The sequence below is a fragment of the Corynebacterium sp. UMB0012 genome (assembly GCF_030216265.1).
Classification (GTDB): Bacteria; Actinomycetota; Actinomycetes; order Mycobacteriales; family Mycobacteriaceae; genus Corynebacterium.
In genome coordinates, this window is sequence record NZ_JASOKQ010000019.1 from 1 (window position 1) to 43,560 (window position 43,560).

The 43,560-nt window shown below is 60.9% G+C and carries 50 protein-coding genes and 3 tRNA genes; 31 read left to right on the forward strand and 22 right to left on the reverse strand.

Annotated features, from left to right (window positions below; genetic code table 11):
* Positions 1-94 precede the first annotated feature (94 nt).
* Together QP324_RS12315 and QP324_RS09205 are read left to right on the forward strand one after the other, a co-directional pair.
* Positions 95-385 (forward strand): Pycsar system effector family protein, encoded by a 291-nt coding sequence (locus QP324_RS12315; RefSeq protein WP_369184229.1) that lies wholly within the window; start codon positions 95-97, stop codon positions 383-385.
* A gap of 151 nt (positions 386-536) precedes the next feature.
* Positions 537-1,124 carry an adenylate/guanylate cyclase domain-containing protein gene (locus tag QP324_RS09205; RefSeq protein WP_237792314.1) on the forward strand — a complete coding sequence of 196 codons (588 nt, stop codon included), beginning with the start codon at positions 537-539 and terminating at the stop codon, positions 1,122-1,124.
* A 9-nt stretch (positions 1,125-1,133) separates the two neighbouring features.
* On the opposite strand, the gene QP324_RS09210 is transcribed toward QP324_RS09205, so the two are convergent.
* Both QP324_RS09210 and QP324_RS09215 read right to left on the reverse strand, forming a co-directional pair.
* Positions 1,134-1,829 (reverse strand): adenylate/guanylate cyclase domain-containing protein, encoded by a 696-nt coding sequence (locus QP324_RS09210; protein WP_035108229.1) that lies wholly within the window; start codon positions 1,827-1,829, stop codon positions 1,134-1,136.
* Between the two features lie 293 nt (positions 1,830-2,122).
* Entirely contained in the window at positions 2,123-3,097 is a 975-nt protein-coding gene (locus tag QP324_RS09215; RefSeq protein WP_250409641.1) for an NAD-dependent epimerase/dehydratase family protein, read from the reverse strand.
* Positions 3,098-3,344: 247 nt separating this feature from the next.
* Here QP324_RS09215 and QP324_RS09220 point away from each other — a divergent pair, with 247 nt between their 5' ends.
* The 9 genes from QP324_RS09220 to QP324_RS09260 all read left to right on the forward strand — a co-directional run bounded on the left by QP324_RS09220 (position 3,345) and on the right by QP324_RS09260 (position 8,061).
* The gene (locus tag QP324_RS09220; RefSeq protein ID WP_250409640.1) at positions 3,345-3,848 is read left to right on the forward strand and encodes a LysE family translocator; all 504 of its coding nucleotides are present in this window, start codon (positions 3,345-3,347) and stop codon (positions 3,846-3,848) included.
* A gap of 136 nt (positions 3,849-3,984) precedes the next feature.
* On the forward strand, positions 3,985-4,659 hold the full coding sequence (locus tag QP324_RS09225) for a LysE family translocator (RefSeq protein ID WP_284815786.1): 675 nt from the start codon (positions 3,985-3,987) through the stop codon (positions 4,657-4,659).
* Between the two features lie 9 nt (positions 4,660-4,668).
* Positions 4,669-4,998 (forward strand): YbjQ family protein, encoded by a 330-nt coding sequence (locus tag QP324_RS09230; RefSeq protein ID WP_284815788.1) that lies wholly within the window; start codon positions 4,669-4,671, stop codon positions 4,996-4,998.
* Positions 4,991-5,926 (forward strand): PHB depolymerase family esterase, encoded by a 936-nt coding sequence (locus QP324_RS09235; RefSeq protein WP_284815790.1) that lies wholly within the window; start codon positions 4,991-4,993, stop codon positions 5,924-5,926. The genes QP324_RS09230 and QP324_RS09235 overlap by 8 nt, the downstream gene beginning before the upstream one ends.
* 35 nt (positions 5,927-5,961) lie before the next feature.
* On the forward strand, positions 5,962-6,246 hold the full coding sequence (locus QP324_RS09240; RefSeq protein ID WP_005323225.1) for an RNA-binding S4 domain-containing protein: 285 nt from the start codon (positions 5,962-5,964) through the stop codon (positions 6,244-6,246).
* On the forward strand, positions 6,247-7,074 hold the full coding sequence (locus tag QP324_RS09245; RefSeq protein WP_049377081.1) for a VOC family protein: 828 nt from the start codon (positions 6,247-6,249) through the stop codon (positions 7,072-7,074).
* A 5-nt stretch (positions 7,075-7,079) separates the two neighbouring features.
* On the forward strand, positions 7,080-7,391 hold the full coding sequence (locus QP324_RS09250) for an MGMT family protein (RefSeq protein WP_049377080.1): 312 nt from the start codon (positions 7,080-7,082) through the stop codon (positions 7,389-7,391).
* On the forward strand, positions 7,388-7,747 hold the full coding sequence (locus QP324_RS09255; RefSeq protein ID WP_049377079.1) for a multidrug efflux SMR transporter: 360 nt from the start codon (positions 7,388-7,390) through the stop codon (positions 7,745-7,747). The genes QP324_RS09250 and QP324_RS09255 overlap by 4 nt, the downstream gene beginning before the upstream one ends.
* Positions 7,744-8,061, forward strand: a complete 318-nt coding sequence (locus tag QP324_RS09260) for a multidrug efflux SMR transporter (RefSeq protein WP_005323220.1) — start codon at positions 7,744-7,746, stop codon at positions 8,059-8,061. Before QP324_RS09255 ends, QP324_RS09260 begins: the two co-directional genes overlap by 4 nt.
* An 82-nt stretch (positions 8,062-8,143) precedes the next feature.
* On the opposite strand, the gene QP324_RS09265 is transcribed toward QP324_RS09260, so the two are convergent.
* Together QP324_RS09265 and QP324_RS09270 are read right to left on the reverse strand one after the other, a co-directional pair.
* The gene (locus QP324_RS09265) at positions 8,144-8,995 is read right to left on the reverse strand and encodes a PrsW family intramembrane metalloprotease (protein WP_049377078.1); all 852 of its coding nucleotides are present in this window, start codon (positions 8,993-8,995) and stop codon (positions 8,144-8,146) included.
* Positions 8,996-9,577: a hypothetical protein gene (locus QP324_RS09270; protein WP_198492341.1), complete on the reverse strand. Its 582-nt coding sequence runs from the start codon at positions 9,575-9,577 to the stop codon at positions 8,996-8,998.
* A gap of 42 nt (positions 9,578-9,619) precedes the next feature.
* On the opposite strand from QP324_RS09270, the gene QP324_RS09275 reads away from it, so the two are divergent.
* From QP324_RS09275 to QP324_RS09285, 3 genes are all read left to right on the forward strand, one after another.
* On the forward strand, positions 9,620-11,554 hold the full coding sequence (locus QP324_RS09275) for a M13 family metallopeptidase (RefSeq protein ID WP_284815792.1): 1,935 nt from the start codon (positions 9,620-9,622) through the stop codon (positions 11,552-11,554).
* A gap of 39 nt (positions 11,555-11,593) precedes the next feature.
* On the forward strand, positions 11,594-12,487 hold the full coding sequence (locus QP324_RS09280) for an alpha/beta hydrolase (RefSeq protein ID WP_284815794.1): 894 nt from the start codon (positions 11,594-11,596) through the stop codon (positions 12,485-12,487).
* Between the two features lie 63 nt (positions 12,488-12,550).
* The gene (locus tag QP324_RS09285; protein WP_284815795.1) at positions 12,551-13,936 is read left to right on the forward strand and encodes a PepSY domain-containing protein; all 1,386 of its coding nucleotides are present in this window, start codon (positions 12,551-12,553) and stop codon (positions 13,934-13,936) included.
* Here the strand turns inward: QP324_RS09285 and QP324_RS09290 are convergent.
* The 5 genes from QP324_RS09290 to QP324_RS09310 all read right to left on the reverse strand — a co-directional run bounded on the left by QP324_RS09290 (position 13,875) and on the right by QP324_RS09310 (position 22,193).
* On the reverse strand, positions 13,875-17,333 hold the full coding sequence (locus tag QP324_RS09290; RefSeq protein WP_284815796.1) for an arabinosyltransferase domain-containing protein: 3,459 nt from the start codon (positions 17,331-17,333) through the stop codon (positions 13,875-13,877). The genes QP324_RS09285 and QP324_RS09290 overlap by 62 nt on opposite strands.
* 74 nt (positions 17,334-17,407) lie before the next feature.
* The gene (locus QP324_RS09295; RefSeq protein WP_284815798.1) at positions 17,408-19,384 is read right to left on the reverse strand and encodes a galactan 5-O-arabinofuranosyltransferase; all 1,977 of its coding nucleotides are present in this window, start codon (positions 19,382-19,384) and stop codon (positions 17,408-17,410) included.
* 195 nt (positions 19,385-19,579) lie between these two features.
* Complete coding sequence (locus tag QP324_RS09300; RefSeq protein ID WP_005329756.1) at positions 19,580-20,338, reverse strand: decaprenylphospho-beta-D-erythro-pentofuranosid-2-ulose 2-reductase; 759 nt, start codon at positions 20,336-20,338, stop codon at positions 19,580-19,582.
* A 37-nt stretch (positions 20,339-20,375) separates the two neighbouring features.
* On the reverse strand, positions 20,376-21,791 hold the full coding sequence (locus QP324_RS09305; RefSeq protein ID WP_239279094.1) for an FAD-binding oxidoreductase: 1,416 nt from the start codon (positions 21,789-21,791) through the stop codon (positions 20,376-20,378).
* Between the two features lie 126 nt (positions 21,792-21,917).
* Entirely contained in the window at positions 21,918-22,193 is a 276-nt protein-coding gene (locus QP324_RS09310; protein ID WP_284815800.1) for a hypothetical protein, read from the reverse strand.
* 34 nt (positions 22,194-22,227) lie between these two features.
* Between QP324_RS09310 and QP324_RS09315 the strand changes: the two genes are divergently transcribed.
* Genes QP324_RS09315 through QP324_RS09330 form a run of 4 tightly spaced genes read left to right on the forward strand, consistent with a single transcriptional unit; the run spans position 22,228 to position 24,488 of the window.
* The gene (locus QP324_RS09315) at positions 22,228-22,692 is read left to right on the forward strand and encodes a hypothetical protein (protein ID WP_239279093.1); all 465 of its coding nucleotides are present in this window, start codon (positions 22,228-22,230) and stop codon (positions 22,690-22,692) included.
* 9 nt (positions 22,693-22,701) lie between these two features.
* Positions 22,702-23,610, forward strand: a complete 909-nt coding sequence (locus QP324_RS09320) for a hypothetical protein (RefSeq protein ID WP_336620585.1) — start codon at positions 22,702-22,704, stop codon at positions 23,608-23,610.
* Positions 23,611-23,621: 11 nt separating this feature from the next.
* Entirely contained in the window at positions 23,622-24,062 is a 441-nt protein-coding gene (locus tag QP324_RS09325; protein WP_284769274.1) for a GtrA family protein, read from the forward strand.
* A complete protein-coding gene (locus tag QP324_RS09330) occupies positions 24,063-24,488 on the forward strand; it encodes a GtrA family protein (protein WP_284815803.1) in 426 nt (141 codons plus the stop codon).
* On the opposite strand, the gene QP324_RS09335 is transcribed toward QP324_RS09330, so the two are convergent.
* Positions 24,485-25,408, reverse strand: a complete 924-nt coding sequence (locus QP324_RS09335; protein ID WP_284766415.1) for a glycosyltransferase — start codon at positions 25,406-25,408, stop codon at positions 24,485-24,487. The genes QP324_RS09330 and QP324_RS09335 overlap by 4 nt on opposite strands.
* Before the next feature lie 94 nt (positions 25,409-25,502).
* Between QP324_RS09335 and QP324_RS09340 the strand changes: the two genes are divergently transcribed.
* Positions 25,503-26,171, forward strand: coding sequence for a GNAT family N-acetyltransferase (locus QP324_RS09340; RefSeq protein WP_284815804.1), 669 nt, complete (start codon positions 25,503-25,505; stop codon positions 26,169-26,171).
* Here the strand turns inward: QP324_RS09340 and QP324_RS09345 are convergent.
* Together QP324_RS09345 and QP324_RS09350 are read right to left on the reverse strand one after the other, a co-directional pair.
* Entirely contained in the window at positions 26,168-26,971 is an 804-nt protein-coding gene (locus QP324_RS09345; protein WP_005323203.1) for an ABC transporter ATP-binding protein, read from the reverse strand. The genes QP324_RS09340 and QP324_RS09345 overlap by 4 nt on opposite strands.
* A 46-nt stretch (positions 26,972-27,017) precedes the next feature.
* The gene (locus QP324_RS09350) at positions 27,018-27,869 is read right to left on the reverse strand and encodes an ABC transporter permease (RefSeq protein ID WP_250409664.1); all 852 of its coding nucleotides are present in this window, start codon (positions 27,867-27,869) and stop codon (positions 27,018-27,020) included.
* A gap of 213 nt (positions 27,870-28,082) precedes the next feature.
* Between QP324_RS09350 and QP324_RS09355 the strand changes: the two genes are divergently transcribed.
* Positions 28,083-29,339 (forward strand): aminotransferase class V-fold PLP-dependent enzyme, encoded by a 1,257-nt coding sequence (locus QP324_RS09355; protein ID WP_284815805.1) that lies wholly within the window; start codon positions 28,083-28,085, stop codon positions 29,337-29,339.
* On the opposite strand, the gene QP324_RS09360 is transcribed toward QP324_RS09355, so the two are convergent.
* Positions 29,336-30,292, reverse strand: a complete 957-nt coding sequence (locus QP324_RS09360) for an NAD(P)H-quinone oxidoreductase (protein WP_284815834.1) — start codon at positions 30,290-30,292, stop codon at positions 29,336-29,338. The two genes, QP324_RS09355 and QP324_RS09360, sit on opposite strands and share 4 nt — an antisense overlap.
* Positions 30,293-30,469: 177 nt before the next feature.
* Between QP324_RS09360 and QP324_RS09365 the strand changes: the two genes are divergently transcribed.
* Positions 30,470-30,553, forward strand: a tRNA-Ser gene (locus tag QP324_RS09365).
* Between the two features lie 226 nt (positions 30,554-30,779).
* A complete protein-coding gene (locus QP324_RS09370; RefSeq protein ID WP_284815806.1) occupies positions 30,780-31,040 on the forward strand; it encodes a hypothetical protein in 261 nt (86 codons plus the stop codon).
* A gap of 27 nt (positions 31,041-31,067) precedes the next feature.
* Here QP324_RS09370 and QP324_RS09375 read toward each other — a convergent pair whose 3' ends face one another.
* The 4 genes from QP324_RS09375 to QP324_RS09390 are packed head-to-tail and all read right to left on the reverse strand — an operon-like array spanning position 31,068 to position 34,126.
* Positions 31,068-32,066, reverse strand: a complete 999-nt coding sequence (locus QP324_RS09375) for a ThiF family adenylyltransferase (RefSeq protein ID WP_049377331.1) — start codon at positions 32,064-32,066, stop codon at positions 31,068-31,070.
* On the reverse strand, positions 32,063-32,524 hold the full coding sequence (locus QP324_RS09380) for a molybdenum cofactor biosynthesis protein MoaE (RefSeq protein WP_049377332.1): 462 nt from the start codon (positions 32,522-32,524) through the stop codon (positions 32,063-32,065). The genes QP324_RS09375 and QP324_RS09380 overlap by 4 nt, the downstream gene beginning before the upstream one ends.
* The gene (locus QP324_RS09385) at positions 32,514-32,993 is read right to left on the reverse strand and encodes a MogA/MoaB family molybdenum cofactor biosynthesis protein (RefSeq protein ID WP_284815809.1); all 480 of its coding nucleotides are present in this window, start codon (positions 32,991-32,993) and stop codon (positions 32,514-32,516) included. Before QP324_RS09385 ends, QP324_RS09380 begins: the two co-directional genes overlap by 11 nt.
* Positions 32,990-34,126: a molybdopterin molybdotransferase MoeA gene (locus QP324_RS09390; RefSeq protein WP_284815812.1), complete on the reverse strand. Its 1,137-nt coding sequence runs from the start codon at positions 34,124-34,126 to the stop codon at positions 32,990-32,992. Before QP324_RS09390 ends, QP324_RS09385 begins: the two co-directional genes overlap by 4 nt.
* A 59-nt stretch (positions 34,127-34,185) precedes the next feature.
* Here QP324_RS09390 and QP324_RS09395 point away from each other — a divergent pair, with 59 nt between their 5' ends.
* Complete coding sequence (locus QP324_RS09395) at positions 34,186-34,446, forward strand: MoaD/ThiS family protein (RefSeq protein WP_284815814.1); 261 nt, start codon at positions 34,186-34,188, stop codon at positions 34,444-34,446.
* On the opposite strand, the gene QP324_RS09400 is transcribed toward QP324_RS09395, so the two are convergent.
* Together QP324_RS09400 and hisC are read right to left on the reverse strand one after the other, a co-directional pair.
* The gene (locus tag QP324_RS09400; protein WP_284815816.1) at positions 34,443-34,835 is read right to left on the reverse strand and encodes a phage holin family protein; all 393 of its coding nucleotides are present in this window, start codon (positions 34,833-34,835) and stop codon (positions 34,443-34,445) included. The genes QP324_RS09395 and QP324_RS09400 overlap by 4 nt on opposite strands.
* Positions 34,836-35,888, reverse strand: coding sequence for a histidinol-phosphate transaminase (gene hisC, locus QP324_RS09405; protein WP_284815818.1), 1,053 nt, complete (start codon positions 35,886-35,888; stop codon positions 34,836-34,838).
* A gap of 108 nt (positions 35,889-35,996) precedes the next feature.
* Between hisC and QP324_RS09410 the strand changes: the two genes are divergently transcribed.
* Positions 35,997-36,085, forward strand: a tRNA-Ser gene (locus QP324_RS09410).
* A gap of 84 nt (positions 36,086-36,169) precedes the next feature.
* Here QP324_RS09410 and QP324_RS09415 read toward each other — a convergent pair.
* The 3 genes from QP324_RS09415 to QP324_RS09425 all read right to left on the reverse strand — a co-directional run bounded on the left by QP324_RS09415 (position 36,170) and on the right by QP324_RS09425 (position 37,254).
* Entirely contained in the window at positions 36,170-36,304 is a 135-nt protein-coding gene (locus tag QP324_RS09415; RefSeq protein ID WP_284769419.1) for a hypothetical protein, read from the reverse strand.
* A 172-nt stretch (positions 36,305-36,476) separates the two neighbouring features.
* Positions 36,477-36,860, reverse strand: coding sequence for an NUDIX domain-containing protein (locus QP324_RS09420; protein WP_284815820.1), 384 nt, complete (start codon positions 36,858-36,860; stop codon positions 36,477-36,479).
* A gap of 28 nt (positions 36,861-36,888) precedes the next feature.
* Positions 36,889-37,254: a hypothetical protein gene (locus QP324_RS09425; protein WP_284815822.1), complete on the reverse strand. Its 366-nt coding sequence runs from the start codon at positions 37,252-37,254 to the stop codon at positions 36,889-36,891.
* Positions 37,255-37,384: 130 nt separating this feature from the next.
* Between QP324_RS09425 and QP324_RS09430 the strand changes: the two genes are divergently transcribed.
* The 7 genes from QP324_RS09430 to QP324_RS09460 all read left to right on the forward strand — a co-directional run bounded on the left by QP324_RS09430 (position 37,385) and on the right by QP324_RS09460 (position 43,479).
* Positions 37,385-37,747: a YidH family protein gene (locus QP324_RS09430; RefSeq protein ID WP_284815823.1), complete on the forward strand. Its 363-nt coding sequence runs from the start codon at positions 37,385-37,387 to the stop codon at positions 37,745-37,747.
* Complete coding sequence (locus QP324_RS09435) at positions 37,740-38,048, forward strand: DUF202 domain-containing protein (protein WP_284815824.1); 309 nt, start codon at positions 37,740-37,742, stop codon at positions 38,046-38,048. The genes QP324_RS09430 and QP324_RS09435 overlap by 8 nt, the downstream gene beginning before the upstream one ends.
* Positions 38,049-38,092: 44 nt before the next feature.
* A complete protein-coding gene (locus QP324_RS09440; protein ID WP_284815826.1) occupies positions 38,093-38,872 on the forward strand; it encodes a hypothetical protein in 780 nt (259 codons plus the stop codon).
* 91 nt (positions 38,873-38,963) lie between these two features.
* Positions 38,964-40,328 carry a magnesium transporter gene (gene mgtE, locus QP324_RS09445; protein ID WP_284815828.1) on the forward strand — a complete coding sequence of 455 codons (1,365 nt, stop codon included), beginning with the start codon at positions 38,964-38,966 and terminating at the stop codon, positions 40,326-40,328.
* A gap of 260 nt (positions 40,329-40,588) precedes the next feature.
* A complete protein-coding gene (locus QP324_RS09450) occupies positions 40,589-42,163 on the forward strand; it encodes a DASS family sodium-coupled anion symporter (protein WP_284815829.1) in 1,575 nt (524 codons plus the stop codon).
* Between the two features lie 50 nt (positions 42,164-42,213).
* Entirely contained in the window at positions 42,214-43,287 is a 1,074-nt protein-coding gene (locus QP324_RS09455) for a GTP-binding protein (protein ID WP_284815831.1), read from the forward strand.
* 119 nt (positions 43,288-43,406) lie between these two features.
* Positions 43,407-43,479 (forward strand) — tRNA-Arg (locus QP324_RS09460).
* The last annotated feature ends 81 nt before the right edge of the window (positions 43,480-43,560 follow it).

Sequence of the window (43,560 nt, forward strand, 5' to 3'; positions counted from 1 at the left end):
TGAACTCGACGGAATACTTTCTAGGCATAGTTCAATCCTTCCTTAGCTGAGGTAGGAACTAAACCCAGGACGCTTCACTTGGTGCGGATGGACACTGACACCGAGAGTCAAGGACAAGGATGCAGATCGAGACGCGATCAACAGACTGTTTTTTGGAAGCATCGATCGAAATTTCAGGGGCAAGAGGCATGAGTACAGCGAGGTGCTCCATGTACTGACCTCTAACCCTGTTGAGCTGACGAAAGATCTCGCTGACCAGATACATGTCAATGCTCGGATTGCCACGGTAAAAGCATCCGCCGCAAAGTGGGCCATCCGGTACGCTCTCGCTGCAGGAGCCGCTATCGCAGTCCTGTCCCTCGTTGTCGGTATCACGAACAGTTAGGACGCAAATGGACGGCAACTATAGACCGTATGACTGGAAGGCCAGCTCGGCACGGATCCAAGCGATCCTGGACCAGCCGGCAGGAGCGTATGAGGAGGTAGACGGACTCCCTGACCGAGACAAGCTCACGTTCTCTAACGGCTTCTACGGCATGTGCTCGGCGATCTTCATTGACATCCGAGATTCGTCCGGCCTGACATCGAAGCACAAGAGACCCGTTCTTGCGAAGATCTACCGGTCGTTTATCTCGGAAATGGTCGCAGTCCTAAACTCCAACTCTAATGTGCGCGAGGTCAATATCGTCGGCGACTGCGTGTGGGCCTCCTACAAGACGACGCAGGTCAACCACATCGACGATGTGTTCGCTACAGCAGCGCAGGCCAATACCCTCCTAGACCTCCTCAACCACCACTACGAGAAAGCAGGGATCACCCAGCTCAGCATCGGCATAGGCGTTGAGTACGGGCGGGTCCTCATGATCAAGGCGGGTTATAGCGGCAGCACGATCAACGACGTCGTATACATGGGCGACGTCGTCAACAGGGCAGCCCATCTAGCGCACCTAGCGGGGCGCGGTTGGGGATCGAGCCCGGTTGTCGTCGGAGGCGTCTTCTACTCGAACCTGAACGATCACAACCAAGGCCTACTCCGGCCGCAGGGGATGCCCGGCATCGGAACCGTGTACCAGGGAAATCCCATCATCCCGCAGATGGACGAGTGGATCAGCTCCCTCAGTTGACATCTCCCGTCAGACAGACCACCAGAACGTCGACCCATAGATCCGATAGCCCATGTCGGAGGTCCCCAGGTCAGTCCACATGTTCTGCTTCGGGTTACCCCCTAGCTTCGAGGTCTCATTCAGCCTGTTGTAGACGTCGGCGGTGATGTAGGTCGGGTAGCGAGGATCGAGCGCAGCCAGCTTCGCCGCATTGTTTGCTGCGTTCCCAACCCACACCAAGTCATTGCTGCCTCGGATGCCTGTTCGGGCGACGAAAAGCTTCGAGGTATCGATGCCGACCCGCTGCTTGAGCACGAAGGTGCTCTTCGGGTACTTCTCAGCGATTTTCGCTGCCACGATATTCTTCGACGCCCAGTTGATCTGGAGCCCACACTTCGCGGCAGCGGTGTTCTTCGAGTCCCCGATGAACACACCCATGACACGGTCCCCATCGTAGGCCGTGATGATACCACCCCGCGCTCGAATGATCTTAGCTGCACAATAGAGATAGCTCTTGTAGACCTCCGCAGCGAACCAGTCCTTGTACCCCTTGACCATCTTCGTCGACGACGCAAGATCCGCGTAGAGGACAGTTGCGTCGAGCTCGACAGCAAGGTTCTTCAGCGGAAGGTCATCGGCGTCGGGCACCTTCTGGCCTGCGCGACGTTCCCACTGTTCGTCGACGGTCTTCTGGACGTACTCCTCCAGGTCATCTTTCAGACTCATGCCGAGGCTCCTCCCCACGATCGCTCTAACCGTTTGCTCATTCAGCTTACCCATTGCGCGGTGTCAAGGGGTTGCTGCAATAGGTCTGCTCGCGACCTTTCACATACACCAGAGGTTATATGACGAAACAGAACTCCACGGAGGGGCGAAAGAAGACAAGATCGCTCCCCGTCACGAAGAGCTAGCACCGCCGAAGTTGCCCTCAGGCAGATTCGGACTCATTCTCACAGTCAGTCGCGGAACAAGAACAACTCAGCACGGTCCCGACTGCAACTAAAACTGTTCCTCCGAAGCTAAATACCATCTTCTAACCGCTGGCGAAGCACGACTTCCTCTTCATCGCTGAGTCCAGCGAGTCTTTCACCCTGCTGTTCTTCTTCGAATCGCAGCGCATCCGCCAATGTTTCTTTCAACGGGCGAATCCGCAGGCCAGCTTCGTAGGCTGCGGCGCAATCGAGTAGCGCGATGTTGCGAAACTGTACACCTGGCACCCACAACGGCAACGAATTTGAGCCCATCCACGGGGTTACATCACAAGCGAGAAGCAGTTCATCGGAAAAAGGTCGCGCTGCAGCCTTCGATGCGGTTAACTCACGTGAAATCTTGAACACATCGGACAAGGAAGTAGCAAAACCCGTGGCGTTAAAGGTTCCGAAAGTCCCAACTTCTGCAGACTCAACTATCCAATTTGCAAGGTCTTTCACATCAATCATAGCGACGGGAAACGCTGGGTCTGGAACGATAACGTTCTCACCCGTGGGATGCGCGAAGCGCCACGGATAGTAACCACTGCGCCCTGTTTCGTCACCGTAACCGGCGATCAGACCGGGGCGAACTACCATTACCGACCGATTTGTGCTGCGATATATCGTTTCGCAAGCAGACTTTGCGCCTGGGTACTGCCCCATGTTTTCCATGAGGTCAATTTCAAGCGGAGTGACTACGGAATCAGACTCGGAAGAAATACTTCCCTGGTCTTCATATACGCTGCTCGAAGACACATATATACGATGCTTGGCCTGAAGTTTCGCCGCCGCATCTCGCGCATGCTTGGGCTGACTCGTCAGATCCACAACGGTGTCCCAAGTTTTCCCCGCAATCTCGTCGTACGCACCGTCACGGTCACGGTCCGAACTCACAAACTCAGCTCCATCGGGAACCTTCCCGTTACCCCGTGCAAGGCAAGTAACTTGATGCCCCCGCTCGACTGCCGCAGATGCAATGTGTCCTCCAAGGAAACCGGTACCACCGAGCAATAAAAAGTTCATATCACTAGTTGTACACGAAACCTTCTCACACGTGACCGGTCTTAATCCCAGCGCATCCAAGCTAGATTCAGAAGTCAGAGCAGGGTTACCCCACCATCTGCCAGGGATTCTTATTCGGCTAACCTACACATTGAACTTAAATTCCACTTGGTTCAAGTCATCCGCGTGGCCCCGCGGTCGACCCGCGCCGGGTTGATGTGTGCGTTGGGGGGTGTGCAGCGGCACGGTCTTTTGGGGGACTGCGTCCTTGGCTGGTCTCTCCGCGGTGATCGCCGCGCGGCCGAGCGTGCTGGATGCGCTGCAACTTATTGGTGGGCTCTTTCTTATCTATATGGGTGTGGCCTCGATTCGTTCCGGTTTTGCATCCCGCCGCGGATCCACCGTGGTGGTGGGCACTGAGAATTACACGGAACAGGCTATTGCGGCCGGCAGTATTAATGACATGACCGGGTGGCGCGCTTATAAGCTCGGCGTGGTTACGAACCTGTCCAATCCGAAAGCGCTCGTTTTCTTTGGTGCGGTTTTCGCGCAGTTTATTCGCCCCGATATGTCGCCCACTTGGACCGTTGCGGTGACGGTAATCCCCGTGGCGATGTCCGTGACATGGTTTTCTACCTTTGCGCTCATTGTGCGCGCAGCATCGCGCTGGATTGCGCATCATTTCGCGACCATCGATATCGTTTCTGGTCTTATCTTTGCGGTGCTGGGATTCATTATGGTCGTGGAGGGCGCTATCGAGCTCTTCGGTTAGTACAGGTAGTGGATTTCTATAAAAGAGTTGATATAGGAGCTACCTACATCACAGAACTTACCTGTTTCGCTGCAGGTGAGAGGGTTCTTATAGTGGCATGTGTTAATCCAATCGCATGCGAGTATGGAGGTGTTAGGTGGCTATTAGCGCCCTGGTGACCTTAATGGGCGTGTGGTTCGCGGCGATGGCCTCGCCGGGCCCAGACGTAGTGCAAATCATTCGCTTAGGTGCGCGCTCTACGCGCGCAGCCGTATGGGCGGCGCTTGGTAGTACCACCGGCCTTACCATTTGGACCGTGGCCTCCTTGGCGGGGCTATCCGCGCTGATTTCTGCGCACCCTGGCATCCTCGTGGCGCTGCAGGTTCTCGGTGGTTGTTACCTGCTGTGGATGGCCTATACCGCCATTACCGGCGGCATCAAGGAGCGCCGCGCACCCGCAACCGTAGTGGGCACCGAAACCCGCGTCCCGCAGCCGCGCGGGTTTACGCCGGACGGCATCATCAAGGCGGGCACTGCCTATCGCATGGGATTTATCTGCGATCTTTCGAACCCCAAGGTGGTCATCTTCTTCGGCGCCATCTTTGCCAATTTCATTGATCCCAGCATGGGCATTGGGGCCAATCTCATGGTGGGTGCCGTATTGATTCTGGAAAGCCTCGTGCTTTTTGTCGGCGTGGCTTTGAGTACCCGCGCGGTTTCGAAGTGGATGGCTAAGAATTCCGCCTGGGTGGATATTGTCAGCGGCGTGGTCTTCCTGCTGCTGGGTGTCATCATCCTTTTTGAGGGCGTGCGTGGACTTATAGCCATGTAACCTGGATCCATGATTTTTACCACTACTAATACCGTTGATGGTTATGAGATTACGGACTATATCCGCATTATCGCCGGAGTGACCGTCATCGGTATTAATATGCTGAAGGATTTCGGGGCATCCATCCGCAATATCACCGGTGGGCGCTCCGCCGGGTACGAGAGCGAGGCCATCAAGGCGCGTGAGGCGGCACTCGATGAATTGTGGGGTCGCGGTCAGGAGCTCGGGGCCGATGGTGTGGTGGGCATTGCCTTCGATTATTCGCCCATGGGAACGTCGAATGACATGCTGATGGTCACGGCCACCGGCACGGCGGTGAAGCTGCGCGCCCGTGATTAAAATCGGCAAGAAAACACTGGCCCTGTGCGCTGGGTTATGCGCGGCCGCCGGACTCATGGCGGGGTGCGAGGAAGAACCGCCGCAGCCGGGCAGCGTGCCGAATGAATCGCAAGGCGTGGCCGATGGCTATATCACCACGCTGCCGGACCAGGGCACAACGGCCAATGGCCAGTACCAGATCATTAACCTACAAAATCATCGCAGTTTTGTAGTCCACGTGCCGTTTAATGCGGATAAGCACCACCGCTTGCCCGTGGTCGTGGCGATGCACGGCTATGAGATGGACGCCGGCAACATGTTCAAAGGCACCGACTTATCCCAGGGCGATGCCATTACCGTCTTTGTCCAAGGTGCGGGCAAGGCGTGGGCGCCGGCACCCTATGCGGTAACCAGCTTGGACGATGACCTCAAGTACGTGGATGACACGATTGATTTCGTCCGGCGCCATTATCCCGCCACGGACACCACCTATGGCGTGGGCTTTTCCAATGGCGGCGGATTCGCCCGCGCGGTGACCTGCAAGCGGCCGGGCCTATTCGATGCGGTGGCCACGGTTTCGGCGGCAAAATATGACCGCGTGGAAAAAGACTGCGCCAGCGAGCCCACCGATTACCTAGATATCCACGGCACCGAAGACGTGCTGATGAAATATGGCGGTGGGCGCCAGCACGGTGCGCACTACCACTCGGTCAAAAAATCGCTGCGCGGGATTGCCAGGGAGAATGGGTGTAACCCGTTTCCAAAGAGGCGTCGGAAAGAAGCGGTGGAGCACTTTACCTGGCGGGTATGTGATGCGCGCACCGAGCAATACACCATCCACGGTGGCGCGCACACGTGGAATGGCGGGGCCACGGACCATTCCGGTTTGGTGAAAGCGGAGTGGACCACCGATACGGTCCTGGATTTCTTCCATATCGCCCACCCGTAGCGATAGCCGCGCGCGGGCTGGGTAAGCTGGGCGGCATGCTAGACATTCCTATCAACGGCGACTCCATCAAATTGGGCCAGTTCATCAAGCTGGCCAGCTTGGTGGCTACCGGTGGCGAAGCTAAAGAGCTCATCGCAGAAGGCGTAGTTACGGTCAATGGCGAGCCCGAGACGCGCCGGGGCGCCATGCTCCACCCAGGCGATGAAGTGTGCATCGAGGACGCCTGCGCGCGCGTGGGCGAGCCGGACGATGACGATGATTACTTCGATGAGGCCACGGCCGACGATGACTTTGATCCAGAAAAGTGGAGGAATATGTAGATGCCAGCATTCGAAGCTGAAGTGGGCATGCCCTACTGGATCGACCTGACCACCTCGGACCCGCGCAAGTCCGCACACTTTTACGAGCAGGTGCTGGGCTGGGAAATTTCCGCCGAGTCCGGCGAAGATAATCCGTACCAGATGGCGCGCCTGCAGGGCCTGCCCATCGCTGGGCTGATCCCGCAGCCGGAGGAGGCCCCCATGCCGGATACGTGGGTGACCTACTTCCTGTCCAAGGACATCGCGGGCGATTGCCAGCGCGCGCAGAACCTCGGCGGGCGCATCCTTGTGGAGCCGCAGCAGGTGCAGCTGGGGCACATGGCCCTGCTTGTCGACGCCGCCGGAGGCATGTTTGGCCTCATCCAACCGGCCGGCCCGGAGCACTTCGTGGCCGCCGGCGAGCCCGGCACCCCGGTCTGGCACGAGCTCACCACAACCTCGGGCTTCCAGCGCGCAATGGATTTTTATGGCGAGCTATTCAACTGGGAAATCCGCGCCATGCAGTCCGAGGATGAGAACTTTATCTACGCTACCGCGGAAGAAGACGGTGCGCCGTTTGCCGGCCTGTGGAACGCCGAGGGGCAGTTCCCGGCGCAGGTCCCGAGCTTCTGGCAGACCTACCTGGGCGTGCGCGATATCGACGCCGCTGCGAAGAAGGCCGTGGAACTAGGCGGCGAGGTCATCCGCGAACCGTGGGATTCGCCCTTCGGCCGCATGTGCCTTTTGGCCGATTCCACCGGTGCAACCATCACCCTCACCGAGGTCGAAGACGCCCCCGAAGAAGAGCCCACCGAGTCGGATGATGTGCTGGGCCTCGACCCGCAATAATTGCGATGAGTGAATCGCCACTGGTCAAACGTGTATTGGCGGTCGTTGCCGTGATTCCGCCCGGCAACGTCACCTCCTATGGTGAGGTGGCCAAGGTGGCCGACTGCGGTGCGCGCAACGTCGGTACCGTGTTAAAACGCCACGGCGGCGGTGCCAATACCGCTTGGTGGCGCGTTGTCCGCGCCGATGGCGCCTCCCACGATCCCGCCCGCGCCGCGGAGTTCTGGGATCGCGAGGCCATCGCGCACGCCAACGGCCGCGTTAAAATGCACGAGCACGGAATCGACGCCCGCGAATTACAGGAGTTGATGGAGTGAGGGCCTGGGTCATTCTCTTTCTCGCGATTGCCAGCGAAGTCGTGGGCACCGTCGCGCTGAAGTACGCCGTAGAGCATGTCTGGATCTACGGTGTGGCCGCCTTCTGCTTCATCCTTGCTTTTGTGCTGCTCCACCGCGTCATGCAAGAAGGCGTCAACGTGGGCGTGGCCTATGGACTCTGGGCATCCGGCGGGGTCATTTCCACCGCGTTGCTGTCCGCCGCGCTATTTGGCGAGCCGCTTGGCGCAGTAAAACTCACCGGCATTGCGCTCATCATGGGCGGCGTTTTCTGCGTAGAAATGGGCGCTAAGTCGGACAAGGACCACGACCGCACCGTGGAGGTGGCGCCGCAATGATCTGGTTCCTCCTTTTCCTCGCCACCGCCATTGAGGTCACAGGCACGCTGTGCCTGCGCATGTCCGCGGTAACCGGCCGCCGCTTCTGGGTGGCGCTCGTTGCCCTGTGCTATGTCTCTGCCTATGGATTCTTGGCGCTCGTGCTCAAGGCCGGCATGGATCTGGGTGTGGCCTACGGCATTTGGGCGGCCACCGGTGTTGCTTTGACCGCTATCGCCTCCTACCTCCTATTCAAGGAGCCATTTACCTGGCTGAAATCCCTCGGCGTGGTGCTCATTGTCGGGGGAGTCCTGCTCGTAGAAGCCGGGGCATAGCACTGACAAAACAAGCACGTTTCGTCTCTCACGGAGCATGAAAAGGGCGAAACGTGCTTGTTTTGTATGAAGGCGGCGAGCTTTAGCGGATGTAGGCGAGGGCGTCGTCGGCAGTGCTGTGGCTATAGCTCTCATCGGACCTGGCGAGCTTATTGCCGCGCAGCACCAGCCATATGCTCAGCGGGTAGAGGATAAGCGCTACCGTGACGGCCTGGATGATGGCGGCGACCTCGGAATCGTGCAGGTAGTTCCAGCAAAAGTGGAGGAGGAACGCGGCGGCGAGGCAGCCGAGAAAGACACCGATGCGCCACCACAGCGGCTTGGCCGCGGCATAGAGCGCCCAGCCGATGCCCCAGCCGGCCAGCGCGGTGAGCAAGACGTGCAGGCCAGGGCCGGCGATGAGCCGCAGGCCCCACATCTCAAATAAGCCCTGGATATCGCTATCGGGATGCATGGTGGCACCCATGGCGCCGTAGAGGATGTTTTCGCAGGCCTCGAAGCCTAGGCCCACCACTGCGCCCACCGTCCAGCCATGCCAGGGGCGGTTGAGCTGGCGGAAGGACATGAGCACGAAGATAACGCCGGTGGCCTTGGAGATTTCCTCTGGGTAGGCGCCGCTCCAGGACATCATGGCATCGACCCAGCCGGTGCCGATGGCGAGCTGCATGACCGGCCCAGCGCTAATAAGCGCCAAGGAAACGGCCACACCGCCGCCCCAAAGGAAAGCCAGTAGGGCCCACAGGCGCGCCGGGCGTGCCCACATGGGGCTGCGTTGCAGCAGGTAGATGACCAACGCTACGAGCACGGCGGCGATAAGCAGGCTGAGCAGGCCCATCAGGGGAGAGATTAAGAATGTGCTCAGCGTCTGGACCAAGAACGCGATGAGTCCAATGCCGGAGAGGATCCACAGCGTGGTGCGAAAGAGCTTGGACATCTAGTACATCAACTCCCCGGAGAAGTCAGCGAATTCTGCATCAGCATCGGCGGGTAATTCCTCTTGGCCGAAGGCATGCCAGATGCGCGAGGTGGTGGCTCGGGCTTGATCGCCCTTTCCGGTCACGGTGACCACCCAATCTTTGTTTTCGTCTTCGCCGGTGCCGTCGAGGGAGAGGGCGGCGGTGGAGGAGGGGGCGTCGGCAAGCAGGAGTGCTCCATTCGTGCCGTCGAAGGTAGGGGCGTCGGCCGGCAGGGAAGTCATGGCGAGGGCGCGGACCATGCGGCGCAAGGTGGTGGCATCGTCCTTGGCATCCTCGGTGAGGGTGGCCTGTACGCTGACATCGCCGCAGATCCAGCCGATGCTGGCGAGGGATTCATAATCTCGCTCGCAGTAGAGATCGGGAACGTCAATCTCCCAGTCCTGGCTGGGCTCGGTCAGGGTGACCTGCTCGACGTCTGCGGAGGAATCCGCCAGCGCCGCCTGCACAATTGTGGGCAGAGCGAGAACCACCGCCACGAACGCAATAACGGCGAGGAAAAGGCGCCGCGGATGCGCTGGAGGAAAGCGATAAAATTCCATAGCCCACACCTTATCTTGCTGCTTTGACCTAGAGTGGCAAGCATGAAAGATCTTTATCAACTAGTCAATGGACCCTGGCTGGAAAGCCACGTCATTCCCGATGATCGCGGCGTGGATGGCACCTTCCACGCGCTGCGCGATGAGGCGGAGGAACTCGTGCACGAGATCGTGGACAAGGACACCGGCCGCCCGGGCAAGCTCTATGCCTCCTTTATGGATACCGAGGGGGTCAACGCGGCCGGCATGGCTCCATTGGACGCGGATCTGGACCGCCTGAGCGCGGCCGGCCCAGAGGAACTGGCGCAGCGCCTGGGTGAACTTGAGCGCACCGGCGTCGGCTCCCCGGTGACCTTCTGGGTATCCAAGGACTCCGGTTCCGAGGACGCCATTGCTTATGTCATCCAATCCGGCCTGGGCCTGCCGGATGAGGCTTATTACCGCGAGGAAGCCCACGCGGAAACGCTGAGCGCTTATGAAAAGCACGTGGCCGAGATGCTGGAATTCCTCGACCCAGCCCGCCTCTTTGGCCTGGGCGCCGAGGTAGCCGCCCATCGCATCGTCGGCTTGGAAAAGGAGCTGGCCGCTGGCCATTGGGACGTGGTCTCCACCCGCGATGCGGTTAAGACCTATAACCCCTGCGAATTTAGCGAGTTGCCCACCATGACCCGTGCTCTGCTCTCCGGCGGCAACCTGCCAGAGCACCGCGTGGTCAATATGATGCCGTCCTACCTCGAGCACTTCGAGCGCCTCTTTACCACCGCGCGCATGGCCGATTGGCAGCTGTGGGCCACCTGGCACATCCTGCGCTCCCGCGCGGCTTTGTTGCCGGAGGAAGTAGGCGCGAAGAACTTCGAGTTCTATGGCACCAAGCTCTCCGGCGCTACCCAGCAGCGCGACCGCTGGAAGCGCGCCGTGGGCTTGGCCGAGTCCCTCGTTGGCGAAGAGATTGGCCAGGTATTTGTGGATAAGCACTTCCCGGCCTCTTCCAAGCGCGAGATGGATGAGCTGGTGGACTACCTCATCGCCGCCTACCGTGAGCGCATCTCCCAGCTGGAGTGGATGACGCCGGCCACCCGCGAGCGCGCGCTAGAAAAGCTGTCCCAGTTCAAGGCCAAGATTGGCTTCCCGGATTCCTGGCGCGATTACTCCGGGCTCGAGATCTCTGGCAAGGGCGCGGACCTGCTGGCCAATGCCCGCGCCGGCTCCGCCTTCTCCCATGACTTTGAGCTGGCCAAGATTGGCAAGCCGGCCGACCGCGATGAATGGGTGACCACCCCGCAGACGGTCAACGCCTTCTATAACCCGGTAGTCAATGACATCACCTTCCCGGCCGCCATCCTGCGCCCGCCGTTTTATAACCCGGATGCTGATGCCGCAGAAAACTTCGGCGCCATCGGTGCCGTCATCGGCCACGAAATTGGCCACGGCTTTGATGACCAGGGCTCGCAATTTGATGGCCAGGGCAATCTGAATTCCTGGTGGTCCGAGGAGGATCGCGCGGCCTTTGAAAAGTTCACCGCCAAGCTGGTGGAGCAGTTCAATGGACAGGTACCGACGGTGCTCAAGGAAGCCGGCATCGACTCCACCGGTGTCAACGGCAGCTTCACCCTGGGCGAGAATATCGGTGACTTGGGCGGTTTGGGTATCGCTGTGGTGGCTTTCAAGAACTACTGCGCCGATAAGGGCATTGACCTGCAGGGCAAGGAGGAGAAGTTCGAGGTAGATGGCGCCGAACCGGAGTTGGCCGAGCACACCTACACCGGCCTGCAGCGCTTCTTCCTATCCTGGGCCCGCGTGTGGCGCACCGCCATCCGCCCGGAGATGGCTACCCAGTACCTGGCTATTGATCCGCACTCGCCGGCGGAGTTCCGCTGCAACCTCATCGCTGCCAATATCGCGGAGTTCTACGAGGCCTTTGACGTAGCGGAGGATTCCGCCATGTACATTGCGCCAGAGGATCGCGTCACCATCTGGTAGCCCTTTTAGCCGGTAGGCGGTGCGCGTAGGCTCGGTGGCATGACTAACGCAGATGCTAACCAGGACCCGCACCGCCCGCTGGAGCCCGGCCAGGAATGGCACATCGGCGGCCAAGACCGCCAGATGGAGGAAAAGGAACAGCTCGAGCAGCTCGTTGCCTATATTGACGCCCACTATGACACCCCGGATTTTCGCCCGCCGTGGGCCGGGGGCGGCTCCCCAGAGGCGGACCAATATTGCGCGCTCTTGCCGGACCGAATCACCCACGCGGCAATGATGGTGCTCGGTACTGCGGTGGATCATGCGCTGCCAGGTACTGCGTACACGGAAGGCATTAGCGTAGAAGAGTCCGAGGTGGGTGCCATTTTCCGGCCCAGCACGCCCACCGGCCGGTGGGCGGTCTCGCTGCATTCGGGCGGTTGGTGGCGCGGCGATGGCCAAGCGCTGGAGATGCAGTGGCGCCCCGAGGTAGCCGCCGCCGCGCAGCTATCCGGCACCACCATTATTGACGTGGATTATCCCCTCGCCCCCGAGCACACCGTGGCGGAGATGGTCACTGCCGTGCAGCAAGCCATCGACTATGCCCGCGCGCAGGGTGCTTCTAGCGTTACTACCTGGGGTTATTCCTCCGGCGGGGTGCTGGCGGTGCTGGCGCCTGCCGACGCCCTGCTGCTCACCTTCCCCGACTTCGGCGCCCTGGCAAATCTGCCGGAGGACCTGCGCGCCGGATACGGCATCCCAGCGGACCTATCTGAGCTTGGTCCGCACACTTTCGTGCAGACCGCCACTGAAGATGAGATTGCCGCGCGTGTTTCCGTGCCAGGTGCCGCCGCGCGCGATTATGTTTCCACCCACCGCGTGTCCACCCCGGCGGTGGCGCGGCAGCGCGTGCGGGATGCGGCGGCGTTTCTGGCAGGCGAGCTAGAAAAATAAAAGGTTCCTGGCGGTTCCATACTAAAAGGGAACTAGTTTCAACAAGGGTGCGACTAGTTCCGCATGACTATATCCACCCATGGCGCGCTATCGCGCCTGCATAAATTCGCCGGCGTAATCATTGCGCCCTTTCTCATTGTCGCAGCGTTAAGCGGGTTTCTCTATGCCTTGGCGCCCACCTTTGAACCGTGGATTTACCACGATGAGGTGACAGCCACCGCGCAAGGCAGCCCGCGCAGCCTTGATGAACAGATTGCCGCCGCCCAGCGCCAGCACCCGGATGGGACGGTGGTTCGGGTTGAGCCTTCCGAAGACCCGCAAGAGACCACCCGCGTGCTTTTCGACGACCCCACCGCCCCCAATTCCAGCTATACCCACGCTGTCTTTGTAGACCCGGTGGACCTGCACATCACTGGCGAACTACAACAATATGGCGGATCCCGCGCGCTGCCCTTCCGTACGTGGGCCTCCGATGGCCACCGCACCCTGTGGCTGGGCGAGCCTGGCCGCCTCTATGCCGAACTTGCGGCCTCGTGGCTCGGTGCGCTGAGCATCCTTGGCCTTTACCTGTGGCTTAAGCGTAAGCAGAAGAATAGAAAGCGGCTTTCCAAGCCGCTGACGTTGCATGCCCGCGTGGGCGCTTGGTTGCTGCCAGGCTTTCTCTTCCTGACCGTCACCGGCCTGACGTGGTCGCTGGTGGCGGGTACCGCGATTGGTAAGGTGCGCGAGGAACTGAATTGGAAGGAACCGTCCGTGGCAACCTCCGTTGCGGAAGTGGGCGCTAGCACTGAGACGGGGGAGCGTTCCGGCCACGCTGGTCACAAGGGCCATGGGGGTCATGCGGGTCATGCGGGACACGAGGGCGGTGCGAAACCTGTCGGGGCCCAAACCGCATTGTCGGCAGCACGCAGCCAAGGATTGACCGGGGTTCTGGAGATGACCCCACCGGAAAAGCCAGGCGATGCGTGGGGCGTGCGCGAGGCTCGTGCGGCCTTTAAGCTGCGCAGCGATGCCGTAGCAGTGACCCCGAACGGGGAGGTCATCGACCGCATCAATTCCGCCGACTGGCCGCTTGCCGCACAGCTAACCTCGTGGCTCATCCAGCTGCACATGGGGACGCTTTTTGGCATCTATAGCCAGATCGCCTTGGCGGCGCTGGCCTTGGGATTGCTCGTGGTGAGTATCGCGGGTCTGCGGATGTGGTGGATAAAGCCGCGCCGCGGCCTGCCCGAGCTAAAAATTACCCCCGCCGTGCTGGCGGGGGTGATGGCCTATTCGATCATCGCGCCGCTCTTTGGCGCCTCGCTTGTGATCTTTTTCCTAGGCGATTGGATTGTGCGGCGGTTGCGCGCCCCGCAGCGGGGCCGAGGCGCTGCCGCAGGTGAGACTACTCCTCGCCCTCGGGGCGAATCTTCATCTCGGAGTCTTTCCACAGACCGGAGCGGGTAATGTCCTCATAATCGATCTCGGCGGGGACTGGGGCATTGCCCTGTGAATCGGTACGCAGCTCGTACTTTTCAATGGCGCCCCAATCGCGGGCCCAGTCATTATTGAGGTAGCTCGGGATCTCATAGGAGTAGTTGACCGCCTCCGCGGTGGACATGGCGCCACCGCCGGAGAAGGACTGGAAGTCCGTCAGCGAGGTCTGGGCCGAGGAGTCTGGCAGGATGCGGTACTGCGGGATTTCGGTAACGCCGGCGAAGTGGTCAAAGGTGCGCTGGCACGGGAACTGTAGGGCTACGGCCCAGTCCAATAGTGCCGGGGTGTCCTTGGAGAACTGGTTATTGATGGTGTCTAGCTCTGGGACGCGCGGCGGAGTAAAGGCCAGCCAGTCATCCTCATCGGTGGAGTCATCCGTTGCTACCAGGCGCACCACGTTGGCATCCTTTGGCAACTTATCCAGCGGCAGGCGCAGGTTGCGCCACTTTGGCGTGGCACCGACGGCGGAGAGTTCTTCCTCGCCAGTATTGGTGACCTTTCCGGAGCCATCGATGGTGCCGTATTCGAGGCTAAGCTTCATGCCTTCCTGCTCTACCCCGTTGACGTCGTGGTGGTAGATATTGCCGGCTGCAGATACGGCGAGCACGGGAGTATTGTCCTTGGCCTCTGGCAGGTTGTACCACTTGGTGGTCACCTCAGAGGTGGAGTCTTGCGCCTCGGAATAGGAGCCGAGCACCGGCACCTTGGTGTAGTCCAGGTTGAACGGCAGGTGCATGGTGGAACCATTGACGCCCTGGGTGCCGCGCACGCCACCTTCCGAAGTATTGGTGGTTTCCTTAGACTTCTTGTCCTGCTTATTCTTAGTCTCCTGGGAATCGGCAGAATCGCTCGTGCCGCCGGATTCGGTATCCGCGCCCGAGGTAGCAGTATCCGCGCTATCGGAGGAGGAATTGCTGGAGCCATCCGCGATGGCACCCACGGAGGCGGAGTTCTGGTTTTCCGGCTCGATGGATTCCGGGATGAAGTTCGGGTCGAAACCGGTGTGGGTTTCGTCCTCATCCACCAGGGAATCGCCCAAGTCGCCGTCCACCGGGGTCAGGAAGGAATCATTGGTGTTGGTCTCCACCATGGTCTGATCCGCCAGAGCACAGGTATTGCCGCGCAGGGAGGCCACGTTGCCCTTGCCCACGGAGTAGGAATCCGCCTGCGAGACGGTGGCCTTGGCAAAGGAAGCACACGATAGCGCTACCACGATGGCACAGGCCAAGGCGATGGGCGCGGACATGATACCGGCGGAGCGCGAAACCTTAGCGGCGGCATTTTTCTCAAATTCCGCCAGGGTGCCGGCCTCTTCTGCTTGGGACTTGCGGTAGCTATGGCGCAGGGACTGCACCACGCCGATGGCGAAGATGATGAGGGCGATGGCGAGCAGCACCTTATTGGCCTCGATGGCCTTGAGCTGCACCGTGCGATCCCACCACGGAATGCCAAAGGAGGATACGTACCACCAGGCGTTCCAGCCGGCGAAGGAGATGGCGAGCAAGAAGACCACCGCGGCGATGGAGAAGGTGCGAGCGCGCGGCGAACGCAGCGCAAACTGAGAGAGCACCACGGCACCGAGGGCGGCGATGACACCGGCCACGCCGGCGTAGATGCCAAAGTGGTGGGTCCACTTGGTGGGGGTGAACATGAGGAAGAACATGGACAGCGCCACGATGATGAGCAGGCGCTGGGTCGGGCCGACGGCAGCACCAACGACGCGGCGGTCCTTGATAAAGGCCGCCACGATGAGCACCAGGCAGAAGAGCATGGTGAAGACCGCGAAGCGGCGGGTCAGCGAGCCATCCACGGATTCCTGGAAGAGGGTGGAGTAGCGCGCGTACTCGGCGTACCACGGCAGGGAGGGGCCGACCTCGGAGCGCACGCGAGTGGATTCCAGCACGGTAGAGAGTGTTTGGTCGCCAAAGGCGGCGACCATGATGGCGGTGCCAGCGCTCAGGAACGGCGCGATGAGGGAAAGCCAGCCCAAGGCGCCACCGCCCATGGACGGCACGCGCTCGGCCATGGCACGGAAGAGGTGCGGCAGGCTGACGAGGAATACGCCCACGGCAAAAAGGCCGGTGGGGCCGGCGGCCAGTGTGATGGTTGCGGCGATGGTGCCCACGGCCGCCGGAAGCAGGCGGCGGGTGGCAATGGCGCGCTCGAAGGAAGCCCAGGTAAACATCACTCCGAGCGCCACGATGGGCTCTGGGCGGGTGCCGTTGTTATATGGCAGCCAGAAGGCCAGGAACATCAGCGCTGCGGTCCAGTGGGCGACCCGGCGGCCGTCGACAAGCTGGCCAAAGCGCGGCAGCATCTCGCGGGAAAGGATAAACCAGATGATGAGCCCGGAAATCAGGCCCGGCAGGCGCACGAAGACCGAGGCGGTAGAAATCTGGGAGAGTACGGCAACCAGGTCGTAATAGGGGGAGCCAAAGGGCGCCTCCGGCACGCCGTACCAGCGGTAGTAATTGGCCATATAAGTCGCGTGATCGAAGACGCGGCTCATGGAGAAGATGAAGCCATCATCGGAGGTATTGGCGCCGAGGATGTACCAGAATCCCAAAATGGCGGCGACCACGCCATCGAGCGGGCGCACCTTCTTCCACGTCTCGGGCATGAAGCCGAAGCGGCGGCCGTCGAGGCGGTCGATGCGCCACAGGCAGAACAGGGACACGACCACCATGGCGATGCCCAGCCACATGGCAATGGTCTTGAGCAACGTCGGGGACGAGGTAAAGCGGGAGTTGATATCGACGTGGACATTGAGGCCGTCGTCAAGCAGGGCTTGCACGTCAGCCTTATCGTCGATTTCGGTATAGACGCCGGTGACCTGCGGGCGCAGATCCTCCTCGGTGGTCTTTTCATGCTCGCCCACGCTCACGGAGGTGCCATCGCCCGTAGCGGAAATTTCAATCCTGGCGTCCTTGGGGAGCTTGGCTACCTCTTGGGCGTTGAGGGTAAGCAGCACCTCATCCAAGGACACAACGGACAGGCCCTCGTCATTCGCACGGACGAAAAGGCCGCGGTTGGAGGCCTTCTTGGACTCCGGTGGGACGGTGCCGTAGACCATGGACTGGCCCTCGCGCAGTTCATCGACTGCGGAGATGGGGATGGTGGCCTTCAGGTCCTCTGGGGCGACGGAAATGAGCGGCGCGTTGATGGACTGCACGGAATCATGCTGTGGCCAATCATAAGAGGACTGGGTTTGGGTCACCGGCAGTAGCGGGGTCGCTACAAAACACAGGAAACCAATCAGCCCGGCAATGATTGCGGTCCACCGCAGGCCCGCGGGGGCGGCGGTGAAGCGGGAGCCGGCAGCGGCAGGTCGCGCTTGGGTGGTATTCGTAGTGAGGCTATCTGACACGGCGATTAGTTTACGTCAGATAACCCCTTCGGCCCGCGGGCACACCCTGCCACGGGCGGGAAGTGTGGGTGAACTTACTTGGTGCGAACGGCTGTTACAAAGGGACCGGTTTGCTGCAACTTCCAGCCCTTATCAAAAACGTCGGCATTGAAGAAGACCGCGCGGTAGCGAATATTCGGCTGGTTGGGATAGATATCTTCTGCTAGGTGGAGCTTGAAGCCATCGTCCTTATTCTCCAGGTCGCCGCGGAACATCATGACATCCGGGCCGCGCCAGGCGGCAGAATCCAAGGCTTTGCGGAACTCCTCCGGCTGCATATCCCAGGAATCATTGGCCCAGGTCTCAATCTGTTCATTGCGGGTGCTGAACTCGCCCAAGGGATTAGCGTAGTGGCTGGTAAAGGCGTTAAAGCCCCAGTAGGGGTAATAAGACATGAAGGTCTTTTCATCCGTGAGCACCACCGTTTCATCCGGCGTATAGCCCTGGTCCTGAATAAAGTTGTGGATATCCAGGTAGTAGTGGGCGGAATCGCTGGTGAAGCGGTCCGCGCGTTCGCCGTAGCCATCGGTATCGCTATAGGCGTGATCGATGGCGTCCTCGTTGGCCTCTGGGATCTGCTGCGCATAGAAGACGCCGGCCAGGGCCAAGATGATGCCAAAGACCGCGGTGATCTGCTTATTGGTGGTGTGGGAGAACCGCGCCGGGTAGAGGCGGTGCACGCCGAGTAGACGAATCTCTGCCAGGGCTAGGATGCCGGCGGTGGCAAAGAGGAGCACCACGATCACCTCGAGGCGGAAGCTGAGCAGCGTGGTGCCGGCCAGGGTTGCCACCATAGACACCACGGTCCACAGGTAGGTGCCAAGGAGGGAGATGCCCAGCGCGCGTACCTCCACGTCATTGAGGCGGATGACGATGTAAATAAGCCCCATGAGGCAGAGGAAGCCCACAATGCTGAAAGACAAGAAAGGCACTGGAATTTGCGTGCCTTCCTCCGGCAGGTAGTGCTGCGCGGTGGTTTGCAGTGGCGCCGGTGAGTGCATGACCGACCATAGGTAGGGCCCCCAGGCGATAAGCGCGATGGCAATGGAGCCTACCGCCATGATCACCAGGCGCAGGATGGGGCGCCACGTATGCTCATAGAGCGCGGTAAACAGCGCGATGAGGCTGACTACTGTAAGTGCGGCCGCACCGGTGAAAAGGGTATAGAACGTAGCGGAAATGCCCAGGTAGAGCGTTACTCCCAGGGTAGCCAGCCCGGAGCCGCGGAAGGCGCGGGCGCTAAGTACCGCAACGGCGGGCAGCCCCATGGCAATGACCGCGGAATAGGGCTCCTCGGCCGCGATGGTGAGTGTAATCGCGGTGGTCACCAGGGCGATGGCGGTGGCGACCGGCAGGGAACTGGTCAGGCGCTGCCAGATGGGCACCAAAATACAACCGGCCACGGCAATGGAGATGAGCGCCCAGGGCTGGTAGACCTCCCAGCCCGGAATTCCCATGAGCGCACCCAAGCGGCCACCCAACCAGAACCAGCCAATCGGATAGAAGGACGGCATGTCCTGGTAGTTCATGTCCGCATAGCCCATCTCATCCACCGAACGGGTGAGGAACTGGGTGCGGAACGCCTGATCCACCTGTACGCCATCGAGCCACAAGCGGGAGGCAGACAGCGGCAGGCCCACGGCGGCCAGGGTCAGCAAAGCGGGAGACAGGTAGGTGACCGCGTAGGTCAGCCAGGCCCGCCAGCGTGGCCGGGCAAAGGTCTCCTTGTAGTGGTCATAGAGCCACCACACGCACAGCCCGCCGGCCAAGGCCAGCGTGAGCACCACACCCACCGTGGCCAGCGCGCGGGTGACCATGGAGGTATTAAAGGACGGCAGCGAGACCGTCTTGAAGGCAAACCATCCCAGCAGCGTTACCACGCCACCGGCCAGGGCGGCCAGCACAATACCCAGCAAGGTCGCGCGAGGGGTCAGCGCATCGGCGCGGTAGGCCTCGGTGCGGTTATCCTCGCTCACGGGCGTTGACTGGGCGGGTACAGCGGTGCTTGTCATGCCCATTAGTTTCGCATACCCAAGCCCCCCAGCCCAGATTTGGCGCGGGCAGGTGAGCACTTGCTTGCCGACGTCCCCCTGATACACCACCGCCCCCGTCACTTCCCTCGCCGCGGGTGTGCGGCGAGGCGAAAGAGCGGGGGCGGGGCGGAGGCGAGCCGGCCGGCTGGCGCCAGCGCGGAAAGCTGAGGCGTTTTAGAACGGCAGCTTGCGGAAGATGGCCTGCGGGATGAACTTGAATGCCAAAGACACGTACTCAAACAGTGGGTGTACGAAGATGGACTGCTTGCCCTCGAGTACGGCCTTGACGGTGGCCTCGGCAACGTCGGAGACGTTGACGGTCAGTGGGGCGTCGCCAGCCTCGGCGGACATCTTGGTGCGCACCTGGCCCGGGCGGACAACCAGCACGTTGGCTCCGGTGCCACGCAGGGCCTCGCCCAGGTTGATGTAGAAGCCGTCCACGCCGGCCTTGGAAGCGCCGTAGACAAAGTTGGAACGGCGCACGCGCATGCCTGCTACGGAGGACATAGCGATGATGGTGCCGTGGCCTTGGTGCTTGAACTTCTCACCCAAGAGCACGCCTACGGACACCGGTGCGGTGTAGTTGGTCTGTGCGGAGGCGACGGCCTTGTCGTGGTTTTGCCACAGCTCTTCCTGGTCACCCAGGGTGCCGAAGGCAACGATGGCTACGTCGACGTCGCCGCGGGCCCAGGCCTTATTAATAACGTCCGGGTGGGAGTCGAAGTCGGTGGCATCGAAGTCGAGGACCTCTACGTCAGCGCCGCGGGATTCTAGGTCAGCCTTGGCCTGCGCGATGCGCGGGGACTCCGGGCGGGCGGCCAGGGTGACCTTGGCCGGGCCGCGCTGCAGGAACTCGGAGACGACGCCGAGGCCGATCTCAGAGGTGCCGCCCAGAAGCAGGATGTGTTGTGCTTGGCCTACTGCATTAAGCATGGTCAGTAAATCTCCTTAAAGGTGTTATTTCCAGTGATTAGTGCAGCTCGAGGCGGCGGGACATATCGGAGGCAAAGACGCCGGTCGGGTCGATCTCGTTGCGGGTCTTCAGCCAGCCTTCCATGCCCGGGTACATCTTGTGGAAGTTCTCCGCGGAGGTACGGGATTCCTTGGCCAGGTAGAGGCGGCCGCCGAATTCCATCACGCGGCGGTCCAGGTCATCCAGGAACTTGCCCAGGCCCGGACGAATGGGGAAGTCCACGCAGACATTCCAGCCCGGCATCGGGTAGGACAGCGGCGCGCGGTTGCCTTCACCGAAGAGTTTGAACACGTTGAGGGCGGAGTAGTGGCCGGAGCGCTGCATATCGCGGATGATCTCCTTGAACGGCTCCACGGCCTCGGTCGGTACCACGAACTGGTACTGCAGGAAGCCCTTGGAACCGTAGCCGCGGTTCCACTCGCCGATGAGATCCAGCGGCTGGTAGAACTGCGTCAGGTTCTTGACCTGGTTCTTCGCCGGTGCGCCCATGGTGTAGTACGCCAAGCCCACGGCGGAGAGGGAGAGCTTATTCATGGTCCAGGATGGGAAGATATCCGGCACCGTCATTAGCTGCGGCGCATTGAACTTCAGTGGGTCCTTGGCCAGCTTCGGGGCGAGCTCTTCCAGCTGTGCCAGGGTGGCCAGCGAGCCGCGGGAAATGGTGGAGCGGCCCAGCTTTGGTTCTGGTGAGATGACATCGAACCAGGCGGAAGAATAGGTGTAGTTGTGCTCGGAACCATCGGAGTGGAAGGCGATGGTCTCATCCAAGTTATCGGTGCGGTCCGTATCCGCGATGAAGTAGGCGGTTTCCGTCTTGGTCATGCGGATGGTGGCGCGCAGGATGATGCCGGTCAGGCCCATACCGCCGACGGTGGCCCAGAAGAGGTCGCCGCTCGGGTCATCCTCGGATCCCTCCGGGGTCAGGTGCAGCACGCGTCCATCGGCTACGAGCAGCTCCATGGAGACCACGTGGTTACCAAAGGAACCGGCGGAGTGGTGGTTCTTGCCGTGAATATCCGGGCCGATAGCACCACCGATGGTGACCTGGCGGGTGCCCGGTAGAACCGGAACCCACAGGCCATATGGCAGGGCGGCCTTCATCAGCTGATCCAAGGTGACGCCGCCATCGACGTCCACCAGAGCGGACTCCGGGTCGATGGAGTGGATCTTATTGAGCTTTTGCATGTCGATGACCAGGCCACCGCCATTTTGGGCGGGGTCACCGTAGGAGCGGCCCATACCGCGGGCGATGACGCCACGGCGCAGGTGGGCGGGCTTATCCGAGTTATCTTCTGCAACCTGGGCCACGGCCTTCTTAATGACGTCCACGTCTTCGGTGGCGAGAACGTGGGCGGTCGTCGGGGCGGTGCGGCCCCAGCCGTGCAGGGACTTTTCAGTGGTATGTAATTCCATCTCTTACTCTTTGCTCGACGGATTTATGTCGCTTCTCTAGCCTACCTAGCTCACACGAGGGTGGTTGGAGTGACCCGAGTGATATTCGGTACAAAACGGACGTTTGTACTGCCCGAATGTGCCCGTTTACAGATCCATGAGTGTGCGGATCTCCTCCGGCAGCTCCTCCTGGGATTCAATAATCGGTCCATCATACTCCCGCAAAAGTTCATAGACGCGAGCCCGTGAGGAGGAATCCAGCATGGGCAATTCCTCTGCCATCAGGCGAATCATGAAAGGGCTCAACGGCACATCGGTATGCTCCGTGGCCTCGAAGTGGCCGTTGCGCTTATCGTCCTCCGCGCGCACATCCTGTGCCGCCTGTTGCGCCGGCGTCATATGCTCTGTCTTTTCCGAGTACATGCGCATTAGCTTACCGCCGCTTAAAGTAGTCGCTATGACCAACAACCGTGAGATGCACGATCAGCGCCAAGACAACTACGCCCTCGATGACACCCTGGCTGGCCGCATCACCCAGGCCGCCGCCGTGGGCATCGCGACCTCCTATCCGGATTGGATCACGTCCAAGGGCGGTTTGATCACCGCGTATACCTTGTCTTTCTTTGGCTTTGGCGCCCTGGTGGCCTATACCAACGCGCACGCTGAGCAGGACGGTGATGAGCCGCGCTCGCCGCAGGATAGTGCCGATCAAGGCCTCAAGCTGTGGGCTATTTTTGCCGCAGTGGTGCTGCTGCTCATCCTGGGCGGCTGGATGAACGTTGCCCTTTCCCGCAGCATGGTGAAGTTCCTGCGCAAGCGCGGTGCCAAGCGGCCGTGGACCCTCTTGGGTGCCATTGGTGCAGCGCTGACGTTCCTCATTAGTGAGCTAGAAGCACGGGATATTGCAAAACTAGCTTCCTAAAACTTGCGTATGGTGGGGCTCATGAACGCAGGGGTCACCGATATCGCACAGGCGCGGGCCAAACGCGCCGATGGCGTGGTATCCCTCAAGCGCGAGCCCCTCACCATCATCTGCCAAGCCGCGAATATACGCGCCGATGGCGAGGTGCACCGCCAGATAGGTTTTAGCGATGCTCTGACCTTCACCGAGCTGCACCGCGTGCTGCGTATCTGCTTTGGCCTGCCGGAGGAGGAATCCCCCTGGCACTTTTATGAACACAGCGAGGCCCGTGGCCCGCGCATCGATCCGGAGCGCCAGGCCTCCGAATTCCTGTGGCGCGAGGGCGATCAAATCGACTTCGCCTGGGGACTGTGGGACTTCGAGCTAGTAGTAGCCGAGATTTATCCCCGCGATAATGGCACCCCAGAGGCACTGTGCGTGGGCGGCTCCGGATCGCTCTTTCAGCCCTTTGAGCTGACCAGCGTGAACCGTGAATTGACCGGCCAAGAAGTTACCGATGAAGTCTTTTCCGCGGTATCGTCCCCCGTGCGCGATTTGATTGAGCGCACCAAACTCTATGACTTCGTCCCACTGCTGCAAGCGATGGACCTAGGCAGGGAAACCGACCTCACACCGCATACCGCCCGCGTGCTCGCCAGCCTGCCGCGCGAGGTGACCCATGAAGGCAAAGACGCCTTTTGGTCCATGGCGTTGGCCCTATCCTGCATGGGTGGCGCGGAGCTAACCGATTCCGTCGTGGAGACCACCATGGATGCGCTCGGCTGGGTCAATGACGATGGCACGGCGCTCTCCGGCGCCGACGTGCGGGAGCTGTGTGCGGCGTCGTTGCAGCAATTGGCCGGGATAGGCGCCTATGGCGCCGAATCCGCCGCGCCGGTGGATCGGTTGGACATGTACCGAGCGCTCTTGCGCGGGTAGGCTACTCACTCGTGACTAATTCCGCTGACGACGCCGTAGAAGTAAAGCCCTCATCCACCTCGCTGCATACCCAGCTGGTGCGTTTTATTTCCGTGGGTGTATTTACCGCCGCCATTGACTATGGTCTCACGCTGCTATTGACCTATTTGGGGCTGCACCGTTCCGCCGCCAAGGCCATCGGTTGGGTCTTTGGCACCATCGCCGCCTACCTAGCCAATGCGCGGTGGACCTTTGGGGCCAAGGTGTCTGGCCGCACGGCCGCGACCGTGGGCATCTTGTACGCCTCTACCTTTGCGGTCCAAAACTTCCTGTACTGGGTGCTCAATGAGCCGCTTATGGCCCTCGGCTTTGAGGGGGCGGTGAAAGACACCATCGCCTTCGTCATCGCCCAAGGCGTGGCCACGGTGACCAACTTTGCCATTCAAAGGGTCTTTATCTTTAAGGAAAAGTAGATGGCAGCAGCCTCCTCACGGACGTGGCGCGGCGCGGCCCGGCGGGCTTCGCGCTCGACCAGCCTGCGCGTGCAAAGCGCCAAGTTCGCGGTGACGGGGGCACTTGCCGCGCTTATCGACGTCTCCTTAACCTGGCTCCTGCAGATCGGCTTCGGCCTGCTGAGCGCCGATCCGGCGCGGGCGGTGGGCTTTATCGTCGGTACCTGGGCTGCCTATCTGCTCAATCGCCGCTGGACCTTCCAAGCCAAAGCCACCGCGGTGCGCTTCGCCGGGGTACTTGCCACCTACGGCGTGACCTTCGTGGTCAATATGGTGGCCTTTGCCATCTCGCAGGGCACCGCCACCGTGGTGAACTTTGCGGTGCAGCGCTGGATTATTTTCAGGAAGGCGGGAGTCAGGGTCGTCGCCAAGCAGGATCCGTCCTAGCCCTGGTGCGGCCGGCGGAAATCTTCTTGGCGCCCGCGGTTGTGGAGCTTGAGCCATTCGATAAAACCGGCCGGGTCGTGGCGCTGGACCAAGAAGAACCAGCCAAAGCGGGCAAATTCCTGGGGTAGTAGTTTGCGCATGCCGCGCTGCCACAGCAGGTAGCCGCGATTGCGGTAGGTGAAAAAGCGCTTGAACTCACCTTCTGGGTACTGGGTATGCATCTTCCCGCCCAGGATGGGTTTGAACTCATCCGATCCGTCCGGGTGCAGGTAGCTGGTGGTCAGCGCCGTGCCGAAGGAGAGACCGGAATTAACCAGCCGGCGGTGGTATTCCACCTCATCGCCGCGGATAAACAGCCGGTAGTCCGGCACGCCAATGATCTCCATGGCCGCGGCGGAAATCAGCGCACCGTTAAAAAGTGAGGCGATGCCGGGCAGGAAATCGCCCTCCAGCTCGTCCATCCGGCGGCGCCATACCAGCCCCTGGCGCAGGGGGAAGGCGAGGCGGCCGGGATCGTCAATATTGCATACCGCCGGGGAGACCTCATGCAGGCGGTTGGCTTCAGCCACCCGATACAGCTCCGCTAGTACCGCATGATCGGCAGGGCGGCCGTCATCATCGGCGCACCACACGGCATCGGCGCCCAAAGAAAGAGCGGTAAGAAAGCCCAGTGCAAAGCCACCGGCGCCGCCCAGGTTGGTTTCCGAAGGTACGTAGACGCCCCGGTCACCCGCCATGGATTCGACGAGTTCGCGCACCGCATCTTCTGCGCCATTATCCACCACGACTACCCACTGCACGGGGTGGGTTTGGTGGACTACCTGTTCAAGCGAGGCCCGCAGTAGCTCGGCGCGCTGATGGGTAACAATGACGGCGGCGGTGGAACCGGTGGAAGTCAGGGTGGCAGTCATGGGTTCCATCTTGCCACCGGGGTAGGGGACCAGCGCAGAAACACTCCGCGTGGGTGAAGCGAAAAGTAGATATGACCGCAGCGTTGTGGATACTGTGAAGCGTATGGAAAGTATCTGGCCGCCTTTTGCGGTGACCATACGGGCCAGCGATGATACTGGCCGTGGAGTCGACCTGCGCGTCATGCGCGATGAAGACATCGCGTGCGTGGCCCAAGTCGGTGCGGCAGATATCTATGGCGCGAATATCCCAGAGCACGCCTTTCCTTGGCTCTTTGATAAGAAGATGAATACCCCCGCCGCCATGGCGCAGCACCGGTGGGAGCATCGTGCAAAGCTATGTACCCAAAAGTGGACCCTGGATTTCATCGCCCGCGACGTAGAAACCCAAGAAATGGTGGGTGTGGTGGACTTGGTGGCAGAAAACTTTGCGGCCGCGCGGGAGGTGGAAACCGCATCATGGGTATTACACCGCTTCCAAAGCCAAGGCTATGGCACGCTTATCCGCCAAGCGGTGGCCGAGTTTTCCTTCTCCCACCTCGATGCGCATTCGCTGCGCACCAGTTGGATAGAGACCAATCTTGCCTCAGCCCGGGTGAGTGAAAAGATGGGCTACCGCATAAGTACCGAGAAAAAGGAAGAGCCTGCCGGCCCAGAAAACATTAACCGGCCGGTGGTTAGCGCGCGACTTAGCGCCACGGACTATCACCGGCCGGAAGGGCTGCGGGTGGACGTGAAAGGTGTGGGGGACCAGTTGCTGCGTATGCTCAGCTAGTTGCCGCTGGTGTCCTCATTTTCAAAACGCTCGCGCAGATCGCGCACGTACTCACCCACCTCAGGGCCTTCGTATTCACCGACGACCTCGGAAACCTCGCCCACCGAGCGGATCTCGCCGTGGTCGATCCACAGCGCGGTATTACACAGCTGCGCCAAGAAGTCATTGGAGTGGGAGGCAAAGACCAGGATGCCGGAGCGCTTCACCAGCTCTTGCAGGCGTACACGGGCCTTGGCCATGAAAGCAGCGTCGACGGCGCCGATGCCCTCATCCAACAGTAGGATTTCCGGCTCAATGGACGTCACCACGCCGAGCGCCAAGCGCACGCGCATACCGGTGGAATAGGTGCGCAGCGGCATGGAGAGATAATCGCCGAGTTCAGAAAACTCCGCAATCTCATCCATCTTTTTCTTCATCTGCTTGATGGACTGGCCCAAAAAGAGGCCACGGATAATGATGTTGTCGTAGCCAGAGACCTCTGGGTCCATGCCCACGCCCAAATCAAAGACGGGGGCCACGCGGCCGCGCACATCGGCAGAACCACGGGTGGGCTCGTAAATGCCAGACAAAAGGCGCAGCAGGGTGGACTTGCCGGCGCCGTTATGGCCCACCAAACCCACGCGGTCGCCCTCGCGCAGGTGCAGGTTAATATCCTTTAGTGCCTCCACCACGACGGTGTTCTGGGCGTTTTTGCCAATGGCGCCGCCGGCGGAAGAAAGCATGGCCTTCTTTAGCGAGCGGGATTTGGCATCAAAGATGGGAAAGTCCACGCACGCGTTATACGTATCAATCGAGACCATCAGTCTGTATCCTTTCCAGGAATCTCAGGAAGTGCAGGGCGTGGGCTTAAACCCAGTAGCTGACGCGGAAGCGCCACTTGCGCATGACCAAGCCGGCGATGAGCAGGCCGAGTACGGTGCAACCGATGACGATCCACCAGTGGTAGGCGGCCACCGGTTCACCGATCATGGGCGCACGGACGATTTCCAGGTAGTGATAGAGCGGGTTGATTTCCGCGATGCGGGCGCGGCTGGACACCGCACCGCCCTGTTCCTTCAAGGTATTGGTCATCCACACAATCGGGGTGACGTAGAACAGCAGCTGGGTCAGTGCTTCAAGCAGCGGAGCGACGTCACGGAAGCGGGTAGCGATGATGCCAAAGAACATTGTGACCCACACGCCGTTGACCAGCAACAAGGCCAAGCCGGGAAGGAAGAGGAAGAACTCCCAGCCTAGGCTGCGCGGGAAGATAAGGATAAGCAGCAACCAGATGATGAGGTTATGGCCTAAAAACAGCGTCTGGCGCCACACCAAGCGGTAAACGTGCACCGAAAGCGGGGCGGGGAGCTGTTTAATCAAGCCCTCGTTGTCAATGAAGACCGTGGAGCCTTCCTTGATGCAGCCCGAGATGAAGGTCCACATAATAAGGCCCACGGTGACGTGGGGGAGGAACTCCGCGACGGGAATCTGGAAGAGCATGGAATACAACAGGCCCAAGGCAAGGGCCATCACGCCGGTGGCGATGGTGATCCAAAACGGGCCCAGGACAGAGCGGCGGTAGCGCTGCTTAATATCTTGAATGCCCAGTTTGAACCACAGCTCGCGCTGCTGTGCACCCTGCGCCAGGTCCGCGAAGGCGGCCTTGAGGGTCTCGGACTGGGACGCTGGGGTGGCCTCGCCGTCTGGCTGGGAGGTCATGCGGGCGATATCAGCGCGCAGTTGGTTGTTATCTTGCACGCTCAACACCCTAGCGCGCGGGCTGGGCAAACGGGAACTACACGCCGCCAGCCTGCGAAAACAGCAGTATCCAGCGAAAATTCAAATTTGGGAAACTTGGGCCAAACGCGTATACAGTAGGGAACCGACCGCCACTGTGTGGCGATGCCTAGCGCGATAAAGAAGGGGACCGTAATGCCAGCAGGAGCTTCGGCACACTACGACGTATTCAGTGTGCGCGGTTTATACACCGGGCTATCTGATGGTTGGACCTACCTCAACGCGCACGCGGTGCCCCAAATTTCTGAGCGCGTCGCCTCCGGCGTGGCGCGATCCTTCCGGATGTCCACCGCAGTGGCCACCCAGGAGGGCCCAGGCGGCGCCCACTCTGCCACGCCCGCGCCGGGCCGTTTGGAAGGCGATGGTAATTACACCGCCGCACGCATGGCTGTAGCGGATCTGACCGGGTCCAAGGCAGACCGCGTGGTGCTTGGCCCGTCCTTGCCCGTGTTGTACCAGTCCTTGGCGCAGACGGCCCGTCCGCTGTTGGGCAGCAATTCCTCGGTGGTGCTCTCCAAGCTGGATCCACCGTCTTTGTACTCGGCGTTTTCTGAGGTCAAGGCAGAAACCCGGTGGGCCCAGCCAGATTTGGGCACGGGTGAGCTGCCAGGTTTCCAATTTGCCGAGCTTGTCGATGGCTCCACGCGCCTCGTTGCCTTCTCCGCCGCGCACGAGCTTTTGGGTACGGTATCCCCGGCCGCTGAGATCATTGACACCGTCCATGAGCGGTCCCGCGCCTGGACGCTTCTCGACGTCTCTGCGATCGCTCCCTACCGCCCCATCAACTTCGATGATCTCGGCGCCGATATCTTAGGCCTCGACCTGGGATTGCTGGGCGGACCGCAGCTAGCGGCTTTGGTCTTCCGCGATACCCGCATGTTCCGCCGCCTCGACTCCCTCGATCCGGTGCATACCGGCAAGGGTTCTCGCAAGCTGGAAACACCCATTTCCTCTGGTCTGGCCGGCGGTGTCGGACCGCTCGTGGACCATCTTGCCGCCCTCGCCGGTGGGGAGAGCGGCTCGCGCCGCAAGCGCCTGCGCACCTCCATGGATGCGCTCAGCGTCTACTTGGAGGATCTGCGCGCTGACCTCTATTCCTTCTTGAGCACCCTGCCCGCCGTGCATATTCTTGGCGTGACCGGGGAGGCTGCCGCGGGCGCCTCCGACGATCGCCTGCCGCGCCTCACCTTCGCGGTAAAGGGTGTTCCGGCCGAGACGGTTTACAAGCGCCTCTTTGATAACGGCCTTGTTACCACGCTTGCCCCGCAGACCCCGTTGCTCACGGAGATGGGCGTGGAAGAAATTGGCGGTGCCGTTACCGTTGCGCTCGGCCCCTTCAACACCTATCACGACGTTGAGCATCTCATCCGCGTCGTAGCCTCGCTGGCTTAAACGGTAAGAACCAAGGTGCCGGTGACCTCGCCGCTGTCTAGGGCTGTGTGGGCCTGGGCGGCGTCGGCAAGCGGGTAAGTAGCATGCAGCGCGTGCTTTACGCGGCCGTCTTCCAACATGGGCCACACATTTTCTACCGTGCCCGCCACAATCTGTGCCTTGTCTTCTAAGTCGCGGGCGCGCAGCGTCGTGCCCTGGATGGTCAGGCGCTTGGGCAGCATGGCGCCCAAGTTGATTTCCGCCTTGGTGCCGCCCTGCATGCCAATGATGATGAGCTTGCCGTCCTTAGCCAGGCACTTCATATTCTTTTCCAGATATTTCGCGCCGATGATGTCCAAAATGACATCGCAGCTTCCCTTCAACTCTTCTACGAAGTCGTGCTCCTTATAGTTGATGAGAATATCGGCGCCCAGCTCGCGGCAACGCTCCAATTTCTCCTGCGACCCGGCCGTAACCGCCACCTCTGCGCCGAGGACCTTGGCTACCTGAATGGCAAAAGTGCCAATGCCGCCGCCTCCGCCATGGATGAGGACGCGCTGGCCCTCGTGAAGGCCTGCCTCAATGCCCAGGTTGGACCACACGGTGCATCCGACCTCAACCACCGCTGCAGTTTCCTCGACGCTCAACCCCTTGGGCACGGGAAGCAGCTGGCCCTGCGGAACCGCGACGTATTCGGCGTAGCCACCACCGGCAAGCAGGCAGCCCACCTCGGTGCCTACCTCCCAGTTCGTATCCCCGGCATCGGCAATGGTGCCTGCTGCTTCTAAGCCCAAGATTTCCGACGCCCCCGGTGGTGGCGGATAGGCACCCATCGTCTGCAGGATATCGCCGCGGTTAACGCCGGCCGCCTGCACCTTCACAAGCACTTCGCCGGGGCGCAGCTGCGGGACGTCAACTTCGCGGAGCTCTAAGGACCGACGATCCTGCGGGTCGGTCTGAACGATAGCCTTCATGTGTGTTGTAGTCATGGGCCCAATCTAACGAACCTTGTGTGTCCTGTGCCACGAAATTCGGAGTATCCTACGGTGACATTCAGTGCTGCAGGTGGCTTTTTGGGAAACCGGGCTATCAATTTAGTACACTGACTAAGTTGCTTCGTAGGCGCGAAGAGCGTTTACGAAATACAACGTGGAGACGTGGCAGAGCGGCCGAATGCACCGGTCTTGAAAACCGGCGAGGTAATACCTCCGCGGGTTCAAATCCCGCCGTCTCCGCAGCTGCCTAAGCTTCCTTTCTAAGTTAAGGGAGCATAGAAGCTTATAGCTTCTGAGTGAGGGAGAGCAGCATTAAGGTACCCTACCGAATCGGTAGGGTGCCTACTCACGTTTTGGGACGGATGCGCTGGGCGACAGTGAAAATTAAGTCCAGGGACAGACAGCGTTTACATTGAGCTTCTACCTTGAGGTACGGACTTCAAACACCGTTAACGTTGAGGCGACTATGACAAATTACATTTCCTACTTGGCCGAGGAGCAGATACCGGCATCGTATGACTGGCTATGGAGCGGGCTAGGCGCCGTCATCGTTATTGGTCTGTTGGTCTTTTGGGTGGCCTCCCTCATTTCCATCATCCGTTCGGGATATAGCGGAGGCGTCAAGGTATTGCTGGTGATGGCGGCATTTGCCTACCCGTTCCTCGGGCCACTTGTCTGGTTCCTTTTTGCGCGAAATAAGGAGCATAAGACCCGAATGGGCCGTTAGGCTGCGGTCTTGTCAAGGGGCATTCGGTTACTGCTGCTCGAGCCAGGAATTGATGCCGCCGCGCAAGGAGACGACGTGGGGGAAGCCGCGTTTGCGGAGGATATCGACGGCTTGGGCGGAGCGGATGCCACTGGCGCAGTAGATAACGGCCGCAGCATCTGGTTCGATGTCGGGATCTTCGCCGGCGAGGATGCGGTCGAGCTCAAAGTGAGTGGAATTGGGGATAGCGGATTGGGCGCGCTCGGGGGAGGTGCGGACGTCGATAAGCGGGGCGTGTAGGGGAACCTCGCGGACCTCGGGGGCGTCGGCAGGTTGAGTAGGTTGTGCGCCGGTGGACTGAAGCGGGATATATTCCCAGGTACCGGAAAGGGCGTCGAAGTAGCCGAGCGTGCCGATGAGTGGGGTGCCTACGCCGGTGATGAGTTTGAGCGCTTCGAGCGCCATGGCTGAGCCGACAATGCCGACCACTGGTCCTAGAACTCCGGCCTGGGAGCAGGAAGGAACCTCGCCGGGTGCGGGAGCGGTGGGGAAGACATCCTCGTAGACGGGGCCGTGGCCGGACCAGAAAACGCTGAGCTGTGCGTCGAAGCCGAGGATGGAGGCCCATACGTGCGGGATGCCGAGCTCGTGGGCAGCCCAGGAGCTGAGGTAGCGGGCGTCGAAGTTATCGGTGCCGTCGAGGATGAGATCGCAGCCGTGTAGCTGCTCGAGCGCTGTCGCTGATTCGAGGCGGCCGTGGCAGGTGATGTCCACCTCTGGATTGAGCGCGCGGACGGCGGCCGCGGCGGAATCTGTCTTCGGTGTGCCGATGGCGGCGGTGGTGTGGATGACTTGGCGGTGCAGGTTGGAGGGGGAGACCACGTCGTCGTCGAAAAGCGAAATGCGGCCCACACCCGCGCCAGCGAGGTAGAGCAGGGCCGGGGAGCCCAGGCCACCGGCGCCAATGACCGCTACGTGGGCTTCGCTGAGCTTGCGCTGACCCTCCTCGCCCCAGAGCGCTTCCTGGCGGGCATAGCGGATGCTCATTCCAGACCCACCCAATTGGTGGAGCCATCGCCGTGGCTTTGCTCCTTCCAGATGGGGACTTCCGCCTTGACGCGATCGGCGCATTCCTCGGCGGCCCGGAAGGCATCGCCACGGTGCGCGGCGGCGGCTACTACCGCAAAGGCGAGGTCGCCAACCTTGAGATCCCCCGTGCGGTGGGCGGCCCACAGGCGCACTGGGTGGTTGGCTGCGACGGAATCGGTGACGTCTTGCAGCTTCTCTGGCGCAGATGGGTGGGCGCTATAGGAAAGAAGGGTGACATCTGGCCGTCCGCCATCGTGATCGCGGACGATGCCCTCAAAGGTGACGACAGCACCCATGGCGGCCGTGGCGGCCTCTTCCTTGGCACCGGCAAGGAGGGATTCAAGGGGTTGATCGCTCAGCAGCGTGCCAATGGTGCACCCGGTTTGCTCGGCCACATAGGAGGGATCAGTGCTCATGTTTTCCTTCTAACATATCGACGATCGGAACGATTAATTCTTCCAAAACCGCGCAGCCATCTTTTACCCCGCCGGTAGAACCGGGAAGCGTCATGGCAAAGGTGGAGTCATTGACGCCGGCAATGGCGCGAGAGGCCACCGCGGTGGGCACGCTTTCCAATCCCTTCTGCCAGAAGGCCACCGCGATTCCGGGCAGCTCGCGGGTGATATGTGGGGCGACGGCCTCGACCGTGCGGTCATCGTGCGTCAGCCCAGTGCCGCCAGAAGTCAGGATGACCGCGGGCTTTTCGGCAAAGGCGGCGGCAACGGCGGCGGCGATCTCGGTATCGGGGACGATGCGCGCGTCGGGGCAGTCAAAGCCCTTGCGGCGCAAGAACTCCACCGCGATGGGACCGGAGCGATCTTCGTAGATGCCCGCGGCGGCGCGAGTAGAGGCGACGATGACGATGGCGGTGCGCTGTGCGCTCATAGTGGGTAAACCTCCACTTCCTGGCCTTTTTCCAGGCGTTGACCGGCAGGAATGCGGATGAGATGGGTGGCGTCTGCCGCTTGGGCGAGCAGGTGGGAGCTGGCACCACCGAGGATATGGGCGCGGGAATCGACGCGCCCGCGGCGAAATTGCTCCTTGTGCGGGAGGCCGTCAATACCCGCGACAAGGGGGACGTGGAAAGGCTCCGGCGCCCAACCGAGCGCAGGGGCGACAAAGAGGCGGAAACTCACCAACGTGGAAATGGGGTTGCCCGGCAGGCAGATCACTGGGGTGTCGTGAAAAGTGGCGATGCCCTGCGGTCCGCCGGGCTGTTGGTCTACATGGCCGAACCAGCCTTCGAGTACCTGGCGGACTACTTCAAATTTCCCCGCGGAGATTCCGCCTGAGGTAATGATGGCATCCGGGCGGTGCTGCGCGATGGCTTCCGTGAAAGCGCACTCAAGGGCCTGTGGGTCATCGTCGGTAGTGATATAGCCGGCGACGTCGATGCCGGCGCGGCCGGCCATTGCCGTCAAGAGTGGCGCATTAGCATCCGGAATGGCGGCGCTGCCGTGGCCGATCTCCGCGCCGCCGGTGCAGATAAGGATGCGGGCGGTGCGGTAGACCTCTACCTCGGCGATTCCTTGGGAAGCGAGGGCGGCCAAGCGCACCGGCGTGAGCTTTTCGCCGCGGGCGGCGAGGAGGGCGCCTTCTTCCAGGTCGGATCCGGTGCGCCGGATGAATTGGCCTGGCGAGGTCTCTGGCACGGTAATGCGGCCGCCCGGGGCGAGGAATTCTTGTGGTTCGCAGCGCTCGATGGGCACGATAGCTGCAGTTCCTTCCGGGACCTTGGCGCCGGTCATGATGGGGCAGGCGCCGGCAAGCGGGCCGTCGAGTACCTGGGCGGGCTCAGTGCCGGCCGCGATGGTGGGGCCCACCGGGTAGATCCCGGCCGCACACTGCGGGAGGGCGTAGCCATCCATCTGGGAGTTATCAAAGCGAGGGGAGGGGAACCCGGCGTGGATATCCGCAGCCAGAACCATATCCTGCGCCTGGGTGAGGGGCACGGTGATGGCTTGGCGTGCGGGCAGGGCCGCGGCGACCTCGCGCGCGTGAGTCTCGGGTGTGCGCATGGCGGCTAGTTTACCCGCGGTCTCGACATGGCACGGGCGTGCGGGGCATAGTGGAGGGCATGTTGACCGTTCACTATTTCGCCGCCGCCCGCGCCGCTGCGGGCGTGGCTTCTGAGCAGGTAGAAGCCCCCGCCACCTTGGGTGATCTGGTGGCGCAGTTGAGCGAGGAGCATACCGGCACCACCGAGGCCGGCATGAGCCTGAAAGAGGTCTTGGGACGCTGTAGCTTTCTTATCGACGGCGCCGGGAACACCGCCAAGGATTCCCCACTGGCTGGCGTCACCCGGGTGGACGTCCTGCCGCCGTTTGCGGGCGGCTAATCGCGCTGCCGCAGCGGGCTAGTAAAGAAGTTGATGACGCTGCTGACGATGGACAGCACGATGGCGCCGATGATCGCGGCGCCCCAGGAGTCGATGACGAGGTGGCCGATCCCCAGGTCCAGGGAATTGAGCGCCCACTCCACGATGATGAGCGCGGCGCCGTTGATGACGAGGGAGAAAAGTCCGAGCGTCAGGCAGGTCAGCGGCGCGCCGAGGACGCGCAGGACCGGCATGACCACGGCATTAATAATGATGAAGACGATGGCGACGGCGATGAAATTGCCGGTCTCTGCTGGGGTGATGGTGATGCCGGGAATGACGGCAACTACCGCCCACAGCGCCACCGCGATGGCAAAGACATTCAGGGCGAAGTTAATGAGCGAGCGCATTTAGCCTCCTATGGTTGCGTTCCACGCCTGCAGTAGGGTGTCGGTTTCTTCCTCAGTGGTCACTGTAATGCGTATGCCTTCGCTAAACGCGCGCACGAGCACGCCGTGTTCGGCCAGGCGAGCGGCGACCTCCTGCGGGGTACCAAGGCGGGCCAGATTCGCGGCCGGCAGCCAGACATGGTTTGCCTCGGAATGCGGCACTCCCCAGTCCTGCAAGGCTTCTTCTAGGCGCTCGCGCTGGGCGACGGCCTCATCGGTGCGCTCCCGTAGCGAATCCTGCGCCGCCAGTGCCGCGCGCGCACCAACCTGCGCCACGGTGCTAGCGGAAAAGGGGATGGCCACCTTATTGAGGGCCTCAATAATATTTTCCGGACCAAAGGCATAACCGATGCGCACCCCGGCCAGGCCATAAGCCTTTGAGAAGGTGCGCAGGCACACCAGATTCGGATAGGTGCCCACCAGCTCTGTACCCAACGGAATGTTGGTGGCACGGTTGTATTCGATATAGGCCTCGTCGAGGGCGACGAGGACGTCGGCAGGCACGGCATCCATGAAGGCGGCGAACTCGTCCTTGGTCACCGTGGTGCCGGACGGGTTATTGGGGTTGCACACGAAGATGAGCCGGGTCTTGTCCGTAATCTTGTGCGCCATGGCCGGCAGATCCACGCGCTGGTCTGCACCTAGCGGAACCGGGATGGGGTGGGCGCCGACTACTTTGGCGAAGATGGGGTAGGCCTCGAAGGAGCGCCACGGGAAGAGGACTTCTTCACCAGGGGTAGCGGCAATTTCCACCAATTGTTGGCACAGCGCGGACGATCCGGTGCCCACCGCAACCTGTCCATACTCCACACCCAGGTGCGCGGCGAGGTCCTCGCGCAGCGCGGTGGCCGCAATATCCGGGTAACGGTTGGCCTTCGTCACGGCCTCCGCCATGGCCGCGGCTGCCTCCGGCAGCGGCGGGTGCGTGGCCTCATTAGAGGAGAGCTTGAGCGCGTCATCGTTGCGCGCACCGGCGACGTAGGCGGGGATGGCTTTCAGGTCTGGGCGAATCATGCCTCCCACTTTAGGGCCTGCGTCTTTGCTGCGGGCGTGAAAGCAGGGGGCTAGTTTGGCAGCGGCGGGGCAGGCAGGTATTCTCAAACGAGGTTCCTTGTGAACCGTGGAGATGTGCCAGAGCGGCCGAATGGGGCTCCCTGCTAAGGAGTTGACCCTTCTGGGGTCCGGAGGTTCGAATCCTCTCATCTCCGCCATCTAATCCCGAGCGTGCGAGCTCGGGATTTTCTCATTTCAGGTGGCGGCGCAAAGCTCGGGTTAAGGGGCTGAGAATTCTGCTATTAGCGCTGGTACGCGGCGCAGCGGCGGAAGAGCACGAGCATACCGATGCCGAAGATGAAGCTTCCGGTAAATGCCGCAGCACGCAAAGAAGTGACCTCGTGGAAGAGGGCGGGCACCAGGAGGATGGCGATCACAGAGCTAATAACTCCGAGGACGAGGAAACAAATCGTTGTGATAGGTCCAGGTGTGGATGGTTGCGGCATGGGGGAAGTCCTTTCATCAATAAGTCCTGATGAAAATAACTCTAAGTTGACCTCCTAGGAGGTGCAATAGGAAGCGAGAAAGCGCCTTAGGGCCGGTCGGGGTTTAGGGGCGCAGGGCGGGAAAGACCTCGTCACGCAAGAGGTGGGCGAGCTCGCGATCCGGGTTGGTGGGGTCTACCCACGCGATCTCGGCAATTTCTGCGGCAGCGCGGGCAAGGACGGGGCGTGGATAGGTAAAGATCTGTCCGCGCACGGTTTCGCCGGGTTCGTTGGCGGCCGGGGCATCGAAGGTCCCGAGCAGGGATAGCTCAGGGAGGCGGACGTCAACGCCGATCTCTTCTGCGACCTCGCGGGCCGCGGCCTGTACTGGGGTTTCGCGGATCTCCATCTTGCCGCCGGGCAGCTGGAACTTGGTGGAAGACTCCTTGCGCACGGTGAGGACATGGCCAAAGGAATTACGGAAAACTACGGCGGCAACTTCAATCATGTGCCCGACTATAACTCGCTCCAGCGGGTTAATTCAGAAAGCCTGGTACCCACTCGCGCCCCACCCGGGATAGCGCTGCCCCCATCTGTCGCTGGTTGAAGCCGATGTCGAGGATGTCTTCATGTACCGAATCGCCGGCGAGCACACTCAAGAGCAGCCAGCCGTTTTTCTCGGCGGCGCTCACACGCAGATCGGCATGGCTTTTCGCTACAGCGGCGTCATAATATTTCAGCTGTGCAGGCGACACGGAAAGAAGTCTCTGCGTTGCGAGTTCTGGCAGGACTGCAGTGAAATCATCAGGAAAGAACACCATGGCGCGCGTGATGTTCTCGTCGCTGAAAAACTTGTCTTCGTTAGGGGAGGCAAGTTGGAAGTCGCATAGGGGCAGGCACATAGGGCGTGAATGCTCCATTACTCAGGTGCTGGCCTGCGCCTTTGAGACTATGGGAACGCTGCGCGTTGCGCGGATTTATCACCGCGGGCTTATCACGACGCGGATGGCGAATGAATATAAAGTGGTACCCATGAGTGACTCGAGGTTTCCCCGCTCGGTGTTTGCGGTTGGCACCGACCCTGATCCGCGTTTCACGCTCGCTAATGAGCGCACGTTCTTGGCTTGGATCCGCACCTCCCTGGCGTTGATTGCTGGTGGCGTGGCGCTCGAGGCCTTTGACGTTCCCCTGCCGGCCGAATTGCGCTCGGCGGTGTCGGTATTCATGCTGGTCGTCGCCATTATTCTGCCGCTGGTGGCGTGGGTGCATTGGAAGCAGTCCGAACGTGCGATGCGTGAGGAACGCCCGTTGCCCTTTAGCTTTGCCATCCCGGTGCTTGCCGTGGCGATCGTGGTGGTAGCGGGCGCGCTTGTAGTAGGCGAGTTTCTTGGCTAACCCACTATTTGATCCCGGCCTGCAGCCCGAACGCACCCGCCTATCGTGGCAGCGCACCCTTTTGGCGTTGTCCTTGGTGGTGCTGGGGGTAATGCGGGCGGTAAGCGTGCACGTCTTCTTGCCGTTGGTCTTTATTGCCGCGGGCGTATTGGCGTTGGCCTTGGCGGTATGGCAGCGTGCCTCGCTTGTCGACGCCGCCTTATCCACCCACCGCTCCCTCCCTCACGCCATCATCCTTGCGAGCACCGCGGGGCTCGTGTCCTTGCTGGCCGCCTTCGCGCTGTGGGGGCTCTTCCTCTAGGTTTTCACCCGGCTCGGGGAGCCGTGGCCTTGTATATTATGCCTATGCCTAAATCCCTATCTCTCCCTCTTGCCGTCCTCGCGGTGACCGCCGGTGCCGCCTTGAGCGGCTGTTCCAATTCCACTGACTCCACCGAGTCCGCGGATAAGCCGAATTTCACTGGCACCGCCCCGAGCTCCTCTGCGGCGGCCGCATCCGATACAGAGGCCGAGTCTCAGTCCTCGGCCACGGACTCCCCGGCAGGAGAAACCACCACCAAAGCCGCAGCGGATAAAGATGAAAACGATGCAGACAAGGACACCGAGGGCGGCGGGGAAAACAAAATCATCCCGGTAGAGGCCCTCGATTCCCTGTGGGTGCCGGCGTTGTGCGATAACCAAGCGGGCAACTTGGAAGGCGGCCAGCTGCCACAGCATCTTAAGACCGGGATGCTCTTTGACGTTGCCGCGGCGGGTCTGAAGTTGAATCAGGACGATACGCCAAAGGGCGCCTACGCGGATATCAACGGCGATGGCAGGGATGAAGCAGTTATTACCTACGTCTGTAATAAGGGCGGTACGGGCTGGCCGGATAATTTGCTCATCTATGACAACGATCTGAATTACATCACTAAGGTGGATGATTGGGAACGCGAGGGAATGCCGCCAGCGCGCGGTCATGTCCAGCAGCTGCAGTGGACCGAGGACACTGTGACCGTCACTTGGCGGGCCTATGGGCCTGATGATGCAGCGTGCTGTGCCACCCAAGAATTCACTGGGAATCTCACGTTGGACGGGGATAGGCCGCACCTTGCGGTAACCGGTCACCGGCAGGTTGCCGGCTAGCGTCATTCCCTGCAGCATGGCGTAGTCTAAATGGGCTGTAATTAATACTCAGGGAGCTAAATCCCAGAGGAAAGAAAGGCAGGGCAGGGCGATGGCGGAGACCACCGAGCAGGCTAGCGATATCGTCGAAGCGTGGCTGAAACAAGAAGACGCCATCGATCCACAAAAGGCCCCGCGCCTGCAAGAACTTTTGGATAGGGTGCCGCTGCAGGATCTCATCGCCGTCGTCGAGCGGCAAAATGCCATCCGCGCAGCGCTGGCCCTGCGCCTGTTGCCGCGCCAAAAATCGATCGCCGTCTTTGATGCCCTCGATGCCAAGCACCAGGCGGATATTATCGATGAGCTGGGCAATGCTGATGTCTATGAGTTCTTTGATGAGCTCGATCCGGAAGACCGCGTGGCCTTGTTGGACGAGCTGCCTGCGGAAATTGCGGACCGCCTACTGCGCTCGCTGACCCAATCCAAGCGCGATGTCACGGGCGTGGTGCTGGGCTATGCCAAGGGCTCGGTGGGCCGCCGCATGTCGCCCGAGGTTCCCGTTATCCACCCAGAGATGAGCGTAAAGGATGCCCTGTACAAGCTGCGGGAAATCGCGCACGAGCTAGAGACCATTTATACCGTGCCCATTACGCGCGAGGATCGGCGCTTGGTGGGCGTGGTAAGCCTGCGCGAGATTTTTACTGCCGACGCCGCCCTTACCATGGCCGATATTATGCAGGAACCCGTCTTTGCCCAGGCCGGCGATGATGCGGAGGAAACCGCGCGCTGGTTCCTGCCACTGGATATGCTCGCGCTGCCCGTTGTGGATGAATCGCACCGCCTTGTCGGCCTGCTGACGTGGGATGACGCCACCGATATCGTGGAGGAAGAAGATAGCGAGGACTCTGCTCGCGCCGGCGGTACCGAAGCCCTCCAGCAGCCGTACCTGTCCACGCCGCTGCTCAAGCTGGTGCGTTCGCGCATCGTGTGGCTGCTCGTGCTGGCCGTCTCTGCGCTGCTCACGGTGCAGGTACTCGATTCCTTTGAAGACACACTGGCTAAGGCCGTGGTCCTGTCCCTCTTTATTCCGCTGCTGACCGGCACCGGTGGAAATACCGGCAACCAGGCGGCTACCACTGTGACGCGTGCCTTGGCGCTGGGCGACGTCCGCACGCGCGACCTCCTCGCCGTCATGTGGCGCGAGCTGCGCGTCGGCATGCTGCTCGGCGCCGTGCTGGGACTAGCTGGCCTGGCGCTGGCCACCCTGGTCTATGGCCTAAGCATCGGCCTCGTCATCGGCTCGACGCTGTTTTTGATCTGTTCCATTTCCGCGACCGTCGGCGGGCTTATGCCCATCGTGGCTAAGACTATCGGCGCCGATCCGGCGGTCTTTTCCAACCCCTTCATCTCTACCTTCTGTGATGCCACGGGCCTGATTATCTACTTCCTGATTGCCAAGACCGTGCTGGGAATCTAGCACGCCTCCCTACGGTTCGGGGGTGGGGAAGTGGTGGAGTCGTTTCCGGTTTCGGGCAGGTGCGATGTGTGCTCTACGGGGGTGCGGGGGTGATTGCGTGTGGCGGGATATGGTTTCTGCGTCACATGTTTTGTATGGTCAGTGCATGCTTCGCAGTGAACTGGATAACTTTCGGTCTGCTGCCTCGGCCTAGCTAATAAACTGGGAAATACGGAGCATATCCCACAGGACAATCCTCTCTAAGTGAAGGAGCGCGCGGTATGACCACCCCGCATACTCACGAATCTACCGCCCACACCGAAGGTGACGAGGCCTCCGGAGCGCCGCGCAGCGAGTGGCGCCGTCAGTTCATCGGCCTTTTCATCGGCTTGGGTTTGGCCGTACTAGTCTTCTTTATCTTCCCCTCGAATGCGATCGAGACCGTACAGGGCTCCGCGGGTGTAGATCCGGAAGCCGAGTACACGCTCAGTGCCATCCGTACCGTCGCCGCAGTAACCATCTTGATGGGCGTGTGGTGGATGACCGAGGCCATTCCGCTCGCCGCTACCGCGCTGCTGCCGCTGATCATCTTCCCGCTCGCCGGTGTGGGCACGATTAAGGAAGTAGGAGCCCCATACGCGTCCGCCACCATTTTCTTGTTCATGGGTGGCTTCCTGATTGCGCTTGCCCTGCAGCGCTGGAACCTGCACCGCCGCCTAGCGCTATACGTGGTGAAAATTATCGGCACCTCGCCCAAGCGCCTGATCTTGGGATTCATGCTGGCTACCGGCTTTTTGTCCATGTGGGTATCCAATACCGCTACGGCAGTGGTGATGCTGCCGATCGGTACCTCGGTGCTCGCGCTGACCGCGGAAACCGTAGGCGGCTGGGAAAAGCAAAAGAAGTTTGCCACGGCACTGATGCTGGGTATTGCGTATTCCGCCTCCATCGGTTCGCTGGGTACGCTCATCGGCACCCCGCCGAATGCCTTCCTTAATGCATATATGGCCGATACCTGGGGCGTAACCCTCGGCTTCGGCCGGTGGATGGCGGTTGGTGTGCCGCTCGCCGTGACCTTCTTGCTGATTGCCTGGGCCCTGCTTATCACCATTTTCAAGCCGGAGATGAAGGATATTCCAGGCGGGCGCGAGCTCATTAATGACGAAATTAAGGCACTCGGCCCCTGGACCCGCCCCCAGATCATGACGGGCATCATTTTCGTCCTCGCTGCCGCAGCCTGGGTTACCCTGCCGCTGGTCCTCAAGGAATTCGAGAACTATGACGATGCCATCGTGGGTATCGCCGCCGGCATCTTGCTCTTTATCCTGCCCGCGGACAACCAGCGCCGTATTCGTTTGCTGGACTGGAAGACGGCCAATGAAATGCCGTGGGACGTCCTCCTGCTCTTCGGCGGCGGCTTGTCGCTGTCCTCGGTCTTTAATGCCTCCGGCCTGTCCCTGTGGATTGGTGAGATGGCCAAGGGGCTTAGCGTCCTGCCGGTTGTCCTCATCGTCTCTGCCGTGGCTGCGCTGGTGCTCTTCCTGACGGAGATCACCTCCAATACCGCGACGGCAGCCACGTTCATTCCGATTATGGGCGGCGTCGCCGTGGGCGTGGGGCTTACTGCCGATGGCGATATCAACGTCCTTCTCCTCACCATCCCGGTGGCCCTGGCGGCAACCTGCGCATTCATGCTCCCAGTTGCCACCCCGCCGAACGCCATTGCCTATGGCTCTGGCTACGTCAAGATCGGCGAGATGATCAAGGGTGGCCTTGGCCTCAATATCATCGGCATTTTCCTCATCACCCTGACGGTGTACTTGCTGGCAGTGCCAATCTTCGGCCTGTCCATTTAAGGTTAGGGGTTTCGTAGCCATTCCCTAATGAAAAACGTTATCATTAGGGAATGGCTACACCCGTTACTGTACTGTCCGGATTTTTGGGCAGCGGAAAAACCACGCTCTTGAACCACCTGCTTGCCAACCGCGAAGGGCGCAAGCTTGCCGTCATCGTCAACGACTTCTCCGAGGTCAATATCGATGCCGCCCTCGTTGCTGGCGAGGGGCACCTCGAGCGCGGTGAGGATCGCTTTGTCGAGCTATCCAATGGCTGTATCTGCTGCACCCTGCGCGAGGATCTCATCGAATCCGTAGGTAAGCTGGCCCGCTCCGGCCGCTTCGATCAGATCGTCATCGAGTCCACTGGCATTTCCGAGCCTATGCCCGTGGCCGCCACCTTCGAATGGGAGTTTGCGGACGGCACCACGCTTGCCGACGTCGCCCCTATCGACACCATGGTCTCTCTCGTGGATGCTTCCACCTTTCTTGAGTACCTGCGTCGCGGCAAGAGCCTCGCGTCTGAGAATATTGAGGCCACACCCAGCGATGATCGTACCGTGGCAGACCTACTCGTGGACCAAGTCGAGTTTGCTGACCTCATCCTTGTTACCAAGACCGATTTGGTTGATGCTGCCGAAACCGAACGCGTCATCGCAACCGTTCGTGCTATGAACCCCCGTGCTCGAGTCGTAATGGTCACCGATGGTGCCATTGACCCACGGCTGGTCCTCGATGCCCACCTGTACGACGCCGCCACTGCCGCGGCTTACCATGGCTACGCCGAGGAGCTGGCTAAGCCGCACACGCCTGAAACCGAGGAATATGGCATTTCCTCCGTCGTTTTCCGCGCCGACCGCCCCTTTAACCGCGACCGTCTGCTCGCCGCCCTTCGTGCCAGTACCGGCCTGGTGCGCTCTAAGGGGTATTGCTGGCTCGATACCGATCTTCAACTCGCCCACGCTTGGCAGCAGGCTGGGCCTAACCTTCAAATCGTGCCCGCTTCGCTCTGGGCTGCAAATGACGTGACGCCTGGTACCGAAATTGTCCTTATCGGTATCGACTTCGATCACCAGTCCACCCTCAGGGAGCTCCGGGGTGCCCTGCTTTCCGACGCCGAAGTTGCCGCCCTCATCGCTTCCTAATTGCCTCCATTTCCATCAGGTGAACGCCGGGTGAACAGGCGATTTGTTAGTTTTCCGGACCGTGGGTATAGTAAATTCTCGTTGCACAGCAGAGCACACGCACTGCTTACCAACGGTCTGCGCCCGTAGCTCAACGGATAGAGCATCTGACTACGGATCAGAAGGTTGGGGGTTCGAATCCCTCCGGGCGCACAAATGTGAAGTCTCGAGACATCGTTCCTATTTCGATGTTTCGAGACTTTCTTCGTTTTGGGGGTTCGTTTTCTAGATTTC

Bases quoted from the DNA above. Each gene is read 5' to 3' on its own strand.
- QP324_RS09425 (WP_284815822.1), bottom strand. From the start codon at position 37,254: ATGTGCCTGCCCCTATGCGACTTCCAACTTGCCTCCCCTAACGAAGAC.
- QP324_RS09350 (WP_250409664.1), bottom strand. From the start codon at position 27,869: ATGACCTCCCAGCCAGACGGCGAGGCCACCCCAGCGTCCCAGTCCGAG.
- QP324_RS09300 (WP_005329756.1), bottom strand. From the start codon at position 20,338: ATGCTTAATGCAGTAGGCCAAGCACAACACATCCTGCTTCTGGGCGGC.
- QP324_RS09360 (WP_284815834.1), bottom strand. From the start codon at position 30,292: ATGAAGGCTATCGTTCAGACCGACCCGCAGGATCGTCGGTCCTTAGAG.
- mgtE (WP_284815828.1), top strand. From the start codon at position 38,964: ATGGCGGAGACCACCGAGCAGGCTAGCGATATCGTCGAAGCGTGGCTG.
- QP324_RS09455 (WP_284815831.1), top strand. From the start codon at position 42,214: ATGGCTACACCCGTTACTGTACTGTCCGGATTTTTGGGCAGCGGAAAA.
- QP324_RS09340 (WP_284815804.1), top strand. From the start codon at position 25,503: ATGGAAAGTATCTGGCCGCCTTTTGCGGTGACCATACGGGCCAGCGAT.
- QP324_RS09320 (WP_336620585.1), top strand. From the start codon at position 22,702: ATGGTGGGGCTCATGAACGCAGGGGTCACCGATATCGCACAGGCGCGG.
- QP324_RS09305 (WP_239279094.1), bottom strand. From the start codon at position 21,791: ATGGAATTACATACCACTGAAAAGTCCCTGCACGGCTGGGGCCGCACC.
- QP324_RS09230 (WP_284815788.1), top strand. From the start codon at position 4,669: ATGATTTTTACCACTACTAATACCGTTGATGGTTATGAGATTACGGAC.
- QP324_RS09315 (WP_239279093.1), top strand. From the start codon at position 22,228: ATGACCAACAACCGTGAGATGCACGATCAGCGCCAAGACAACTACGCC.
- QP324_RS09240 (WP_005323225.1), top strand. From the start codon at position 5,962: ATGCTAGACATTCCTATCAACGGCGACTCCATCAAATTGGGCCAGTTC.
- QP324_RS09370 (WP_284815806.1), top strand. From the start codon at position 30,780: ATGACAAATTACATTTCCTACTTGGCCGAGGAGCAGATACCGGCATCG.
- QP324_RS09355 (WP_284815805.1), top strand. From the start codon at position 28,083: ATGCCAGCAGGAGCTTCGGCACACTACGACGTATTCAGTGTGCGCGGT.
- hisC (WP_284815818.1), bottom strand. From the start codon at position 35,888: ATGATTCGCCCAGACCTGAAAGCCATCCCCGCCTACGTCGCCGGTGCG.
- QP324_RS09385 (WP_284815809.1), bottom strand. From the start codon at position 32,993: ATGAGCGCACAGCGCACCGCCATCGTCATCGTCGCCTCTACTCGCGCC.
- QP324_RS09270 (WP_198492341.1), bottom strand. From the start codon at position 9,577: ATGGAATTTTATCGCTTTCCTCCAGCGCATCCGCGGCGCCTTTTCCTC.
- QP324_RS09275 (WP_284815792.1), top strand. From the start codon at position 9,620: ATGAAAGATCTTTATCAACTAGTCAATGGACCCTGGCTGGAAAGCCAC.
- QP324_RS09430 (WP_284815823.1), top strand. From the start codon at position 37,385: ATGAGTGACTCGAGGTTTCCCCGCTCGGTGTTTGCGGTTGGCACCGAC.
- QP324_RS09390 (WP_284815812.1), bottom strand. From the start codon at position 34,126: ATGCGCACACCCGAGACTCACGCGCGCGAGGTCGCCGCGGCCCTGCCC.
- QP324_RS09380 (WP_049377332.1), bottom strand. From the start codon at position 32,524: ATGAGCACTGATCCCTCCTATGTGGCCGAGCAAACCGGGTGCACCATT.
- QP324_RS09375 (WP_049377331.1), bottom strand. From the start codon at position 32,066: ATGAGCATCCGCTATGCCCGCCAGGAAGCGCTCTGGGGCGAGGAGGGT.
- QP324_RS09260 (WP_005323220.1), top strand. From the start codon at position 7,744: ATGATCTGGTTCCTCCTTTTCCTCGCCACCGCCATTGAGGTCACAGGC.
- QP324_RS09330 (WP_284815803.1), top strand. From the start codon at position 24,063: ATGGCAGCAGCCTCCTCACGGACGTGGCGCGGCGCGGCCCGGCGGGCT.
- QP324_RS09205 (WP_237792314.1), top strand. From the start codon at position 537: ATGTGCTCGGCGATCTTCATTGACATCCGAGATTCGTCCGGCCTGACA.
- QP324_RS09450 (WP_284815829.1), top strand. From the start codon at position 40,589: ATGACCACCCCGCATACTCACGAATCTACCGCCCACACCGAAGGTGAC.
- QP324_RS09440 (WP_284815826.1), top strand. From the start codon at position 38,093: ATGCCTAAATCCCTATCTCTCCCTCTTGCCGTCCTCGCGGTGACCGCC.
- QP324_RS09400 (WP_284815816.1), bottom strand. From the start codon at position 34,835: ATGCGCTCGCTCATTAACTTCGCCCTGAATGTCTTTGCCATCGCGGTG.
- QP324_RS09395 (WP_284815814.1), top strand. From the start codon at position 34,186: ATGTTGACCGTTCACTATTTCGCCGCCGCCCGCGCCGCTGCGGGCGTG.
- QP324_RS09345 (WP_005323203.1), bottom strand. From the start codon at position 26,971: ATGGTCTCGATTGATACGTATAACGCGTGCGTGGACTTTCCCATCTTT.
- QP324_RS09265 (WP_049377078.1), bottom strand. From the start codon at position 8,995: ATGTCCAAGCTCTTTCGCACCACGCTGTGGATCCTCTCCGGCATTGGA.
- QP324_RS09250 (WP_049377080.1), top strand. From the start codon at position 7,080: ATGAGTGAATCGCCACTGGTCAAACGTGTATTGGCGGTCGTTGCCGTG.
- QP324_RS09285 (WP_284815795.1), top strand. From the start codon at position 12,551: ATGACTATATCCACCCATGGCGCGCTATCGCGCCTGCATAAATTCGCC.
- QP324_RS09335 (WP_284766415.1), bottom strand. From the start codon at position 25,408: ATGGAACCCATGACTGCCACCCTGACTTCCACCGGTTCCACCGCCGCC.
- QP324_RS09310 (WP_284815800.1), bottom strand. From the start codon at position 22,193: ATGTACTCGGAAAAGACAGAGCATATGACGCCGGCGCAACAGGCGGCA.
- QP324_RS09420 (WP_284815820.1), bottom strand. From the start codon at position 36,860: ATGATTGAAGTTGCCGCCGTAGTTTTCCGTAATTCCTTTGGCCATGTC.
- QP324_RS09295 (WP_284815798.1), bottom strand. From the start codon at position 19,384: ATGACAAGCACCGCTGTACCCGCCCAGTCAACGCCCGTGAGCGAGGAT.
- QP324_RS09280 (WP_284815794.1), top strand. From the start codon at position 11,594: ATGACTAACGCAGATGCTAACCAGGACCCGCACCGCCCGCTGGAGCCC.
- QP324_RS09245 (WP_049377081.1), top strand. From the start codon at position 6,247: ATGCCAGCATTCGAAGCTGAAGTGGGCATGCCCTACTGGATCGACCTG.
- QP324_RS09215 (WP_250409641.1), bottom strand. From the start codon at position 3,097: ATGAACTTTTTATTGCTCGGTGGTACCGGTTTCCTTGGAGGACACATT.
- QP324_RS09210 (WP_035108229.1), bottom strand. From the start codon at position 1,829: ATGAGTCTGAAAGATGACCTGGAGGAGTACGTCCAGAAGACCGTCGAC.